A 54,917-nucleotide genomic window follows, 5' to 3' on the forward strand; every position below is an offset into this window, starting at 1 on the left:
GTGTCGCCGAGATCACCAACCAGATGGAATATGACGACGAGGTTGCCTATCACGCGACCCGCAAGCTTTACGATCTCTCCCGCCGCCAAGACGAAAGGCCATGGTGCCTGACGGTCAGCTTCACGCATCCGCACGACCCCTATGTCGCGCGCCGCCGCTTCTGGGATCTCTATGAAGATTGCCCGGCGCTCGATCCCGAAGTCGGCGAAATTCCATTCGAACGGCAGGACTCGCATTCACAGCGGCTGATGAAGGCCTGCGACCACACCGCCTTCGACATCACGCCGGAACAGATCCGCCGGGCACGCCGCGGCTATTTCGCCAATATCTCCTATGTCGATGAGAAGATCGGCGAGATCCTGGACACGCTCGAGCGCGGCCGTATGGCCGACAACACGATTATTCTCTTCGTCTCCGACCATGGCGACATGCTCGGCGAGCGCGGCCTGTGGTTCAAGATGAACTTCTTCGAAGGATCGGCCCGCGTGCCGCTGATGATCGCAGCCCCCGGCTGGCAACCGAAGCGGATCGACCATCCAGTTTCGACGCTCGACGTGACGCCGACGCTTGCCGCCCTTGCCGGGATCGACATCGCATCGCTGCGCCGCTGGACCGATGGCGAGGACTTGACGCCGCTGGCTCTTGGAACCGGAGGCCGCAGTCCCGTGCCGATGGAATATGCCGCGGAAGGCTCGGAAGCACCGCTGGTGGCCTTACGCGACGGCAATTACAAGCTGACCCTTTGCGAGAAGGATCCGCCGATGCTCTTCGACATCGACGCGGACCCGAAGGAGCTGACCAATCTGGCAGGCGACCCGGCCTATGCGGAGACGCTGGAGAGATTGACGGCGCAGGCCATCGCCCGCTGGGATCTCGCAAGTTTCGACGCTGCCGTGCGCGAAAGCCAAGCACGGCGATGGGTGGTCTACACGGCGCTTCGCAACGGCGCCTATTACCCGTGGGACTACCAGCCTCTGCAAAAGGCTTCGGAGCGCTACATGCGCAACCATATGGACCTCAACGTGCTGGAGGAAAACCAGCGCTATCCGCGCGGCGAATAGGATTTCGATGGCCGGTCGCCGGAGACGACGATATTGTCGCGCCGGTCACAAGGAAGAAACATCCATGAAAATCAGTGCTAGAAACCGCCTCAAGGGCAAGATCGTTGAAATCACCAAGGGCGCGACGACGGCGCATGTCCGTATCGATATCGGCAACGGCTCGATCGTCACCTCCTCGATCACCAACGAGGCTGTCGACGAGTTGGGCCTGACGGTAGGCTCCTCAGCCTATGCCGTGATCAAGGCGTCTGACGTGATGGTTGCAGTCGACTAAAGCAATTGCAGGACAAGTGCGCAGCGGTTTTCCGTCAGGAATTGCGTGAAACAATTAAGCATCGCGCTTCTGGCAGTAATGCACCGTCTCGCCGTCGCCGGTCTGGAAATCTCCGGGCTGTGGCGGCGCGATCGGTTTGAACAGAGTGCGATCCGGCTTCAGATCGAGTAGCGGCGTACCATCCAGGCAATCGAGGCCACGCACCAGCAGCACGGCACCTTCGACCGCTTCCAATTTGACGATAGAGGTGCCGATGGGGTTCGGCCGTACTGGCGAGCGCAGCGAAAAAGTGCCGTGTACCTTGCCGTTGCTGGCCGGGCTCTGCAGCACGAGATCCCGGCGAGACCGATCCAGCCAATAGAGAACCTCCAGCCGCTCGAAAACATCCACGCCCTTCAACGCTGCCACCCAGGGCTCGAAGATCTCGATCCGGCAGATCGGGCCGTCGTGCCGACCCTGACGCGGCGTTTCCATGCGCGATGTCCAGGGTGTCGAGATGCGGCCGATAAAGATGAGACCGGCATCCGAGGCTGCGGGCGGCTCGACAGCCACCTCGTTTTCGCGAATTTCGTTCTCCCGGACCATGAACGCCTTCCTTATCAGAGTGGTTACTTCATGCCCTTCAGCAATGCCGCCAGCTGATCGTCGGTCAGATCGACTTGGTAGAACAGCTTGTAGAATTCCTTCACATCGTCGGAAAAATCGCTGCGGAAGAGCTTCGGATAGAGCAACTTCTCCATCCAGCGCACGCCGAGCAGCCGGTTGACGCCGGGCGGGGAATCGAACCAGCCGAAAGGCAGAGACGGCGGTACGAAGATCTTGCCGTCCTTGACGGCCTTGATGCCGGCCCATTGCGGGTCGCTTTTCACCGAAGCGGCAAAGGCAGGGCTCTCGGCGATGATGATATCCGGGTTCCAGCCGGCGACCTGCTGCGGCGTCACCTTGGCGAGGCCGCCCTTGCCGGCAGCGGCGGCGACATTCATCGTGCCAACGGCATCGAGGATCTCGAGATTGATCGAGCCGGAAAGCCCGGTTTCCAAGCCATCGGCACCACGGCCATAATAGACGCGTGGTCGTGGATCGTTCGGCAGCGTCGCGAGCTTGTCGTTCAGATCCTTGATCGCTGAATCGGCATAGTCGGCAAGCTTGTTCGCACGATCCTCGACACCGATCAGTGCGCCGACGTCGCGAAGCGTATCGGCCGTGCGGGCGAAGCTGCCATCCACAAGGATATACGGAATGTGCGTTTCCGATTGCACCTTGTCGGCGAGCGCCTTGTAGGTCGGGTCGACCGTGCCGGCATCGAGAATGATGTCCGGCTTGGCATCGATGACCGCCTGCGTGCTGATCGTGCCGTCCTTGCCCGTCAGGCGCCCGATTGTCGGCAGCGACCGCACCGATGGCCTCAGATAGGCCTTGGCGGCATCATCAGGGGCATGAACCCAACCCACCAGTTTTTCGGGCGCCAGCACATAGACCAGCGCTGTTGCCGGCGGCCCGGCCACCAGAATGCGGTTGATCTTATCCGGCACAGATACCGTGCGTCCGGCCGCATCGGTGATGATTCGCGCCTCGGCTGCGACCGGCATCAGGCCGACAACGGCCAGAGCAAGAACCGCAAGAAATTTCATCATGAAAGCTGCTCATTCTGATCGAGGGGACCTCGGGGCGGCACTATGGCATAGCGCTATATCGGATGGAACATCGCGATGGCACTATTCCAAAATGAAACGCATCCGAACCAATCACCTCGACTTGAGAGCTCATGGACCATGCTTTCATTACATCGCATGTAATTGAGAGCGGCATCCGTCTCGGGGTATCTAATGACCATCTTCTTGCAGGAAGAGCTTTTCAGCCCTTCAACGAAAGAAAGCCTTCCGGGATGACGTCGATGGCCACGACATCATTCCAAAGGCAGGCTTAGGAGAATTCCATGACGACCATGTCATTCACCAAGACAGAAGCCCCGCAATGGCTGCTCGCCTTCTGGCGCGAAATCGACGACAAGACCTTCGGCGAAGGCTTTAATTGCCTCGCGGAAGACGCCACATGCAATCTCGGCATTGCCGACTGGAAGGGGCGCGACACCATTCGCCGGAACCTGCGCGCCTTCATCGACACAGGCTTTACCGCATTGCATGATGTTACCGAATATTGGGACGCCGGATCGCTCAAGGTGTTCCGAGGAACCGTCACAATGAGCCCGAATGATCGCACGCAGGCGGTGGTCAAACCGGTCATGACGCACTTCTTCTACATGGATGAGGAAGACCCGACGAAAGTGCGCCACTGGTACGGTTCGGTCGGACCTGTTGCCTTCTCATAAGAACTGAGGCTGGCGGGGCCGCAAATACGGCCCCGCCAGCCCAAACGGACGAAGCGAGGCTTTGCAGGATGAGTTCGTTCCCCGCAGAACTGAGATTGCCAAACGAGTTGGGACCGCAGCTACGTGCATGGCGCGACACGCGTGGCAAGAGCCAGCTCGAGCTTTCGCTCGACACCGGCATTTCGCAGCGCCAGATCAGCTTCATCGAAAGCGGCAGGAGCACGCCCGGCCGCCAGAATGTGTTGCGTCTCGCCGATGCCCTGGAGGTGCCCTTCCGCGAGCGCAACACGCTGCTGCTCGCCGCCGGCTATGCGCCGATCTATTCCGAAGGAAGCTTCGATGATCAGGAGATGCAGGGCATTACCAATGCGCTTAAACGCATGCTGCGCCAGCACGAGCCTTTTCCGGCCATCGTGATGGATCGCTACTGGAATGTGCTGATGACTAATGATGCAGCGCTTCGCTTCTTCGACCAGTTCACCGATATGGCTGCACGTCCAAAACCGCGTAACCTCCTGCATCTCATGTTCGACCCCTTGGGCATGCGGCCCTTCATTGCGGATTGGGAGAAGACGGCAGAAAGCCTTTTGGGGCGCGTCTTCCGCGAGTCCGTTGGCCGTGTCATCGACGGACGGACGAAGGAGCTGATCGATAATCTGCTCGCCTACCCCGATGTGAATTCCGAATGGCAGACATCGCCGGCTATCGAGAATGCGCCGCTGATCCCTTTGTCCTTCGTGAAGGACAGGCATGTCCTGAGATTTTTCTCGTTGGTGACGACGGTCGGCACCGCGCAGATGATCACGACGCAGGAGCTGCGGGTCGAATGCATGTTTCCGCTGGATGAGGCCACCGAGGTGCGCTACGCGGAGCTGATGAGTACAATAGCGCCGTGAGCCACAGGCTCGTCGCCTGCGGCTGCAACGTCTTCGATATCAAGCCGCCTTGACGGCGTGATATTCCTTGATCGCGGCCATCTTGATAGCCGGGTAACGTTCCGCTTCATAGCGCAGCGAGAAGCCGTCCTGGGCGAGGAAGACCGGATCGCCATCGAGATCGCGGGCGATGTCGCCGCGACGGGCGGTGACGAACTTTTCGAGATCGGCGGACTGGTCGGCCGAGATCCAGCGGCAGACCGAAAAGCGCGACATTTCGAACGACACCGGCAGGCCGTATTCGGCCATCAGGCGCTCCTTCAGCACATCGAGCTGCAAGGCGCCGACGACGCCGACGATGGCGGGTGAGCCATCTTCGGGCGAGAAGAGCTGCACGACGCCTTCTTCGGCCATCTGCTGCAAGGCTTCCTTGAGCTTCTTTGCCTTCATCGCATCTTCAAGACGAACACGGCGCAGGATTTCCGGCGAGAAGTTCGGCACGCCCTGGAAGACGAGCGATTCACCTTCCGTCAGCGTATCGCCGATGCGCAGGGTCCCGTGGTTCGGAATGCCGACGACATCGCCGGCATAGGCGGTATCGGCTAGCTGGCGCTGCGAGGCGAAGAAGAATTGCGGCGCGGTGAGACCGAGCTGCTTACCGGTGCGCGACAGCCGCGCCTTCATGCCGCGTTCCAGCTTGCCGGAGCAGATGCGGGCAAAGGCGATGCGGTCGCGGTGGTTCGGGTCCATGTTGGCCTGGATCTTGAAGACGAAGGCCGTCATCTTGTCGTCGGTGGCGTGCACCGTCCTGATGTCGGCGACCTGATCGCGCGGCGGCGGCGCGAATGCACCGAGCGCATTGATGAGATCGCGAACGCCGAAGTTGCGCAGCGCCGAGCCGAAGAAGACGGGTGTCATGTGGCCTTCGAGGAAGGAGACCCGATCGAAGGGGCGGCAGGCTTCGATCGCCAGTTCCGTCTCGTCGATAAAGGCCTGGCGCTCGTTTTCCGGCAGCCGGTCGGCGACCGCCTGTGGGCCGTTCACCTTGGTCGCCTCGACCTCGGTATCGGAACCGCGCACCGTATTGTCGGCCAGATGGTAGGAGCCGCAGAAAGTCTTGGAGCGACCGATCGGCCAAGTGACCGGAGCCGTATCCAGCGCCAGCTTCTCTTCGACTTCATCGAGAATTTCGAAGGGATCGCGGCTTTCGCGGTCCATCTTGTTGATGAAGGTGATGATCGGGATGTCGCGCATGCGGCAGACTTCGAACAGCTTCAGCGTTCGCGGCTCGATACCCTTGGCGGCGTCGATGACCATGACCGCGGCGTCGACGGCCGTCAGCGTGCGGTAGGTATCGTCGGCGAAGTCTTCGTGACCGGGCGTATCGAGGATGTTGAAGACATTGCCTTCATATTCGAAGGTCATGACGGAGGTCACGACCGAGATGCCGCGCTCGCGCTCGATCTTCATCCAGTCGGAGCGCGTCTGCATGCGATCCTTCTTCGCCTTGACTTCGCCGGCGAGCTGAATGGCGCCGCCGAACAGCAGCAACTTTTCGGTGAGCGTTGTCTTGCCCGCGTCCGGGTGAGCGATAATAGCGAATGTGCGGCGGCGGGAAACCGCCTCGGCGAGACTTTCAGCCATGCGTGTGAATCCTGTGAATTGCGGCCGTATCTAGCGACTCAAAGCCCCAAATGCAATTGACCTCCGGCTTTCAAACGCAAACTATTGCCGTATGACCATTCACACCGACATCACTCCGACCCTGAACCTCGTCCGCCTGCCGCATGGGGAGGGCCTGGAACTACCCGCCTACGAAACCAAGGGCGCGGCCGGTATGGACCTGCGCGCTGCCATCGACGACGGTGCGACGCTGACGATCGCACCGTGGAATCGGATTCTCGTTCCAACGGGTTTTGTCTTCGAAGTTCCTGAAGGCTTCGAGGCGCAGATCCGCCCGCGTTCAGGGCTTGCCTTCAAGCATGGGATTACCTGCCTGAACTCGCCCGGCACGGTTGACAGCGACTATCGCGGCGAAGTGAAGGTGCTGCTGGCCAACCTTAGCGAGGAGCCGTTCGAGATCACCCGCGGCATGCGCATCGCGCAGATGGTTATAGCGCCAGTCATGCAGGTGCGTATCGCCGAGATTGCGGAGATCAGCGAAACCACGCGCGGCGCAGGCGGTTTCGGCTCGACCGGCGTGTGATGTCGGAGATTGCCCAGACGCATGGCCTGACCTTACGACAGGACTATTTCGGCGATCCAGCTGCGTGGAAGGGTCTTGTCGACCTGCTTGAAGATACGTTCTCCATCGACGTCGGTATTCAGGATCGATTGGGTGGCCCTGATCCCACAAGCATGCCGTTTGGCTATTTCGATGCCGATCGCCGTTGCATCGCCAATTTCACCGCCTTCTCCATGCCGCTGATCGTCAACGGCCGTGCCGTCAGGGCAGCGGGATATCAGTCTGGCGCGGTGCGGCCTGAATGGCGTGGGCGCGGGCTCTATCGCGATCTCATGCAGCGTGCCTTTGCTCGCACCCAGGCGGAGGGCTACGAGCTCGATCTCCTGCTCACCGACAAGCCTGCGCTTTATGCGCGTTACGGCTTTCGCTCTCTACCGCAACATGTCTTCGTCGCGGAGATGCCGAAGTTTGGAAAAGCCGACTCGGCTGCCCGGCAACTGTCGCTCGAAGCGCCCGATGATCTGCGCCTGATCAAGACGCTGCTGCAAAACCGGCAGCCGGTCTCTGCCCAATTTGCCGTTGTCAGACAGACGGAGATGTTTCTGCTGAATGCCTCCTTTAACGCCGCGATCCGCCTGACGGCATTGGGGGATGACGTGGTCATCGCATGGACGTTCGACGGCGCGACTCTCTGGCTTCTCGATGTCGTGGCAACGGCCATCCCCTCTCTGGCGACCATCCTGTCCGCGCTTGATATCGAACCCGATCGCATCGAGATCTGCTTTTCACCGGATCGGCTGGATTGCCCGGTATCGCTGCAGCCCTACGAAGGTTACACGACGCTAATGGCACGCGGTAAAGCGGCCCATGATATTGCCGGGCCGCTCATGCTTTCGCCCATGGCGGAATTCTAGAGCCGTTAAGCGGCTCTAGCTTGTTGGATTCTGCAATTCCCAACGGAAAACTGCTGCCCACTTTCCCAAGGATTGCTCTAGCGCGAAAGCGGCGGCAGCCGGCGCTTGACCGGTGTCGCCTTTATCATCGATGTGTTCGTCTCGGCCCGCTCGGTGATCTTGTCCAATATCCCATCGAGCTCGCTCATCGACCGCACCACCAGGCGCCCGATGAAACAATCGTCGCCGGTGACCTTGTCGCATTCGATGAATTCGGGCGTCTCCTGAATGATCCGCTCGACGACATGCAGCTGGCCAGGCAGAGGCCGAATGCGGACGATCGCCTGCAGGGGATAGCCGATCGCCTCCGGCGCGATATCGACGGTGAAGGCCGAGATGATGCCGCGCTCCTCCAAGCGCCGCAGACGTTCCCCCGCACTCGGCGACGACAGGCCGGCCGCTTCCGCCAGTTCCTTCAGCGATATGCGGGCATTGCGCGCCAGCGACTCCAGCATCCGCTGATCGATCTCATCCAGACCCAGGCTTGCATTAGGAACACCCATCATTCACCCTCATTTATTTAGGCATATGAGCTCTATTGCCTTACTAAACCTATATCACCGGCTCCGATACCGCAATATGATTGGCGTAGATAGACGGGAGCAAAGGCAATGAGCGAGATTAAGCGCGGCACGGTGGAAATGACGGCGGCGATGCTGATTTCAGGCACCATCGGCTGGTTCGTGCTGATATCCGGGCAAGCCGTGACTGGCGTCGTCTTCTGGCGCTGCTTCTTCGGGGCGCTGACACTGCTCGTTATCTGCGGGACCATGGGCCTGCTGCGTCCCGGCATCCTCAATCTGAAGACATTCTCCATCGCCGTCGGTGGCGGGATCGCCATCGTGCTCAACTGGCTGCTGCTTTTCGCGGCCTATTCCCACGCCTCCATTTCCATCGCCACGACCGTCTACAACACACAGCCCTTCATGCTGTTGGGGCTCGGCGCTCTGTTCCTCGGCGAGCGGATCACTTTCACCAAGCTCTTCTGGTTAGGCCTCGCCTTTGCCGGCATGGCCGTGATCGTCGAAGGCAAGCCGGCGGGGGCAGCGAGTGGTGGAAGCTATGCGATCGGCATCCTGCTTTCGCTGGGTGCGGCCTTCTTCTATGCGCTGGCGGCGATCGCCGCCAAATGGCTGAAAGGCACGCCGCCACACCTGATCGCGCTCATACAGGTCTCTACTGGCATCCTCATGTTGGCGCCCTTTACCGATTTCTCGGCCGCACCCCAGGATGCCGGGGGATGGTCGATCCTCGTCACCATGGGCGTGGTCCATACCGGGTTGATGTATGTGCTGCTCTATGGCGCCATTCAGAAGCTGCCGACGCATCTGACGGGGGCGCTCTCCTTCGTCTATCCAATCGCCGCCATCGTGGTCGACCGTTTCGCCTTCGGCCATGTGCTTGGCATCGCTCAAATCCTTGGCGCGGTCATCATTCTCGCGGCTGCTGCCGGCATGAATCTGGGATGGACGATCCCCCTGCGCTGGAATAGAAACCACCATGTTTCCAAGGGAGCCGCCGAATGATCACCTGCTATCTGCGCTACGTCATCGACCCTTACAAGCTTGCCCAGTTCGAGCATTACGCCAAGCTCTGGATTCCGCTGGTCAACCGTATGGGCGGCACGCATCACGGCTATTTCATGCCGCATGAAGGCGCCAGCAACATCGCCTTGGCGCTCTTCAGCTTCCCGAGCCTTGCTGCCTATGAGGAATATCGGCTGAAAATACCCGAGGATGCGGAGTGCCAGGCAGCTCTTGCCTATGGCGAGGAAACGCGCTGCATCCTCAGCTACGAACGCAGCTTCATGCGGCCGGTGTTCTAGGTTTACTTAGCCGGATTCGGACAGACTTCGGAGAGACCGTCGAGGTCTTCCGCCATCTTTTCGAATGTTGCCGCCGATCCCGCCTTGCCTCCGCCGATCCGCAGCACATAGAGGCTGTCGAAATCCTTGCCATGCCATTTCGGCACCGCTTTTTCATCGCCACCATTCTCGCTCATCAGCTGGCGGGCGAGATCGACGATCTGCTTATGCTCCCAGGCGACGAAGATCAGCTTGCCGGCATAGGCAGGCTTCTTCAGCTCGGCTTTCAGATCATCGATATCCTTATAGCCGAAGCTGGTATCGACAGGCATTCCAAAGGCAATTGCCGTCGGTTCGATAGTCGCGAGCGGCCGGATGTAATCGTAGGAAGTGCCAGAATCGTCCTTTCGCTTCGACGGATCCGGCGCAAAGATCGCAGCAGGCTTGCCGAAGAGCTTGCTTAGCACCGAGGGCAGAGCCAAAGACCGGTTGAGACCTTGGCAGCTCAGTTGGCCGAGACCTGCTTCCGGCTTTTCGCCATGGCGCATGAAGACGATCGTCTGCACGTCCTTCTCCGCTGCCGAGGTAGGCGGCGCGAAGGTTGCTAACATCAGAAGACCGGCGGTGACTGCTGTTGTCACAACTCGCATTAGCGCTGAGCCTCAAAAGCCATGCGCACAGCGAGCCCGGCAAGCACAGTGCCCATGAGCCAGCGCTGCACCAGCGCGAAGGACGGACGGCGGGTGAGGAACATCGCGATCCAGCCGGCACTCAGCGCGAAGATAGCATTGAATGTCACGCTGATGATGATCTGTGCAAAGCCGAGAATGATCGACTGGGTGAAGACGCTGCCGGCGCTAGGATCGACGAACTGCGGCAGCAGCGACAAATAAAGGATCGCCACTTTCGGATTGAGCAGGCTGGTCACCAGCCCCATCGTGAAGAGCCGGCGCGCGCTATCCTTCGGCAGCTCGCGCACCTGAAAGGCCGAACGGCCACCGGGTTTCAGCGCATTCCAGGCGAGCCATCCAAGATAGGCGGCACCCGCCAGCCTCAGCGCATCATAGGCAAAAGGCACGGCAAAGACGAAAGCGGTAATGCCGAGTGCGGCCGAGAGCATGTAAAAGAGGAAGCCGCAGGCGACACCGCCAAGGGAGATCAGGCCTGCCGCAGGTCCCTGCGAGATGGAGCGCGACACCAGATAGATCATGTTCGGCCCGGGTGTCAGCACCATGCCGAGAGCGATCAGGGCAAAGGTGATCATGCTGGTCAGATGCGGCATGGAGGCTCCGGCAGGAAGGGCTTCAGAAGGAGATTTCGGTGGATGCGACCAGCTTGATTTCATGCGGCCCGGCATCGAAGCCGTCAAGCAGCATATTGTGGTGGGTGACAATCTCTTCGAAGCTCAGTTTGCCCATATCCGCCGTGGTGTGTCCGTCGGAGATCAGCGAGACATCGAAACCGAGTGAGACGGCGCGCCGCACGGTCGTATCGACGCAGAACTGCGTCATGCAGCCGCCGACGATGAGATGAGTGACGCCACGCGCTCGCAGCTTTGCCTCCAGATCCGTCTCGAAGAAGGAATCACAGCTCGTCTTGTGCACGACGGCATCGCCGGCTTCCGGCGCGATCTCCCGGCGCAACTGCCAGCCTTCGCTGCGTTTGGCCAAACGATGGGTGGGGCCGCCGTCATGCTGGACGATGAAGGTGGGAATGCCGGCGGCACGCGCCTTGTGCTTCAGCGCCGCCAGCCTAGTGACAACCCCCTCCAGTGCGGCATCTATCACGGGCTGACGATCCGGCGTGCCGAGGCCCGTCAGGATGGAGTTCTGAAGATCGATCAGGAGCAATGCGGAAGACATGATATCCTTGTGCAAAGCAGTTGCGACGCGGCGTTAATGCCTTGGTAATATGTTCGCTGCACCGGCGCAATCGCTTGAAAACGCAAAGGTGGTGAGATAGAGCGAATACCATCTTAGGAGGAGAATTCCATGACTCTCGCGGCCTTGTTTGCCTATTGCTGCGCCCTTTTCATCGCCGCTGCGATCCCGGGTCCTGGTATCACGGCAATCGTGGCGCGCGCCCTCGGCTCCGGCTTTCGCGAGACCTTCTTCATGGGCCTCGGCCTCGTGCTCGGCGACACGATCTACCTGACGGCCGTCATCCTCGGGCTTGCCTTCGTGGCGCAGACCTTCACCGAGGTCTTCATCGTCATCAAGATCGCCGGTGCGCTTTATCTCGGCTATATCGCCTGGAAGCTCTGGACGGCGGGCCTGCTTGCGGCCGATATCGCCGCGAAGAAATCGAACAGCGCCGGCATGTCCTTCCTCTCCGGCCTGCTTGTCACGCTCGGCAACCCCAAGACCATGCTTTTCTATGTTGCGCTGGTGCCGACCCTGATCGATATCGGCAGCATCGGGCTGCGTGAATATGCGACGCTGGTGGCGGCGACCTTCATCGTCCTTCTGATCGTTCTGGTGCCCTATATGCTGCTGGCGTCGCGAGCGCGCACCTTTCTCAAGAAGCCGAGGGCGCTGCAGATCCTGAACCGGGTCGCCGCCAGCATCCTCGGCGCGACCGCTGCCTTCATCGCCATGCGCACCGCCTGAAAAAAACATCCTCAAGTAAGACCGTTATGAGATTCTTTTCTCACGTGCTTTACGCGAGGAACGGCTGCGCACTCTGGTTTCCGCGGGCGTTTGATCCTATTGTCATTGCATAATTCCAATATAGGGAGAGCTACCCATGTCCGACACCCGCAAACCCGGCCGCGGCCGCGTCTATGCCTCGATCACCGAGACTATCGGCGATACGCCGATCGTGCGCCTCGACAAGCTGGCGAAGGAGAAGGGCGTCAAGGCCAACATCCTGGCAAAGCTCGAATTCTTCAATCCAATCGCTTCGGTGAAGGACCGTATCGGCGTCGCTATGATCGAGAGCCTGGAAGCCCAGGGCAAGATCGCTCCCGGCCGGTCCGTGCTGATCGAGCCGACCTCGGGCAACACGGGCATTGCGCTCGCCTTTGCCGCTGCCGCCAAGGGCTATAGGCTGATCCTCACCATGCCGGAAACCATGTCGATCGAGCGTCGCAAGATGCTGGCGCTGCTTGGCGCCGAGCTGGTGCTGACTGAGGGACCGAAGGGTATGAAGGGCGCGATCGCCAAGGCCGAAGAGCTGGCCGCGTCGCTGCCGGATGCGATTATTCCGCAGCAGTTCGAAAATCCGGCCAATCCGGAAATCCATCGTAAGACGACGGCCGAAGAAATCTGGAACGACACCGAAGGCAAGGTCGATATCTTCGTTTCCGGTATCGGCACCGGCGGCACGATCACCGGTGTCGGCCAGGTGCTGAAAGCACGCAAGCCCGACATCAAGGTCATCGCGGTCGAGCCGGCGGATTCGCCAGTTCTGTCCGGCGGCAATCCCGGACCCCACAAGATCCAGGGCATCGGCGCCGGCTTCGCACCAAAAGTTCTCGATACGCATGTCTATGACGAGGTAGTGACCGTCAGCAATGACGAGGCATTCCAGCAGGCGCGGCTCGTCGCCAAGCTCGAAGGCGTGCCGGTCGGCATTTCCTCCGGCGCGGCGCTTACGGCGGCTATCAAGATCGGCCAGCGTCCCGAAAACGAAGGCAAGACTATCGTCGTCGTCATCCCGTCCTTCGCCGAGCGCTATCTCTCGACGGCGCTCTTCGAGGGTCTCGGTGGCTGACAAAGCCATTCGCCATCTTGATTTGGAAAAAGGGGTGTTTCGGCACCCCTTTTCATTTAGGCCGGCTGGAGACGATCAGATGCTGTAGAGTCCCGCATTGTCAGGCATGCGCGGTCAGCCGCTCTCCGGCGATGCGATAGGAGATGGCTTCGGCGAGATGGATGCGCCCGACGGTCGGCTTGTCGTCGAGATCGGCGAGAGTGCGCGCCACCTTGAGAATGCGATGATAGCCGCGGGCGGAGAATTTCATCTTCTCGGCGGCATCGCGCAGCAATTGCAGGCCGGCGGCATCCGGCTCGGCGATGGTTTCGATCATCGCCGTCGAGCAGCGGGCATTGGTGCTGACATCCTTCATGCCGGCTCGTTCGAAGCGTTCCCGCTGCCGCTCGCGGGCGCGTGCCACGCGGAGTGCGACATCGGCGCTGCTTTCCGAGGCTGTCGGCCGGATGAGGTCGGCGGCGGAGACCGCCGGCACGTCGATGCGGATATCGATACGATCGAGCAAGGGGCCGGAAATGCGGCCCTGATAATCGGAAGCGCAACGCGGCCCACGGGCGCAGGTATGACCCGGCTCCCCGGCCATGCCGCAGCGGCACGGGTTCATCGCCGCGACAAGCTGGATGCCGGCCGGATAGGAGACACGGTGGTTTGCTCTGGCGATGACGCATTCGCCGGTTTCCAGTGGCTGGCGGAGCGCATCGAGCGCCTGCGGTGAAAACTCCGGCAGCTCGTCCAGGAACAGAATGCCGTGATGGGCGAGCGAGACTTCACCCGGCCGGGCGCGCAGGCCGCCGCCGACGAGCGCCGCCATGGTGGCGGAATGATGGGGCGCGCGATAGGGCCGCCGGTCCGAGAGCTTGCCGCCGGAAAGCTGGCCGGCGATCGAATGGATCATCGACACCTCCAGCAACTCGTTGGTCGACAAGGGCGGCAGGATCGACGGCAGGCGCGAGGCGAGCATGGATTTGCCGGAGCCGGGAGGCCCGACGAAAAGCAGATTATGGCCACCGGCGGCCGCCACTTCCAGCGCGCGCTTGGCGCTTTCCTGGCCCTTGATATCGGCAAGATCGGGTAGATTGGCGGCATTGGCGCGAACGGATGGCTCCGGCCGCGAGAGAACCTGCGTACCGCGGAAATGATTGGCGAGCGCAATCAGGCTGCGCGGCGCCAGAATATCGATCTCCTTGCCGGCCCAGGCCGCTTCCGGTCCGCTTTCGGCCGGGCAGATCAGCCCCTTGCCCATGGCATTGGCGGCGATCGCGGCGGGAAGAGCGCCGGCAACGGGCGCGATCGTGCCGTCGAGATTGAGTTCGCCGATGACGGTGTAGGAGGACAGGGCATCGGCTGGGATCGCGCCGAGCGCCGCCATCAGACCAAGCGCGATGGCAAGATCGAAATGACTGCCCTCTTTGGGCAGGTCCGCCGGTGCAAGATTGACAGTGACTTTCTTCGGCGGCAAGGCAAGGCCAGAGGCGTGTAGTGCTGCCTGAACCCTCTCACGGCTCTCCGCGACAGCCTTGTCCGGCAGACCGACGATATGCATCAGCACCTTGCCCGGCGCGATCATCACTTGCACTTCGACGGGTACGCCCTCAATGCCCTGAAATGCCACCGTACTGACGCGCGCTACCATTCCCTATCCCCTGTCGCCGAACCCGTTTGCCGTTACGTGCCCCGATCAGCAAACTTCGGGTTGCAATCTGGCATAAGACAAAGAATGAAACAAGAACAATAAACGAACAAAAATTTCACCCCGCATATCGAAATCAACGACATGCGGGGGTGACTAGATCGTTCAGTCGAAAGCGTGGCGGGGAACTGTCGATCAGGCTCGCTTGGCCTCGATCGCATCCCAGAGCAGGCTGGCGATATCGGCGCCGCCGAAACGCTTGACTTCGCGGATGCCGGTCGGCGACGTCACGTTGATCTCGGTCATATAGTCGCCGATGACGTCGATGCCGACGAGCAGGAAGCCGCGCTCCTTGAGGGCTGGGCCGATACGCGCGCAGATTTCCTTCTCGCGCGCCGTCAGCTCGGTGGCTTCCGCGCGGCCGCCGACATGCATGTTGGAGCGGGCGTCATGCTCGGCCGGCACGCGGTTGATCGCGCCGACAGCCTCGCCATCGACGAGGATGATGCGCTTGTCGCCCTTGCGCACGTCTGGCAGGTATTGCTGGGCAATGAAGGGCTCGCGGAAGAGCTGGCCGAACATTTCCAGCAGCGACGAGAGATTGCGGTCGTCACGCGTCGAGTGGAACACACCGGCGCCGCCATTGCCGTAGAGCGGCTTCAGGATGATATCGCCCATTTCATCGCGGAAACGGCGGATTTCAGCCGGATCGCGGGTGATGAGCGTCTTCGGCATGAGATCGGCGAATTCAGTGACGAAGATCTTTTCCGGCGAGTTGCGCACCCAGGCCGGATCGTTGACCACGAGCGTCTTCGGATGGATGCGCTCGAGCAGATGTGTCGAGGTAATATAAGCCATGTCGAATGGCGGGTCCTGGCGCAGCAGCACCACGTCCATGGTGGAAAGATCGACGCGCTCCGGCTCGCCGAGCTCGAAATGATCGCCCTTGACGTCGCGCAGGATCATCGGCTCGACGGAGGCATAGATCCTGCCGTCGCGCATGCTCAGCCGCTCCGGCGTATAGTGGAAGAGCTTGTAGCCCCGGTTCTGCGCCTCGAGGCTCATGGCGAAGGTGGAGTCACCCGCAATGTTGATGCTTTTCACATGGTCCATCTGGACCGCAACATTCTTGATACCAGCCATAGTCAGCCCTCGCTCGGATTTGCGGACAGATGTAGGTCGGCCTGCATCCAAACGCAACGGCTATTCAATGGCTTCCCTCAAGTGGCCGCTTAGGCAGCAAGGCCTTGTGCGCCGCCCTGGCGGACGAAGTTGCGCAGGCGATAAGCCATGGTCAGAGGCTTCGGGAACGGCTTGCGCAGAAAGGCAACCTTGCGCAGGTAGCGATCGATGCGCCATGTCGCCCAGGTGCCACCGGCAAAATAAGCGACATCGCCGGCGCTGAGCGTCCGCTCGACGCCATCTTCCGTGGTGATATGCACCTCGCCCTCAAGGATCATCACCGTTTCGTCCCAGCCGAAATACCAGCGGAACTCGCCCGCGGTGCAATCCCACAGCGCCGTCATTGCGGCATCGTCCTGCCCCCGCGAGTGCTCGGCGATACGGGCGACCGGATTCCCCGACAAAACCCAGGAGGGTTCGATCGGCGATGGCTTCATTTCCATTTCGTTGCTGGCGCCCGCCACGAAGCTTTTCGACTGCGGCATCGCGAGCACGACCGGCGCGGCACGGGTGGCAAAGGCCGCCATGCTCGCCAACATCAGTTTCAAGACCATGCAATCCCCCAAAATTCCATGTGCGTCTGCGATCTCATCGCATGGAACGGGTAAGGGGAAAGTTCATGAAACCGAGCGCATTTTAACGATTGCAGCGATCAGGCGGAAAAACCCTCGATTGTGCAGACGACCATATCGTGGTCGGAGAGCGGCTTGCCTTCTCCGTTCAGGGAGGAAACAAGGTGGCTTTCGCCGACCTTCAAGCTGCGGGTGATGAACCAGTCGAGCTTCATGGTGCGATCGGGAAAGCGCGTGATCAGGCTCGGGCGCGTGCTTGTCTGATCGAGCGGTCCGCCATGGCATTCGAAACCACGGCCTTCGGCCATGGCGAATAGGGTATCGGTCGAATAATCGCCACCGGTGTGATTGCCGGTGTTGAGATCGCCGCCGATCAAGATCGGCAGACCGGGTGCGAAGGCCTCGACTTCATCGATCAACGCCGCCAACTGCCGCTCGCGATAGGCAGCGGTTGCGACACTTTCGAGATGAACGGAAACGGCAATCATGGGACCAGCTTCTGTCTCAACAATGGCGCCGACAGCGCAACGATCGCCAATGCGCGGCTGCTCGTTGCTGTCGTTGAACCAGACGGCTTCGCCGGGTAAGCGGATCATGAAGGCATCCTTTAGGGCGACGGAGGCCATCAGGGCGTTGCCATGAAAGCCCTTCTCGTTGAAATCGTCCTTGCAGTAGGAGCGTTCGATTTCCGAACCGAGACTGAGTTCGAGGAATTCGACACCATAGGCGTAGTTCATGCCGAGTTCGCCGGCGATGATCGCCGTCGGGTCGCGCTGTTCGGTGCGGGCCATGCCCAGATCCATTTCCGACAGCTGGATCAGCGGCGCGCCGGTTTCCCGCAGCTTGGCCGCGCTTTCCTCGGGAAAGAGGCAGCGCTCGAGATTCCAGGCTGCGACGGTAAAGGGGAAGGAGAGAGCCTCGACCTTGGCATCCGCCCCGCCGATGCGCACCGTATTCAGGCAGGCGAGCGATGCAAGCTTCTCGGCGTGAACGACCGCGGTCTTTTCGAGTGAAATAAAGCTCTTGCGCTCTTCCTGCGAGGGAACGGTGAATGCGGAAACGGTGTTGCGGATCATATTGAAGCCTGTCGAAATAGCATTGTGAGCGCGGCGGAAATCGCAAACGCTTATCGGTCCGGCAATAGGCTGATTTTATGACGGTCCTGTAACGCCGTGTTCAAAACGCATCCGGAAAATGCTGCGGCCAGCGGCCGGGCAGCATGGCGACGATGTCATAGCGTTGCGACAGGCGGGCAAAATCCGGCTGTCGGGCGAGCCATAGGTCGCTCGCAGCACGGATGCGGTTTTGCGACGAGAGGGAAACTGCATCGATCGCCTCCTGTGCGCCGCGCCGCGACTTGACCTCGACAAAGATGGCGAGATCACCCTTGCGGGCGACGATATCGATTTCACCGAGCTTGGTGCGGTGGCGGACGGCCAGGATGCGATAGCCCTTGAGCATCAGGAAGGCAGCCGCGAGATATTCGGCCACATGGCCGCGACGCCAAGCCTTTTGCCGCTTCAGCTTCTCGCCGGACCCGGGCTTCATATCAGCCATGGCGCTCCTTCATGTCGAGCAGGCGCTGGTACAGCTCCTTTCGCGGCAGGCCGGTGAGGCGCGCAGCCTCGGTCGCGGCCTTGGCTGTCGGCATCGTCCCTGAGAGATCGGCGAGAATGGCATCGACATCGGCCTCTGCCGCAACGCTTTCCGCTGGCGGTCCCACAAGCCAGACGATCTCGCCCTTCACATTGTCGACCGCGTCATAGAATGACGCGAGTTCGGACAATGTGCCGCGCCGGAATTCCTCGAAGGTCTTCGTCAGCTCGCGGCAGACGGCGCCCGCGCGCTCACCGCTAAGCACATCGGCGGCGGCGGCAAGGGTGGCGGCAATGCGATGCGGCGATTCAAAGAAGATGAGGGTCGCCGGCACCGCTGCCAGTTCGGCCAGACGGTCGCGGCGGCCCTTGTCCTTGGCAGGCAGGAAACCGGCAAAGAAGAAGGCATCGTTCGGCAGGCCGGAGCCGACGAGAGCAGCCAGAGGGGCCGAGGCGCCGGGAATGGGCACGACCTTGTATCCCGCTTCGATCGCCTGCACCGCAAGGCGATAGCCGGGATCGGAGACAAGCGGCGTGCCGGCATCGGAGACCAATGCAACAGATCGGCCGGCTTCCAGAGCCTGCAGCAGCCGCGGACCGGCCTCATCGGCATTGTATTCGTGATAGGCATAGGGCTTGTTCTGTATGCCATAGCGATCGAGCAGGACGCGCGTCACGCGCGTATCCTCGCAGGCGAGCACATCGGCACCGGCCAGCGTTTCTAGCGCCCTCAGCGTGATGTCGCCGAGATTGCCAATCGGGGTGGCGACCAGATAGAGCGCCGGTTCGAGAGGGCGGGCCGGGATCTGATTGTTGTGCAGGCGGAAACTGCGCGCTCCGCTGCCTGATTGGTCTTCGCTCATGCCGGTCCTGAATTCATCTCGGATAAGCAGCCTTTATGGGCGAGGTGCGCACAGACGGCAAGAGCGGTGCAATTCCTGTGGAGCATTGCCGTCGAAATGGCGAATTGGCGCTAGGCAAAACGTCTATGCCTCTTGCATTCGGATGGAGAAGTCTGCCAAGTTGCCTGTCCAATCTTTCGGGCCTTGTCCGAAAACATGTCGCTCGGGCGCCTCGGGCCGCCCGGCTAGTCACGGTCGAAAGCGGTAGCATCCATGCGTATTACAATTGAGCGGTCGAACCTCCTGAAGTCGCTGAACCACGTGCATCGCGTGGTCGAGCGTCGCAACACGATCCCGATCCTGTCCAATGTGCTGCTCAAGGCCGATGGCACGAACCTCGACATGAAGGCGACAGACCTCGATCTCGAAATCACTGAGGCAACGCCCGCGAATGTCGAACAGGCCGGCGCCACAACGGTTCCCGCGCATCTGCTCTATGATATCGTGCGCAAGCTTCCCGACGGCTCGGAAGTGCTTCTCGCCACCAACACCGATGGCAGCTCGATGACGGTTGCCTCCGGGCGCTCGAAGTTCTCGCTGCAATGCCTGCCGGAATCCGATTTCCCGGATCTCACTGCCGGCAGCTTCAGCCATTCCTTCAAGCTGAAGGCGAGCGATCTGAAGATGCTCATCGACCGCACGCAGTTTGCGATCTCCACGGAAGAGACGCGTTACTATCTCAACGGCATCTTCTTCCATACAATCGAAAGCGGCGGCGACCTGAAGCTCAGGGCCGTCGCCACGGACGGCCATCGCTTGGCACGCGCCGATGTCAGCGCTCCCTCTGGCTCCGAAGGCATGCCCGGGATCATCATCCCGCGCAAGACGGTGGGTGAACTGCAGAAGCTCGTGGACACGCCGGATGCGATCGTGACCGTCGAAGTCTCCGACGCGAAGATCCGCCTGACCATCGGCTCCATCGTCATGACCTCGAAGCTGATCGACGGCACCTTCCCGGACTATCAGCGCGTTATTCCGGCCAACAATGACAAGGAAATGCGGGTCGATTGCCAGACCTTCGCCCAGGCCGTCGACCGCGTGTCGACGATCTCTTCGGAGCGCGGCCGGGCTGTGAAGCTAGCTCTGTCTGACGGCCAGCTGCTGCTGACCGTCAACAATCCGGATTCGGGCAGCGCGACCGAGGAGGTTGCCGTCGGTTACGAGATGGACCCGATGGAAATCGGCTTCAACGCCAAATACCTGCTCGACATTACCGCGCAGCTTTCCGGCGACGCGGCCATATTCCTGCTGGCCGACGCCGGTTCGCCGACGCTCATCCGCGACACGGCTGGCGACGACGCGCTTTATGTGCTGATGCCGATGCGGGTGTAGCGAAACTAAAGCGCCCTTCATGCGTTTAACCTACGCAAGGGCGCTTTTATTTGGTCTTTTGTCGATTGCGACATTTTCTCTTGTTATTGCGTCATTCCGTTGCAAGATCCTAGAGAAGCAATATGTAAGTCGCGACGGTAACATCTGATGGGGGGAGAGCATGGCGCTGCGTCTCAAGGAACGGCTAGGCAAGAAATTCGACGAGGAGATCCGCTTCTTCAAGGGCATGATGCAAGGCCCCAAGACCGTCGGCTCGATCGTTCCTACGTCGTCGATCACGGCCCGCAAGATGGCTAGTGTCATCAACCCGCAATCAGGTCTGCCTGTGCTGGAGCTTGGGCCGGGAACCGGGGCGATCACCAAGGCGATCCTCGAACGCGGTGTAGAGCCGCAAAATCTCGTCGCCATCGAATATTCCACCGATTTCTACAATCATCTCGTCCGCCGTTACCCCGGCGTCAATTTCATCAATGGCGATGCCTTCGATCTCGATAAGACGCTCGGCGTACTGCGCGGGCAGACCTTCGATTCCGTCGTCTCCGGCATTCCTCTCCTCAATTTCCCAATGAAGGCGCGCGTCGCGTTGCTGGAAAGCCTGCTGGATCGCATGCCGGCCGGCCGGCCGGTGGTGCAGATCTCCTACGGCCCGGTCTCGCCGATCATCGCCAAGCCGGATCGCTATCATATCCGCCACTACGATTTCATCGTCCGCAATATTCCGCCGGCCCAGCTATGGGTCTATAGCCGCGGCTGAGGCAATCGCTGAGAGATCCATGTACGCTCTTTATATTACGCATCCGCAGGTGCGCATCGACCCGAATGTGCCGGTGCCGCAATGGGGCTTGTCCGACATTGGCGCCGAGCGGGCGCGGCTGGCGGCGAGCCGGCCTTGGGCGGGCAAGCTGAGCCTCATCGTCTCCAGCGGCGAGCGCAAGGCGATCGAAACGGCCGAGGCTCTGGCGACGGCAAGCGGTGCGCCGATCGAGGTCATCGAGGCCATGCATGAAAACGACCGCAGTGCCACAGGTTTTCTAGCGCCGCCGGAGTTCGAGAAAGCAGCGGACTGGTTCTTCGCCAACCCGCATGAGAGCTTCAAGGGCTGGGAGCGCGCCATCGATGCGCAGGTGAGAATCGTCTCCAATGTCGAGGCCGTTCTTGTGCGGCACGATCCGAACGCGCCGATCGCCTTCGTCGGCCATGGAGGCGTCGGCACGCTGCTGAAATGCCATCTGGAGGGAAAGCCGATCGCGCGGCAGGGGGATCAACCGCCAGGAGGCGGCAATCTTTTCTGTTTCGATCTTGCGAAGCGCGCCGTCTCATGCGACTGGACACCCATGGAAGATTGGATGGGATGGGCTTGATATGACCGCACGCGACCGCTTGATCGTTGGACTGGATGTTCCAAACCTTCAGGAGGCCGAAAAAGTGGTCGGCGCCCTCGGCGACGATATTCTCTATTACAAGATCGGCTATCAGCTCGCCTTTGCCGGCGGCCTGGAATTCGCGCGCGACCTTGCCGCCAGCGGCAAGAAGATCTTCCTCGATATGAAGCTGCTCGACATCGACAATACTGTCGCCTCCGGCGTGGAGAACATCGTCAAGATGGGCATGTCGATGCTGACGCTGCACGCCTATCCGAAAGCCATGAAGGCGGCTGTCGAAGCGGCGAAGGGCTCCGACCTCTGCCTGCTCGGTGTCACCGTGCTGACCTCGATGGACGAAGGCGATCTGATCGCCGCCGGTTACGAATATGACCCGCATACGCTGGTGCTGCGCCGGGCCGAACAGGCCCATCTGGCCGGCATGGGCGGCATCGTCTGCTCGGCCGAAGAGTCCGCCGCCGTCCGCAAGATCATCGGGCCGGATATGGCGCTGGTGACCCCTGGCATCCGCCCGGCAGGGAGCGATAAGGGCGACCAGAAGCGCGTGATGACGCCGGCCGCTGCCATCAAGGCTGGCTCGAGCCATCTCGTCGTCGCACGGCCGATCGTCAAGGCGGCCGATCCGAGGCAAGCCGCCCACGCCATTCTCGCCGAAATGGACGCTGCACTTTAAACCACCACAACAATCAGGGAGGTCGAGATGGCAAAGGGATATTGGATCGCGCGCGTGGATGTCCGCGACCCCGAGCGCTACAAGGACTACGTCGCCGCCGCGAAGCACGCCTTCGAGAAATACGGCGCGAATTTCCTCGCGCGCGGCGGCGCGTTTACGCCGCTCGAGGGACAGGCACGCGGCCGCAACGTCGTTATCGAATTCCCGTCGCTGCAGCACGCCGTCGATTGCTATAATTCGCCGGAATACCAGATCGCGGCCAAAATCCGGCAGCAGGTGGCAGACGCGGAAATGGTGGTCGTCGAAGGGGTTTAAATCGCTTGAAAAGCCGACGCTGCAATGCAGCGCGATAGCACTTCACCTCGGCGCGCGGATCGGCTAAGACGAAACCAGATAAGCCCAATCAAAGCCTTTCGAGGAGCCTGCCATGACCCTGTCCAACCTCCCGCCGCTCGTCACCGTGTTCGGAGGATCAGGTTTCATCGGGCGACACACCGTGCGTGCGCTTGCCAAGCGCGGCTATCGCATCCGTGTCGCTGTTCGCCGCCCCGATCTTGCCGGTTTCCTGCAGCCGCTCGGCAATCTCGGCCAGATTTCGATCGTCCAGGCCAATGTGCGCTACCGCAATTCCATCGACCGTGCCGTTGAAGGCGCTCAGCATGTCGTCAACTGCGTCGGCATTCTCGCCGAAAGCGGCCGCAACACGTTCGACGCTGTACAGGAATTCGGTGCCAAGGCGATTGCGGAAGCCGCCCGCAATGCCGGCGCTTCGCTGACGCATATTTCCTCCCTCAGCGCCGATGCCAATTCGCCCTCGGCCTATGCCCGCACTAAAGCTCGCGCGGAAGCCGCCGTCCTGTCGATCAAGCCTGATGCAATCATTCTGCGTCCTTCGATCGTGTTCGGTCCGGAAGATGAATTCTTCAACAAGTTCGCTGACATGTCGCGCACCGCGCCCTTCCTGCCGCTGATCGGCGGCGGCAAGACCAAGTTCCAGCCGGTCTATGTGCAGGACATCGCGGAAACCGTCGCCCGCAGCGTCGACGGAAAACTGAAGGCCGGCACGACCTATGAGCTCGGCGGTCCGGAAGTGTTGTCCTTCCGCGAATGTCTCGAGACCACGCTTGCCGTCATCAACCGGAAGAAGTCGCTCGTCTCCATTCCGTTCGGCCTGGCTTCGCTGATCGGCTCGATCGCCTCGCTGGTGCCGCTGATCAAGCCGCCAATCACCGCCGATCAGGTAACGCTGCTGAAGAGCGACAACGTCGTTTCCCAGCAGGCGGAAGCGGAAGGACGCACTCTGAAGGGCATCGGCCTGCTGCCGACATTGCTCGTCTCCGTGCTGCCGTCCTATCTGGTGCGCTACCGTCCGCAGGGCCAGTTCACCGGCTCTGGCAAAGCCGCCTGACGATTCGGCTGTTCCACGAATTCATGCGCCGCCCGGCTTTGCTGGGCGGCGTTTTTTATTGCTCCTCAACGGCAGAAACCTGCTCCAGCAAGCTGGCGGGCCGCCGCCATTCACAGCTCAGCGTTGCTTAAAAGACGCAGTGCGGAAATAGTAGCATTAACGTCAAATTTAATATGAACATTTATTGCTATTGCTCATCTCACTGACTAACACAGCCGCGCGTCTCAGACTCGAACAACAGACCGGTCCGTGGCGCGCTTCACACTTCTGCGGAAAGGCATTCTTCGATGGGCAAGTCTATCGCGCTTCTGTTTGCGTGCGCGGCACTGGTGATTCTCGCAGGCTCCTTCGTGGCTCGCGGCAGCATCGCCTCGATCAAGGGCGAATGTGCGCCGACCTACGGCGTCGACCCCTGCACGACGGGTTCCATCGACGCATCCTCCCCGAACTGATCGGGTATGAAAAAGGCCGGTTTTGACCGGCCTTCACTTTTTCCAGGATATCAGCCTCGACGGTCGGTCTCAGCCGAAATAGAGACCGATGAGACCGATTGCGCCGACTGCAATGCGCCACCATGCGAAGGGGGCGTAACCACGGCGGGATACGAAGTCGAGCAGCGCGCGCACGACAAAGAGCGCCGAGATGAAGGCCATGAAGAAGCCGATGACGATCAGCTGACCATCGGCGAAGCTGAGATCGTGGCGGCTCTTCCACAAATCCAGCGTGAAGGCGCCGACCATTGTCGGCATGGCGAGGAAGAAGGAAAACTCGGCGGCCGAACGCTTATCGGCACCGAGCAGCAGGGCACCGACGATGGTGGAACCGGAGCGCGACGTTCCCGGGATCATGGCCAGGCACTGGAAGAAGCCGATCTTGACCGCCATGGGCCAGGAAAATTCGTAGGCGCTGGTGTATTTCGGCTTGAACTCGATCCTGTCGATGACGAGCAGAACGATGCCGCCGAGGATCAGCGAGATACAGATGACCTTCGGCGAATCGAACAGCACGGTCTTGATGAAATCATGCGCCAGTGCGCCGATGACGGCAGCAGGCAGAAAGCCGAACAGGACGGCGAGCACGAAGTGACGGGCCTTGGCGCTGACGGGGAGCGCCTTGGCGATCTGGACGAGGCGATTGAAATAGACAAGCAGAATGGCGAGAATCGCGCCGAGCTGGATCAAAACTTCAAAAGTACCGGCCGATTTGAAGCCGAGAAAATGTCCAAGCAGTATCAGATGGCCTGTCGAGGAGACCGGAATGAACTCCGTAAGCCCCTCTACAAGGCCTAAAACCAACGCGATAACAATTTGTTCAGCCATATCGTGTCCTTTGTCTAACGGCAGGGCGGCCCGATTCGCTTGTGCAAACTAGGCCAAGATCCTATAGCTTCAACCGATGACAAATAACTAGGGCCGCAGGATCGCGACCGAAAAGACTTCCGTAGCATCAATCAGAAACACCCGAGTACCAATGCCGACGCTGTATCATCACCCAATGTCATCTTCCTCCCGGTTCGTTCGTCTGATCCTGACGGAATATGGCTATCAGACGGAGCTGATCGAGGAACAGACCTGGGAAAAGCGCCGCGATTTCCTGGCGCTGAACCCGGCTGGCACCCTGCCTGTCTACGTCGATGACAGCATGCGGGCGCTCTGCGGCGCTTCGGTCATCTCCGAATATCTCGACGAGACACACGGCGTTCTGAAGCGCGATCGCCGGCTTCTGGCCGAAGATCCGTTCCAGCGCGCCGAAATCCGCCGGCTGACGGAATGGTTCATGCAGAAGATGGAGCAGGATGTGACGCGGCCGCTGACGCGCGAGCGCGTCTTCAAGCTTCAGATGACCGCCGAACAGGGCGGCGGCGCGCCCGATTCCAAAGTCATGCGCATGGCGCGCGGCAATATCCGCCAGCATATGAAGTATCTCTCCTGGCTCGCAGGTTCGCGGCAGTGGCTGGCCGGCGAACGGCTGAGCTATGCCGATCTTGCCGCCGCGGCCTCGGTTTCCGTGCTAGATTATCTGGGCGAGATCGACTGGACGGAATCGCCTGTTGCCAAGGAATGGTATCAGCGGCTGAAGTCGCGCCCTTCCTTCCGGCCAATCCTGGCGGAGCGTGTGCGCGGTGTCACCCCGGTCTCACATTACGCCGATCTGGATTTCTAGGGCGTTTTTCACGCAATTCCGAACGGAAAACCGCTAACGCACCTTATCCTGGAATTGCTATGACGAGGGCTCGATATGCCCGATGATCGCGAAACGGAAAAAGTGGACAAGCGCAGAAGCACGCTGACGGCTTTCGTGCGAGAGGAAGCGCGTGCTCAGGGTTTCGATCTCTGTCGCATCACCAGGCCGGATGCCATTCCGGAAGCGGCCGTCCGGCTCAGCCAGTTTCTCGACAAGGGCTATCACGGCACCATGGGCTGGATGGAGGAGACCCGCGACCGCCGAGGCGATCCGCGCGTACTCTGGAGCGAGACGCGGTCCATCGTCGTCTTCGGCCTCAATTACGGCCCCGAAGAAGACCCGCGCGGCATCCTGGAGAAGAGGGATAAGGCGGCAATATCGGTCTACGCCCGGAACCGTGACTACCACGATGTCATAAAAGGACGGCTGAAGGAGATCGCCACCCGCTTCGCGGCGCGCTCGAAAGAGGACGTCAAGGTCTTCGTCGATACGGCGCCGGTCATGGAGAAGCCTCTCGCAGCGGCTGCCGGCCTCGGCTGGCAGGGCAAGCACACGAATCTGGTCAGCCGTGGCTTTGGCTCCTGGCTCTTTCTCGGCTCGATGTTCACCACGGCCGATCTCGAGCCCGATGAGCCGGAGATTGACCATTGCGGCTCCTGCCGGGCCTGCCTCGACGTCTGCCCGACCGCTGCCTTCCCGGCCCCCTATCAGCTCGATGCGCGTCGCTGCATTTCCTATCTGACCATTGAGCACAAGGGTCCGATCGATCCTGAGCTTCGGCCGTTGATCGGCAACCGCATCTACGGCTGCGACGACTGTCTTGCCGCCTGCCCCTGGAACAAGTTCGCCAGTGCCGCCTCGGAGATGAAGCTGGTGGCTCGGGACGATCTCAAGGAACCGTCCATCGCCTTCCTGCTCGATCTGGATGATGCAAGCTTCCGCACATTCTTCAGCGGTTCGCCGGTCAAGCGTATCGGTCGCGACCGCTTCATCCGCAATGTGCTGATCGCTGCCGGCAATTCGCGCGATCGCTTCCTTATAGAGAGATGTCGCCAACTGGCTGGAGACCCCTCGCCAGTCGTGCGCGGCATGGCGGTCTGGGCGCTGTCCCGGCTGATGACGGCTGGCGAATTCCACGCGTTTGCGGCAGAAAGAAATGACGAGGCGGACGAAGAAGTCCGCGCCGAATGGAAACTGGCAGGGGTATCGTGATGCATGTGATGATTTTCGGCTGCGGATATTCCGGAACGGCCATCGCCAAGGCTTTCGCCGGCTCCGGCATTCGCATCACCGGCACCACCCGCTCCGCCGACAAGGCCGAGCAGCTGACGAAAGATGGCATCGAAGCCTTCGTCTTCGATGGCGAGACCCTCGACCCGGCTCTCTCGGAGGCGATGCAAAGCGCCACGCATCTGGTGCAATCGATCGCACCGGGCAAATCAGGCGATCCGCTACTGCGGCTGGCGCAGCTCAATCTCAAGGCATTGATGCCGAAGCTGGAATGGATCTGCTATCTCTCGACCGTCGGGGTCTATGGCGACCATAAGGGCGCTTGGGTCAGCGAGCAGACATCACTGCATCCAATCGCCGATCGCTCCGTCGAGCGGGTAGAGGCAGAAGACGGCTGGCTGCGCGTCGGCATCCGGCTCGGCCTCCCCGTTGCCGTGCTGCGGCTTTCCGGCATTTACGGCCCGCGCCGCAATGCCTTCTGCAATCTGGAAAAGGGAACCGCCCGGCGGCTCATCAAGGCGAACCAGGTGTTCAATCGCATCCGCGTCGAGGATATCGGCGCATGTGCCCGCTTCCTGTCCGATCGCAAGCTCGGCGGCATATATAATGTCACCGATGACGAACCTGCACCGCCGCAGGATGTCGTTGCCGAGGCCGCCCGCCTGATGGGCGTCGAACCGCCACCGGAACAGCCTTTCGAAACAGCTGAGCTGACGCCGATGGCACGCTCCTTCTATGGCGAGAACAAGCGCGTTTCGAACGCGAAACTGCGCGCGCTCGGCTTCCAGTTCCGCTATCCAGAGTATCGCATGTCACTTGCCGAACTCTGGTCCTCTGGAGCATGGCGCGGCTGAGAAATCGCTCCCGGTATCCCCGCTATATCGCATGAAAATTCCTACTTAGCCGGCTGCCTTAGTTCAATTTGCTCCGCATTTATGGTTAATGACCTCTAAAATTGCACAAGTGCGGCAGTGATTATGGCAAAGCCGGAAAATTATTTTTCCGATTTTTGTGATGCCTGGCATCGGTCGATGCTTACGAGAAAATTCGTTCCATTTTTAACTGATTTTATTGGGTTTTTTCCACAATCAAGCAAATCCGCTGAATAGCCCTAGTATTCCCTTAACATCACAAATATTACAGATTGTAACATTCCGTGATCGATGGTGGCACTTTTTCGCCATTTTTGGCCTGATTTAAGCCCCGCCGCCTACCCAGGGCGCAAGTTCAATAGCTTGAGGGAAAAATCGGTTTGAAGAAAATCGCACGTTCTTTGGCAATCGCCGCAACTATATCCGCCTCCATTGCTGTCGTTTCGAATCCGGCATTTGCATCCGCTGGCTGCGGAGGCGCTTCATGGTACGGGGGAAGCTCCCGAACTGCTTCCGGGGAACGTATGAGTTCCAGAAATCTTACTGCCGCCCATCGTTCGCTCGCCTTCGGCACGCGCCTCCGGGTCACCAACAAGCACAATGGCCGCAGCGTCGTCGTTCGCATCAACGACCGTGGGCCTTTCATTCGCGGACGTGTTCTCGATCTCTCCCGCGCTGCTGCACAGAACATCGGCATGGTCGCTTCGGGTACCGCCAAAGTCTGTTACGAGGTCGTCGCCTCGAAGTAATCGCCGCAAGCCGGAACCATCCGGCAAATCGGCATGACGCTTGCTCTCTCGGCCAATCGCGGCTACCACGCGATTGAGACGTCTCAAAATCCGCCGCCTTGGGCACTATTTACGCGGATTGGCGAGCCGTCAGCGATTTTTGGTAGGGCGCCGAGTCCCAAGATGAGCTCCAACGGGTTCCGGGTCATGCGCGAGCAGGAGAGTGTGAATGCGTCTGGGCGGCCGATTGCAGGGGGCCATCGAAGTTCTTGCCGATATCGAAGCGCGCAAGCGACCGGTGGCCGATGCCCTGAAAGATTGGGGCCTGGCCCATCGCTTCGCCGGCTCCGGCGACAGGGCCGCGATCGGCAACATCGTCTATGACGCCCTGCGCATGCGGCTTTCGCATGCCTGGCTGATGGAAGACGACAGCGCGTCCGCGCTTGCCCATGCCGTACTCTTCCGCCAATGGGGCCTGACGCCGGAGGCGCTGGCTGCCGAGCTGGACGGCGATAAATTCGCACCCGAGGCGCCGAGCGCCGAAACATTGGCCGCCTTTGCGGCCCGCAAGCTCGAAGATGCGCCTCGTCACGTCCAGGGTGATATTCCCGAATGGGTCGAGCCCTCCTTCAGCCAAGCCTTCGGCGATGGCTGGCTTGCCGAAGCCAAAGCCCTTGCCGAGCGCCCGACGCTCGACCTTCGCGCCAATGCGCTGAAGGCCGAGCGCGCCAAAGTCGTGAAGGCACTGGAGCGCGCCGGCGGGCAGCCATCGAACATCGCCCGTTTCGGCATCCGCATTCCGGCCGGTGAAGGCGCCTCCCGCCTGCCGAACGTCACGGCCGAACTTTCGTTCCAGAAGGGCTGGTTCGAGGTGCAGGATGAAGGCTCGCAGATCGTCGCCGATCTGGTCCTGCCTGATGAAGGCGACCAGGTGCTTGATTATTGCGCCGGCGGTGGCGGCAAGACGCTCGCCATGTCGGCCGCGATGCACAACAAGGGCCAGGTCCATGCCTATGACAGCGACCGGCGGCGGCTGGCACCGATCATAGAGCGCCTGAAGCGAGCGGGCACCCGCAACGTTCAGGTCCACGACGACCGCAATGGCCTGCTTCAACTGCGCGGCAAGTTCGACAAGGTTCTGGTCGATGCTCCCTGCACCGGCACCGGCACCTGGCGGCGGCGTCCCGATACCAAATGGCGGCTGACACAGAAAAACCTCGACGAACGCACCAGCCAGCAACAGGAAGCCCTGGCGCAGGCCGGCGAATTCGTCCGCCCCGGCGGCGCTCTGCTCTATGTCACCTGCTCGGTGCTGCCGGAGGAGAATGAGGCACAGGTGAACCGTTTCGCCGCCCAGAATCCGGATTTCGAAGTGGTGGAAACCCTGAGCTCCTGGGAGACGCTGTTCGGCAAGGATGCCGCAAAGCCGCGCTCCTCCGACGGCAAGACCATTACCCTGACACCGGCCTCCACAGATACCGACGGCTTCTTCTTCAGCCGCCTTCAACGGAAAATGTGAGCTGGCGGCGAGCGAGCCTGCTTCCACTGCCCTGCCGACGTAATATCAAACGCCCCATAGCTGCGCATTCGCGAGCGAATCCATTTCGCTTGCGACGTTAAACCCTTGGTCTCTCGCCTTAAAATCGTTCTAAACTAGAGCGTTTGACACAAGTTTGTTTTTCATACATGACACAAATTGCCAAGTTTTGACGGTGCCCCCGCTGTCACAGGAGAGGAACATGAAACTGAAAAACAGAATTGGCGCCGCGCTCGCGGTGGCCGTGATCACGACCGCCGCATTCAGCCTGCCGGCTCTTGCAGCCGCTCCCGAGCCGGCCGCCGTTCTCAAGCATTATGCGGACCTGGCACATGCCAAATATGAGGATGCGCTGACGACGGCGAAAGCACTCGACAAGGCGATCGACGCTCTGCTCGCCAACCCCAGCGACAAGACGCTGAAGGCGGCACGTGCGGCCTGGATCAAGGCCCGTGTTCCCTATGCGCAGACGGAAGTCTACCGCTTCGGCAACCCGATCGTCGACGATTGGGAAGGCAAGGTCAATTCCTGGCCGCTGGACGAGGGACTGATCGATTATGTCGACGCCTCCTACGGCACGGAAAGCGATGAGAACGCGCTCTATGTCGCGAACGTCATCGCCAACAAGACGATCAAGATCAACGGCAAGGATGTCGACGCCTCGCATCTGACGCCGGAATTCCTCTCGGGCACGCTGCATCAGGCCGGCGGTGTTGAGGCCAATGTCGCGACGGGTTATCACGCCATCGAGTTCCTATTGTGGGGACAGGACCTGCACGGCACGGGTGCCGGCGCCGGCGAACGTCCCGCCACCGATTACGATCTGAAGAATTGCACGCACGGCAATTGCGACCGCCGCGCCGAATATCTGAAATCGGCCTCGACGCTGCTGGTTTCGGATTTGCAGGAGATGACCGACAAGTGGGCGGCGGACGGCGAAGCCACCAAGCATGTGGAAGCCGATCCGAAGGCCGGCCTGACCACCATCCTGACCGGCATGGGCTCGCTCTCCTATGGTGAGCTTGCCGGCGAGCGTATGAAGCTCGGCCTGCTGCTGCACGATCCGGAAGAAGAGCAGGATTGCTTCTCCGACAATACCTATAACGAGCACAATGGCGACGCCATCGGCATCGCGTCTGCCTATACCGGCAATTACACTCGCGTCGACGGCACCAAGCTGAAAGGCCCGTCGCTGCACGATCTGGTCAAGGCCAAGGATCCGGCGCTCGACAAGGAAATGGAAGGCAAGCTCGACGCGACGCTTGCCGCCATGAAGGCGATGGTGCATCGCGGCGAGACGGTCGAGAAATACGATCAGATGATCGGCGAGGGCAACAAGGAAGGCAACGCCACCGTGCAGAAGGCCATCGACGGCCTGCTCGACCAGACGAAGAGCATCCAGCGGGTCATCGCCGCTCTCGATCTCGGCACGATCAAGCTCGAAGGTTCGGACAGCCTGGACAACCCGAACGCCGTCTTCACCAAGAAATAATAAGGGATGGCGGCAGCGCGACAAGGCGTTGCCGCCCCGACACCCATGACACGCATCCCGGCCAATCGCGCCCTTTTGCCCGCCCTCGCTGCGGGTTTTTTGGTTTTTTCCATCACGCTGGCAGCCGCCGATATTCTCGATTTTCCGAGCACGCGTAGCGATCTCTCTACGGAAGAGCTGAAGCGCGTGCGCGACGTGACTCGCGCAACCAGCAACTTCCTCAAGGCCGAACCCTATGAAACGATGCAGGGCGGCGGCCTGACCTCGATCGACAAGGTCACGCGCGATATTTTCTCCCAGCCTTCCGCCAAGCTAGACCCACAACAGGGCCAGGACTTTCATCTCGGCAATGCACTCTTCCGCAAGCTTTGGGTCTCCGCGCCCTCCTCCACGCAAGCATCCGACGGCCTGGGGCCGCTGTTCAATGCCCGCTCTTGCCAGAGCTGCCATATCCGCGACGGGCGCGGCCATCCGCCCGAGGAAGCGGGGGCTGCCGCGACCTCGATGGTCTTGCGCCTTGCACGGCCTGCCGTGACGCCAGAGGAAGAGCAGGCCGTCAAGGATTTTCACGCGCTCAATTTTCCGGATTCGACGTACGGGGCACAGCTGCAGGATCTAGCCGTCCCCGGCCTTGCGGCCGAAGGCAAGGTGACCGTCAGCTATAGCGAGGAGACGGTGACGCTTGCCGGCGGGGAAACCGTGATCTTGCGCAAGCCCCATTACGACGTCAGCGATCTCGCCTACGGGCCGATGGATGCAAGCACCACCCTTTCGCCACGTATCGCGCCGCCGATGATCGGGCTCGGGCTGATCGAAGCCATTCCGGATGCCGATATTCTCGCCAATGCCGACCCGGACGACAGGAAAGGCACCGGCATACGCGGTCGCCCCGCCATCGTCCGCGATCATCGCACTGGTAAGATCGCGCTCGGCCGATTCGGCTGGAAAGCACAGAACGCCACCGTGCGCGACCAGGTGGCCGACGCCTTTTCCGCCGATATCGGCATTTCGACGCCGGACCGGCCAAACGCCTATGGCGACTGCACGCCCAAGGAAGCCCACTGCCTGACAATGCCGACTGGCGTGCAGAAGCGGCTGGGCGACACGGAAGCGCCGGATCCCGTGCTGCCCCTCGTCACCTTTTATTCCGAAAATCTCGCCGTGCCGGCCCGACGCGCGACGAGCCAGTCCGCCGTATTGCACGGCAAGGAGATGTTTTACCGCTCCGGCTGTGCGGCCTGCCACACACCGAAGTTCGTGACGCGGGACGGCTTGAAGGGCAGCGACGGCAAGGTTTCGCCGCAGGCTTTCCAGCTGATCTGGCCCTATTCCGATTTCCTGCTGCACGACATGGGCGAAGGTCTTTCGGATGGGCAGCAGGTGGGCGTGGCATCCGGTCGCGATTGGCGCACGCCGCCGCTCTGGGGTATAGGCCTGACACAGACGGTAAGCGGCCGGCAGGCCTATCTGCATGACGGCCGCGCCCGGACATTGACCGAAGCCATCCTCTGGCATGGAGGAGAGGCGGAAAAAGCCCGCAACGCATTCGCCGGTCTTTCGAAGGACGATCGGCAAGCCCTCATCAACTTTCTGGAGTCCCTCTGATGCGCCAATGGAAATGCCTTGCGTTCGGCCTGCTGCTTACCGTTGCGGCCCTGCCTGCCCATGCCGAGGATGCGACGACCGCTGGTACGGGCTTGAATGAGGCAGCGGTGCCAGCCACTCTGCAGAAGGCGGTGGATGACGTGATTCGTCCCGGCTACCGCGCCATGCACGACTCCGCCTCGAAACTGACTGTCGCGATGAAGACGCTTTGCGCCGATCCCACGGACGCCACCCTTTCCGGCGCCAAATCGGCTTTCGGCGACACCGTGAAGAGCTGGTCGCGCATCGAGATCGTCGATACCGGCCCGATCATCGAACAGAACCGCTTCGAACACATCCTCTTCTATCCCGACCGCAAGGGTGTCGGCCTCAAGCAGGTACAGGCGCTGATCGCCAAAGCGGACGAGCAGGATACGACCGTCGAAGCCGTCGCCGGCAAGAGCGTGGCGCTGATGAGCATGACGGCGCTGGAATATGTACTTTTCGGCAACGGCTCCGATGTCCTCGGCAAGGAGAAGCAGAGCTTCCGCTGCCGCTATGGCGCGGCGGTTGCCGGCAACATCGAAAACACCGCCAAGGAAATCGCCGACGAATGGGACGCGCCCGACGGCGTGCAGAAATCCTGGAAATTCCCGGGCAAGACCAGCGACGATTTCATGGATAACAAGGAGGCCGTCACTGCACTGCTCGGCATCCTCGTGCACAGCGCCGCCAATATGCGCGACCAGCGGCTGGAAACCTTCTACAAGGGCGATCCGGCGGCGGCGCGGCCGAAGATGGCGATCTACTGGCGCTCGGCCAATACATGGACCTCGTTTACGGGCAATATCGAGGGCCTGAAGACGCTCTGGGAAAAGGCCGACATGGCAAGCCTGCTGCCGGCAGACAAGCGCGCCGTCGCCACCAAGATCGATAGCTTGTTGAATGAGCTTGCCACGACAGCGTCATCGATCAATCCGGATATTGAGGCGGCCATCGGCAACGATGCGGAGCGCGCCAAGATCGACAAGCTGCTCTCCGTCAGCCGCGATCTCGCCACCAGCTTCAGCGACGAGTACGGCGGCGCCATCGGCCTTTCGGCCGGCTTCTCCTTCGCAGACGGAGACTGAGGGCGATGCGCAGCGGCCTGATCGATCGGAGAGCTTTTGTCAAAGCCGCGGGGCTGACCTTCCTTGCAGCTCTGAAGCCTAGCGCGCTGATGGCGCTGGAGCGGGCGGATGCTGTCTATGCCTCCGGCATCCGCGCCGCCGACGGCTCCTTCGCCGTTGCGACGGTGACCGAACAGGGGCGCATCATCGATCAGGTGGCGCTGCCCGCCCGCGCCCATGGCATGGCCTTCTCAAAGGCAACAGGCAAGACCGTCGCCTTCGCGCGCCGGCCCGGCACCTATGCGATGATCTTCGATCCCTGGAACAAGGCCGAGCCGATCGTCATTTCCGCTAGAGAAGGCCGGCATTTCTACGGGCACGGCACGTTTTCGCCGGATGGCAGGCTGCTCTATGCCAGCGAGAATGATTTCGACAATAATCGCGGCATCATCGGGCTCTACGACAGCAGCAACCGTTTTGCCCGCATCGGCGAATACGAGACCTATGGCGTCGGCCCGCACGACATGACGGTTTCAGACGATGGCAGATTCCTGATCGTCGCCAATGGTGGCATCGAGACCCATCCGGATTTCGGCCGCACCAAGCTCAACCTCGATCACATGGAACCGTCGCTGACGCTGATCGACGCCGCGAGCGGCCAGCTGATCGAAAAACATACGCTGCCGGCGCAATATGCGCAGGTCTCGACCCGGCATGTCGATATCGACGCCAGTGGCCGCGTCTGGTTCGCTTGCCAATATGAAGGGCATCGCAACGACCTGCCGCCGCTTGTCGGCCATTTCGCGAGAGGCGAGGACCTGAGTTTCGTCACCCTGCCCGACGAGACCACGCGGGCACTTGGCAATTACGTCGGCGCCATCGCCGTCAATCGCGCCGAAAATCTGGTCGGCGTGACATCACCGATCGAAGGAACCTCGGTTACGCTGGATGCGCCGACGGGCCAGGTGCTGAAGGTGGAGAGCATCGCCGATGCGGCTGGCATCGCGCCGGCACGGCATGGTTTTGCCGTCTCATCCTACGACGGCAATTTCCTCGGTGCGCACAGCGATGTCGCCTGGGATCAGCATATCGTGCGGATCGCCCGCGGCTGAGCCGGACTTTGGCTGCAATGCTCAGGTAAGCTTGCTGCCTCGATAAAGCGCCGCAATGCCGTCGCGGCATTCAGCATATGTCTCCACATGGGCCGCGACGCCATTTCCCCATCCTCTTCTGCTATAGCCTGCACGATGGTTTCGGGCTGTGAATACGCTCCGACAGCAACTCGCGATCTTCAACAGCGTCGCCCACCATCGCTCCTACCTCGGCAAGGTCAACCAAGGCTGTATGCAAAAGCATATCACCTCATTGTGTTCGCATACATATAACCCATCACGCAACCGTTACGCATCCAATTATTGACCAAATCCGCCACTTCGAATACACAAACAATCAACAGCCTCCGCTTTGCATACACAAGGTAAGCTCGACGCTGAACAGGAATACAGGATCGGCCATATTTGATCCGCGCGTTTGATCATATGCCGCTCCGAGACATACAGAATTTCAGAAGCTTTGCCGCTCCGACATTCGGCGCGGACGGCTTTCTGGCGCCTATTAATCCTCCAACCATAAGGATCACGATCATGATGATGACCAGACGGAGTTTCTCGACCGCCATTATCGCCGGCGCCGCTGCCTCCCTCGTTTCCGCGCGCGGCGTGGCCGCCAGCAATGCGAAACCCGCATCCGGAGCGGTTAAGTCTGCGCCATTGAAGGCACGCAATGTCGTCCTGGCCCACGGACTTTTCGCAGACGGCTCCTGCTGGACGGAGGTTATCGCCCGGCTGCAGTCCAGGGGGCTGAACTGCACGGCGGTACAAAATCCGTTGACGACACTTCCGGAAGCGGTGGGGGCCGCGCAGCGGGTTCTCGATCGTCAGGACGGCCCGACTGTCCTCGTCGGCCATTCCTTCTCCGGCATGATCGTCACCGAAGCCGGTGTGCATCCGAAGGTTTCCGCGCTCGTCTATGTCGCCGCCCGCGCACCGGATGCCGGCGAAGACTATACGGCGCTCGCCAAGACATATCCGACACCGCCGGCATCAGCCGGCATCGTCTTTGATGGTGACGAAGGACGGTTGACCGAGGAAGCGTTCCTGCGCGACTTCGCCGGCGACTTGCCTAAGGCCAAGGCCGAGGTGCTCTATGCCGTGCAGCAGCCCTTCCAGAAGGCGCTTCTGTCCGGCAAGACCACGCAGGCCGCCTGGCGCAGCAAGCCCAGCTGGTATGCGGTCTCCACCGAAGACAGGACGATCAATCCGGATCTGGAGCGCTTCATGGCCAAGCGGATGGGCGCGACGACGATCGAGGTGAAGGCCAGCCATCTCTCGCTGATCTCGCATCCCGATACAATCGCCCATCTGATCCTGGAAGCTGCTGGGCATTGACCGGTTCGCCGGCCTTAGCCTCTTCCCGCAAATTCCGCCTGCTCCGCCGTGACCGCTGCGGCCGCCGCCTTGGCGGCCACACGCAGCCAATCGGCATTGCGCGCATCGAGATCGGCCAGAATACCGGGAACGAGCGAAGCATCGTTGGCGTGGCAATTGGCGATTTCAAACCCCATCAGATCGAGCATGTCAGGCGACAGCAGCACCTCGGCATCACCGTCGACTTCGATCTTGCGGCTGTTGGGCGAGAGCCGGCGCACCAGCAAGCCTCCGTCCACCTGATAGCGCGGATCGGGTGAGCGCGCCCGCCCGCCGGCGATAATACCCGTCCGGATCGTCCTGTCCGACGGATCGTGCTTCAGCGACCAGCCGGATTGCAGAAGCGCCTTGACCTCGCGCAATACCGGGCCGCCGCGCCATTCGACATAGGCGATGAAGCGCGGACGGCCCAGGCTGCCGGTGCCGGCCAGACGCGGTTTCGGCTCGAATGTCGTCGCTGGTTCGGGCAATGCCTTGCGCAGTGCCTTGAGGTAGCGGTCCGCCACGGGATCCGTCGCCGGCGGCAGGTTGCGGTATTTCTCCCAAAAGGTTTTGCGCTCGGCGTTCGGCAGCAAGACGGCATTGCGCAGCCATTTGTAATCGCGCTCGAGAATGACGGGAGACGGCTCGCGCAGTCCGCGGCGATAGCCGGCGAGGATGCTGTCGGCAACAACACGCAGCGTCGGGCCGTCCTCGCCGCGCGCAAGCATGGCACTCGTGGCAAGGCGTACAAGATCGAGCGCATAGGGCATGACGGCCGCCTCGTCGAAATCATTGGCGCCCCAGACGAGGCGGCCTTCTTCATCGCGCCAGGTGCCGAAATTTTCCAGATGCGTATCGCCGATCGCCAGCAATTGCGGCGCGCTCTTGAGCTCGGGGCAGACGTCGAGGATGGTTTCCGCCCAGCGCCAATAGGTACCGCGCAGGAAGGAGAAGCTGTCGGCCTTCATCAGCTTGTGCTTCTTTGCCAGACCCGCTTCGACCAGATCGGCGCCGAGCTGCGCCCGCATCCAGGTCTCGTAGGCATCCACTGATTGCCGGATCGTCGTCATCTGCGCCCTCGCCACAAGCATCATCGCTTCGGATAGCATGACGATCCGATCGTGGAAATTCGATGTCCGGAGTGGAGGCTGGAACGCCTCCGCTTTTCCACCGGATAACCCTTGTCCAAACCGCCTCCCCGTGCCAATTTCGCACCCGCGAAAGGGGACGGCATGACAGGGGCAGACGATACGGGGACCAGCGGCGATTTTCGGAGCCGTATCAGGACCAGCTTCGAGCGGCAGGCCGCGATGGCGACGATCGGCGCAGAGCTGACGCGCGTCGAACACGGAACGGTCGAGATCGAGCTGCCCTTCGATATCAAGCTGACGCAGCAGCATGGCATATTGCACGCCGGCATCATTGCCGCGGCGCTGGATTCGGCCTGCGGCTTTGCCGCCTATAGCGTCATCGACCCTTCCGCATCGATCCTCACGATCGAATTCAAGATCAATCTGATGTCGCCGGGGCGCGGTGAGCGCTTCCTGTTTCGCGGCGATGTCACCAAGCCCGGCACGACGATCATCGTCGCCGACGGACGCGGCTATGCCATCGGCGATGGGCCAGCCAAGCTGATCGCCTCGATGACAGGAACGATGATGGTCATCCGGGGCAGAGAGGGAATTAGCGGATGAAATTCGAATTGAAGCGGGTATCGGGCAAATCGATCCTGTTCGTCATGGCGGCCGAGGCCGAGTATGGCCCGTTCCTGCGCTCGCGCATCGATCCGCTGATGACCGGCGTCGGGCCGGTGGAGGCGGCCATCGCGCTTACCCGCGCCTTCGCGCAGCTCGAAGCCCAGGGCGATCTTCCCGATCTCGTGGTGTCGCTCGGCTCGGCTGGTTCCGCCAGGCTGGAACAGACGGAAGTCTACCAAGTCACCTCGGTTTCCTACCGCGACATGGATGCCTCGCCGCTCGGCTTCGAAAAGGGCCGTACGCCCTTTCTCGATCTGCCCGCGACGATCGAACTGCCGCTGCGCATCCCGACCATTGCCGAGGGCAGCCTTTCGACCGGCGCCAATATCGTCTCCGGCGCGGAGGCCTATGAGCGCATTGGCACCGACATGGTCGACATGGAAACCTTCGCGGTGCTGCGCGCCTGCCAGACCTATGGCCTGCCGCTGATCGGCCTGCGGGGCATTTCCGACGGGAAGGTCGATCTGCAGCACATTTCCGACTGGACGGAATATCTGCATGTGATCGACCGCAAACTCTCCTATGCCGTCGACGGCCTGTTTACGGCGCTGGAAGACGGCGTATTCTGGTTCTGAGGGGCCAGAAACTAAGCAAAGTAAGGACAATCGGGACAATAAAATCGGCTCTCACGTGATTTGCCCGATTGCCAGGGAAAGCGCTTTTCATTAAAGGCTCGTCATGACCCAGACAGCACATCCCGATACCGTTCTCATCGTCGATTTTGGCAGCCAGGTGACGCAGCTCATCGCACGGCGTGTGCGCGAAGCGGGCGTCTACTGCGAAATCGTTCCCTTCCAATCCGCCGAAGCTGGCTTCAAGCGGCTGCAGCCGAAGGCCGTGATTCTGTCGGGCAGTCCGGCCTCGACCGTGGACGAAGGCTCGCCGCGAGCGCCGCAGATCATCTTCGACAGCGGCATCCCGGTCTTCGGCATCTGCTACGGCCAGCAGACCATGTGCATGCAGCTCGGCGGCAAGGTCGAGAGCGGCCATCACCGTGAATTCGGCCGCGCCTTCCTGGAAGTTGACAAGGATTGCGCTCTCTTCGAAGGATTGTGGTCCAACGGTTCGCGCCATCAGGTCTGGATGAGCCACGGCGACCGCGTCACCGCGCTGCCGGAAGGTTTCGAAGTGGTCGCGACGTCCTCGAATGCGCCTTACGCCTTTATCGCCGACGAGAAGCGCAAATATTACGGCGTGCAGTTCCATCCGGAAGTCGTGCATACGCCCGATGGCGCCAAGCTGATCGGCAACTTCATCCACAATATCGCCGGCATCAAGGGCGACTGGTCGATGTCGGCCTATCGCGCCAAGGCGGTTCAGGCGATCCGCGATCAGGTGGGCGACAAGCGCGTCATCTGCGCTCTTTCCGGCGGCGTCGATTCCTCCGTTGCCGCCCTGCTGATCCACGAGGCAGTCGGCGATCAGCTGACCTGCATCCTCGTCGACCACGGCCTGATGCGCAAGGACGAGGCGGCAAACGTCGTCGCCATGTTCCGTGAGCACTACAATCTGCATTTGATCCATGTCGATGCTTCCGACCGCTTCATCGGCGAGCTCGAGGGTGTTTCCGACCCCGAAACCAAGCGCAAGATCATCGGCCGCCTCTTCATCGAGACCTTCGAGGATGAGGCCAAGAAGCTCGGCGGTGCCGATTTCCTTGGCCAGGGCACGCTCTATCCCGACGTCATCGAGAGCGTTTCCTTCACCGGCGGTCCCTCGGTCACCATCAAGTCGCACCACAATGTGGGCGGCCTGCCGGAGCGCATGAAGATGCAGCTCGTCGAGCCGCTGCGCGAACTCTTCAAGGACGAAGTGCGCGTGCTCGGCAAAGAGCTCGGCCTGCCCGACAGCTTCATCGGCCGCCATCCCTTCCCCGGTCCCGGCCTCGCAATTCGCTGCCCCGGCGGCATCACCCGCGAGAAGCTGGAAATCCTGCGCGAAGCCGATGCCATCTATCTCGACGAGATCCGCAAGGCCGGCCTCTACGACGCCATCTGGCAGGCCTTCGCCGTACTCTTGCCGGTCCAGACCGTGGGCGTCATGGGCGACGGCCGCACCTACGAATTCGTCTGCGCGCTGCGCGCCGTCACCTCCGTCGACGGCATGACGGCGGATTTCTATCACTACGACATGGAATTCCTCGGCCGCGCCGCGACCCGCATCATCAACGAAGTCCGCGGCATCAACCGCGTGGTCTACGACGTCACTTCGAAGCCGCCCGGCACGATCGAGTGGGAATGATTTGAACCCCTCCGAGGGTATCCGAAACTACGCTACTCTTCTCCGCATCCCATTGATAATGAATGGAAAATATTCCTCCGTCTATCGGCAACTATCGAGGGGCAGTGCTCCAGTTTGACGGTATAGCGGACGGTATTGGTCAACTTGTTCGCGTGAGAGAAACACTATACCGTCAGGGTCAAGAGAGACGCTGACGGTATTTTTTTGTGACGTAACCCACTGATCTGAAAAGAATATTCGGCTTACAGCAGTGCAAGTTTCGGCCTGACGGTATAAGCGGGCGCCTCTCCTCGAAAATTTGGCAATTTTGGAGGTTCCCATGCTTACCGACGCCGCCATCAAGGCATTGAAACCGCAAAAGAAACTGTACAAGATCAGCGATCGTGACGGTATGTATGTGGTCGTCCAACCCTCGGGAGTGGTTGTGTTCCGCTACGACTATCGTCTGAACGGACGGCGTGAGACGCTAACGCTCGGACGGTACGGCCCGGAAGGCCTATCGCTTGCTCGGGCCAGAGAGAAGCTGATCGATGCGAAGCGGGTGATTGGAGAGGGACGCTCTCCAGCGCAGGAGAAGCAGCACGATAAGCGGCGGCTGAAGGAAGCCAAGCGGTTCGGAGAATTTGGTGAGAGGTGGTTCGACGAGTCGCGCATGGCGGATAGCACGAAGGCAATGCGGCGCTCGATCTATGAACGCGACATCCTGCCGACATTTCGGAACAGGCTTTTGACCGAGATCACGGCGGACGATCTTCGGTTGATGTGCGGAAAGGTGAAGGAACGGGGTGCGCCTGCCACGGCGGTTCACGTGCGAGATATCGTAAAGCTGATCTTCGCGTTTGCCATTCTCCACGGCGAGAAGGTCCAGAACCCAGCGGATGAGGTCGGGCCTGCCTCGATAGCGACCTTCGTCCCAAAGGACAGGTCTCTTTCTCCAGCGGAGATCCGCGTCATGCTTGGACAGCTTGAGCATGTTCCGACGCTGCCGACGATCCGACTGGGGATGAAGCTGTTTCTTCTGACGATGGTCAGGAAGAGCGAACTGCAGGACGCGACGTGGGATGAAGTCGATTTTGAGAACGCGGTCTGGTCAATTCCCAAAGAGCGGATGAAGCGTTCGAAACCCCATAACGTCTACCTATCCCAGCAGGCTATCGATATTTTCGTGGCGCTGAAAACCTGCGCTGGTAATTCGCGATATGTCCTTCCATCACGCTACGACGCCGACGCACCAATGTCGCGAGCGACGTTCAATCGCATCACAACAGCGGTCGTCGCTAGGGCGAAGAGGGAGGGACTTCCGCTCAACCCATTCACCGTTCACGATCTGCGGCGCACTGGATCGACTTTGTTGAACGAGCTTGGCTTCAACAGCGACTGGATCGAGAAGTGCCTAGCGCACGAGGATGGACGATCGTCCCGAGGCGTCTACAACAAGGCCGAGTATGAGCACCAGCGCCGCCACATGATGCAAGAATGGTCAAACTTGATCGACGCATGGGTCGCAGGACAGAAATACAGGCCTACGCTTCTTCCTCCCACGATGGATATGCTGGAGCTGGAGCCTAGTCTCTGACGGGCCGTGAACGGCGCAGCCGCACGTCGGGCGCCGGCGCTCGTTTGATCGTCTTGGTCTGAGAAGCGCTGCGCCGGGCGTCCAGCCAGGCCTCAATCTCGGTCAGATCCCAGACAACGCAACGTGAGGTCAGGTAGAAGCGCTGTGGAAAATCGCCCCGCTGCTCCATGTCGTAGATTGTGCTGTCAGCAAGGGGGACAATTTCCCGCAGTTGCTGCCGGCGAATGGTCCGGCGGAGTGCGGAGGGAGATGCGCTCATATTCAGTTCCTTCTTCCATCTCGTCAGACGGAGATAGAAGACGATAGATCCGATACTTTAAAGTCTCCGGCCCGGCGCGTGCGGGATTATCGCGCTCTAGCGTGTAAAACGGATAGGCGTGTGAGAATGTTGGCTGCTCGCGAGCGGACATGGTCGAGAGCCTGGGCACCTCGCAGCTTGCTCGCCAAGTCCAATCAGGCGGCAGGACGTTTACTATCAAAATATCAGGCGGCAGAGGGGGGCTCCTCTACCGCCTGACTTTCCGCACCGATCTCAGATGATCAATGCGGCCGGGGCTCAGCCAAAACGTGCCTTCGCAATTTCGATGGCATCCTCGCCAGCCGGGAAGTGCAGTTTGTCGGAAGTGTCGTGAACCGCCTCCCAGACCGCCTTGGCGACATCGATTTCCTTGGTGGTGGCCTGCGGGTTGCCGAATGCTTGGAAGATCGGAGCGGCAAAATCAGCATAAGCTTCGGGTATTAGGTCCTCGACCTTCACATCCGTGTTCTGGGCGAAGCGCGTGGTCGGCCCGTATCCTGGTTCGACAAGCTTCGCGCGGATGCCGAAGTACGCGAGCTCGTGCGCGAGGGAGCCAGTGAAGCCTTCGATGGCCTGTTTGCTGGCCGTATAAACGGCTGCGAGAGGAAAGGCGGCCAGAGTTACCGTGGAGGTGACGTTCACGATGACGCCCGAGCCGCGCTCCCGCATCTGCGGGATGACGGCCTGCGTCGTCGCCATAACGCCGAAGGTGTTGGTTTCAAAGACCTTGCGGATGTGCGACATCGGGGTGACTTCGTAGGCCCCCACCACACCTATGCCGGCATTGTTGACCAGGGCATCTATCGGACCCGCGGCTTCAACTGCCGCAGCGATGCTGTCCTCGCTCGTGACGTCGAGCGGAAGAATCGTGAGTTGGTCGGAGCGGGGAAGAACCTCGGCATTGGGCGTCCGCATTGTCGCGATGACGTTCCAACCGTTGGCAAGGAAGTGCCGAGCTGTTTCCAGCCCGTAGCCGGAAGAGCTACCTGTGATCAGGATTGTTTGCATAGAGGACCTCCATAGGGTTGATGGTCCTCTTTTAGAGCAAGACGGCGGGACGATATATAATCTAAAATCTTGTATTAATGTTCAACTGTCCAATATTCTCAACCGCCTCCGCCGGCCTCGCGCGCAAATTTTCCGGGAGAGCAACCGAGCCGTTTGCGAAATGCCGTGCTGAATGCGCTCGCGGATTCGTATCCTATCTCGTCTGCAATTCTATCGAGCGTTTTGGCGCCCCGCATGAGAGCGTCCTTCGCGAGTGCCATCTTCCAACGCGCCAAATACTCAATGGGGCCGCAGCCTAGGACCTCACCAAATCGGGAAGCGAAGGCTGATCGTGAGAGGCCTGCGACCTTCGCCAAGCTAGCGACCGTCCACCCTGCTCGAACATCCGCGTGCATGGCGCGCAGCACTCTTGCGAGGATTGGGTCGCGCATGCCCCTCAGCAAGCCGACACGATCGACATCGTCACTGATGCCACGCCACCGGAGCGCCTCTATGAGCAGAACCTCAAGCAGACGCTGGAGTAGCATTTCCTTCCCTGGCTCGTCGTTTCCACATTCTTCGGAGATAAGTTCGATTACTCGGGTGAGCCGCCCCGTCCTTCCCTCAGTGGCAGGGATATGGATGAAGGTGGGAAGAAGCGCCAGGAGCAGCGGTGCGTTGATCTGCTCAATGCGGAACGTGCCGCCCAACGCGATAAAATCCGCTTCTCCATCTTGCTCCCCATGCCGAACTGGCACGTCGAGTGGTTCCCGCAGCTCACACGCCACGTCAACACGGCTGCTCATCGTGAAGCCAGGCGTAGTCGGAAGAAGGAGAAAATCGCCCTTCCGGATCGGGATGTGGTCACCACCGTCGAGTGATAGCCAAGCTTCACCTTTGAGTATGATCGCGAAGCCCGGGGCATTGTTAGGGGCGTAGCGGATACCCCATCTGCCGCGGCCGCTAATCGGCTTGGCTACGGCCGTGCTTGGACGTAGCAGGGCGATGACATCACTGACGGGATCCATTTTGGACGGCCTATAATTAAATAAGGACAGAAAATTATAGAAAGTCTGTAGCGCGCTGTCTAGCCTCGGCCGTCTCCCCAACCAAGGAGATGAACCATTTGCCTGATGTCACGCTAGACCTCCGTTACCTGCGCTATGCCATGCTGGTGGCAGACCTCGGAAGCTTCCGCCAAGCAGCGAATGTGCTGCAAACCTCCCAGTCAACCGTCAGCCGCCGGGTACAATTGCTGGAACGGCGACTTGGTGTTTCGATGTTCGAGCGCGGACCGAGAGGAACCCGTTTGACGCCGGATGGCGAGCGATTCATCCAGGAGGCAGCCCCTGCTGCCGAACAACTCAAACTTGCGACCATGAACTTGAGGCAGCCGTTCCCTGGAAGAGAGGGTGCGCTGTGGATCGGCGTAACCGCCTCCCTCTCAGGGGGCCTCCTCTCGGATCTGCTCGGGACGTTCAAGCGGCAGTACCCGAACGTCTCACTCCTGTTGGAGGAAGGATCATCGCAGTCGAACGCTAGCAGCGTTCTGGCGGGGAGGTTGGACGCTGCCTTTGTCTCTGGGGTACATCAATTCCCGGGCTGCCAAGCTCTCCCGCTTTGGGAGGAGCGCATCTGCGTCGCGCTGCCGACCGGGCACGAGCTCGCAAACAATAAGGTTGTTCGATGGTCGGAGATACGAGGAGAGACGTTCATCGTCAGTGATGACGGGGTCGGACCAGAAATCCATGATCATCTTATTAGACGACTGTCGGTGGTCGGTCTCCGGCCGAGGATCGACGTTCAGAGAGTCAGTCAAGAAAACCTGCTCAGTCTCGTGGCTCAAGGGTTCGGCATTACGCTGGCGATGCTGCAGGGCGGCGGAGGCCAATCCAATAGCGTCGTTTTCATACCGATCGCGGGAGACGATGAGCGCGTCCCCTCGAGTATTATTTGGCGCGCGAGTAGCGCTAATCGAGTGCTTAAGAACTTGATCGACATGGGCACATCCCTCGCTCGCAGGCAAGCCGTGCCCTGCGGCCACGAAACCGATTAGCGAGGCTCTCGGAACAAGCCCCGACTTCCCCACGGGCGCGACCTGTTCTGTGCACCCCTCACAGGCGATAAATGCGTTGCGAAGTCGCCCAGGACGCCAGCCGCCAATCATTGCTGTTCAAGCGGTGGCAGATGCGCCACTAGCTTCTCCAGCGTCACAGGATATTTCCTCACCCGAACGCCCGTTGCGTTATAGACGGCGTTCGCAATGGCTGCGGCGGCGCCCGCTATGCCAAGCTCTCCGATGCCTTTCGCCTTGAGCGGTCCCGTCATCGGATCCACTTCGTCGAGGAAGATCACGGACTGCTCTGGAACGTCAGCATGTACCGGAACCTCGTATCCCGCCAGGTCATGATTGACGAAGAAGCCCTGACGTTTGTCGACTACTAGCTCTTCCATGAGGGCTGCGCCTATGCCCATTGTCATGCCGCCTATTATCTGGCTGCGCGCTGTTTTGGGGTTCAGGATGCGGCCTGCGGCACATACGGCCAACATGCGCCTGACCCGGACCTCTCCTGTCACTGAACTTACGGCCGCCTCGACGAAATGCGCGCCAAATGTCTGCTGATCATATCGTTTGAAGAGGTCGCCATATTCGGTGACATCCTCGCCGACCAAGTCCCCACTGGCGGCTACCTCGGTGAGCGGCACGCTGCGGCCAGCCGACCGAATATGTCCTTCGGCAAATTCTACGATTGCCCCGCTAAAGTTGACTTGCTGGGCGATCGCTTCGCGGAGCTTGATGCAAGCGGCATAGACGGCCGCCGTCACCGACGCTGCGCCAAACTGTCCTCCGGAGCCTGCGCTAGGCGGTAGGATTGAATCGCCCATCCTCACGGCGACCTTTTCGATGCCGACTCCCATCATCTCTGCCGCCGTCTGAGCGACGATGGTGTAGCTGCCGGTACCAATGTCGGTCATGTCCGTTTCGACCGTTATGACGCCGTCTCGACCGAGACGCACCCGAGCCGCCGATGGCATTGCCAACGCTCCACGAATGGCAGCGGCGGTGCCCAGCCCTACGAGCCACTGCCCGTCGTGGCTCTGTCGCGGAATGGGGTTGCGTTTGCTCCAGCCAAAGCGCTCCGCGCCAACGCGGAAACATTCGACAAATTGCCTTAGCGAGAAAGCGCGCTCTGGATTTTCGGGACTCATCTTCGCATCGTTGATGATGCGAAACTCGACGGGATCGATGCCGAGCTTTTCGGCCATCTCGTCCATTGCGACTTCTATGGCCATCATCCCGGAGGCCTCTCCGGGTGCTCGCATCACACTGCCTTCGGGAAGATCAAGCGTCGCCATTCGCAAGGCACTCAGCCGGTTCGCGCCGGCATACAGGTGGCGCGTCGGAACGATGCCACTCTCCTGCCAGCCGCCTGGTACGTTGCCGAACAGACACTCGTGGCCGAAAGCGGTGATGGTGCCATCCTTCATCGCGCCTAGTCTGATCCGCTGGATCGTCGCTGGCCGATGGGTGGTATTGTTGAAACTCAAGTGCCGCTGCATTGCCACTTTAACTGGCCGGCGCGCGAGACGGGCTCCCAAAGCCGCGAGCACGATGTCGGATTGTATGAAGCTCTTGGAGCCAAACCCGCCGCCGACGAAGCGCGTCACGATACGAAGGTTTTCCTTCGCTACTCCAAGCACGCTGGCCAGATCCGCCATCGCGACGGCCACGGTCTGATGGGACGTCCAGCAGGTAAGCCTGTTCCCTTCCCACATCGCGACGGTCGCTTGAGGCTCCATCATCGCGTGGCTCTGATCAGGCGTCATATACGTCTCATCAAGCTGAACCGGCGCAGCAGCATAGGCGGAATCGAAATCGCCGATGTGGCTTTCCGACGGTCCAAGGAAATACTCGGGCGCAAGAGGCGCGCTCGCTTGCTGAGCGGCCAGATCAAAGCGCCCTTCGGCGCGGGCATAATGGATTCGGATCAGGGCGCCGGCGTCTCTAGCCTGCTCGAACGTTTCAGCGACCACGAGCGCGATCGCTTGGTGATAGTGCTCGATATTCGGTCCAGCCAGCAGCTTGGATTTCAAAAGCGAGGTAGGGCCAAGAACGCCTGCATTTTGATATGTCAGGATGGCGATCACTCCGGGCGCCCGCCGCGCGTCGGCATCATCAATGCTCTCGATGCGGCCCCGTGCGATGCCGGCGCCGACGATGTGACCATAGGCTGCGTTAGTCACCGAGTTGTACTCATATGCATATGTCGCTGTGCCAGCGACCTTCAAAGGGCCCTCGATCCGGTCAATCGGCTTGCCGATGACCTCCAGCCGATCGATCGGGTTGGTCCCTGTCGGGGCGTCAAATTTCATGGCTCACTCCTCGACGTTCGCCAGGATTCCACCAAGCGTTCGCTCGGCGAGTAGAAGCTTGTAGGCGTTTTCGTGTGTCGGCTTCGCATCTGCGAGAATTGCCGACATGGCGGACTTGGCGTTGCGCGGGAGTTCGGCTTCGGCCGACTCTACACGCCACGGCTTTGGGGCGACGCCGCCGAGGGCGACTCGTCCGCTCTTGTCTGGCCAGATGATTGCGGCGACCGAGACGAGAGCGAACGCATATGAGGCCCGATCGCGTACCTTGTGATAGATTTGCTTCCCGCCCACAGGGCGAGGAAGTACAACCGAAGTGATGAGTTCTCCCGGTGCCAGATCATTCTCGATCTGGGGCGTTTCTTCTGGAAGACGGTGGAAGTCAGCGATGCTTGTTCTGCGTATGGTGCCGTCCGCTTTTACCGTCTCGACCGTCGCATCGAGCGCGCGCATGGCGACCGCCATATCGCTGGGGTGGGTAGCGATGCACGCGTCGCTTCCGCCGATGACGGAATGACTCCGACTGACACCGCCGATCGCCGAGCAGCCCGTGCCAGGCTGTCTCTTGTTGCAAGGTTGATCAGCATCGTAGAAGTACGGACAGCGGGTCCTTTGCAGCAGGTTTCCTGCGGTCGTCGCTTTGTTGCGAAGTTGCGCGGATGCGCCGGCAAGCAGTGCGCGGCTCAATAGCGGATAGTGTTGGCGCACACGAGCGTTCGCGGCCAGATCTGTGTTCTTCACCAACGCGCCGATGCGGATACCTCCCTCGGACGTTTCCGAAATCGTGTCGAGCCCAATGTGGTTTATGTCGACGAGATGCGAGGGGCGCTCAATCTGAAGCTTCATGAGGTCGAGCAGGTTGGTGCCGCCGGCCACGAAGCGGGCATCAGGAAAGATGGAGGCCATTTCGGCGGCTTCGGCCGGCGAAGCAGCACGGTGATACGTGAATGGTCTCACAGTGCGGCTCCTCCAACTTCGGTGATAGCAGCGACGATGTTGGGATAGGCTCCGCAACGGCAGATATTCCCGCTCATTCGCTCTCTGATTTCGCTATCGGACAGCGTCGGCGGTTCCGCGACGTCTGTGGCCGCATGGCTCGGCACGCCAGCCTTGATCTCTTCAATCATCGCCACCGCCGAGCAGATTTGACCCGGAGTGCAGTAGCCGCACTGATAGCCATCATGACGGACAAAGGCGGACTGCATCGGATGCATGTTCTCGGGTGTCCCGAGACCTTCGATCGTCGTGACACTTTCGCCCTCGTGCATCACGGCAAGCGTTAAACAGGCATTGATGCGACGGCCGTTGACCAGCACCGTGCAGGCGCCGCATTGACCATGATCGCAGCCTTTCTTGGTGCCAGTGAGGTTTAGATGCTCGCGAAGAGCGTCGAGTAATGTCGTTCGCGGATCCAGGTCGAGTTTCCGCGCGCGCCCATTCACCTCGAAAGCAACTGGAAGTGTTGGCTGTGAATTATTCGCAGGCAAACTGCTAGAGGTCTGCGCAAACGCTTCTTCATCTAAGGTCTTCGAGACCACCAAGGCCATTGCGCTGCTGCGGAGCAGATCGCGCCTCGAAATTGTGAGCTTTCCACATGTCAACTTTGCGCACCTCCGGATGCTCGAGGAATTTTCCCACGAGCGGAGGCTATCGCGCCAAGGCTGGGCGATAAATAATTTGAAGTCTTATTTTAGTTATAGATCGTCCACAAGTCCGCAGCTTCTATAAAGCGCGAGCCGTGGCCTCAGGCCAGTGAGCGGCAACTGGCGCTCATTCACCAGGATCCGGCGCCGGGTTTGGCAAACTCCGACGTGCGCGAGCGAAGCCACGGTCCGTCGCAATGAAGCGCTGGAGCATCGGGGCGATCAGCTTTGCAGGGTCGATGACCGGTTGTCCCGTATCGCGCGCCAGCACCTCGGCATAAGCCGTGAGGTCCCGGTATAGCGGCGCCGGCAGCTCGATCGTCACCTTAGTCGGCTTATCGTCGGCGATTGCGCCGAGTTTTAGCTTTGTCATCTCAGCCTCCGTATGGTTCGAGCACTATGTCGCGCGTGACGATCACCCGGACAGGAAAACCCGGTCGGATCGTCAGCGTCGGCGCGATGTTGAGCTGACGCCTGACGATCTGCTGGCCAGCGTCATTGATGGTGTCCTGGCCACCGTTGCGGATCGCCTGTATAAGACGGTCATCATTGTCCACGGCGAGCTCGGCGCCCACGCTGAGCAGCGTCGAGAGCCCGGCCGCCTTGGCAAGATCCCACCAGTGATAATCGACACCGTCCTGCAGGCCGGCGTAGCCCTCGGCGTCAGCGCCAGGCTGACGCTCCAGCACGATCGAGCGGCCATTCGGGAAGATCAGCCTGTTCCAGACGAGCAGAACGCGGCTCTGCCCGAACTGCACGTTGTTGTCGTACTGGCCGATGACGCGCGTACCCTGCGGCACGAGGAGGATGCGGCCGGTCGGGCTGTCATAGATGTTCTCGGTGACTTGCGCGGTGATCTGGCCTGGAAGATCGGAACGGATGCCGGTGATCAGCGCAGCGGAAATCACGGCTCCCGCCTGAAGGATGTTGGGCGAGGCTGGTGCCGCAACCCTGTCGGGCGCAACGGTCCTGCGATCTGCGGCCGCATTGAGGAAGGCGTTCTGACGGTCCTGCGCAGAAGGTGTCGCTGGAGGAGGCGATAGACCGAGGCTGGCCAGGTCAGGCACCGGCGGAGGCGCGATAACGGATGCGGGGGCTCCCGCTCCGGCGCGTGTCTCGGTTCCGGAGAAGAGCCTGCTCGTCCGCGCCGTTTCAATCTCCTGCAGCCTGCGCTGTTCCTCCGGGCTGATGCCGGGATTCGGGGGGACGACATTTGGCGTCGGCACAGGCTGTCCACGATCCTGGGCGCTGACGATGGGGCGACCGAGATCGCCCGGCAGCGGTGGACCCAAGCGCGGCACGCCGCTGTAATCGCGCGGGAGACCGGCGAGCCCATCGGCGGTCGAGCGGTTCTCCGTCGAATAGAGTTCGTCGTTCGGACGTCCTCCGTCGCGGGTCTGGAGCGCGTAGATCAGGGCGCCGCCGAGTCCGACGCTCGCGACCAGGCCGACGCCGGCGAGAACCTTCCGCGACAATCGGGTGACGCGGGGCGGTTCGGCGCGCAGCCGCATCGGCGCGGCGCTCGCCGGCTCGCCGGCCAGCGGCTGCGCATCGTCCGGCACTTCCTCATTCCGGGGCGGGTTCTCGCTCACGACGACGGCCTCCCGTCGGTACGGGTGATGCGAACGCGCCGCTGGCGGTCGCCGGCGCCGAAGCGAAGTTCGGCAGCGGCAAAGAGGCGGTCGACGATCATGTGGTGCCCGCGCACGCGGTAGTTGACCAGTTCGGAGGTGTTGCCCTCGGGGCCGACCACGAAGAGCGGCGGCATCTCACCTTGGCCGATCCCGCGCGGGAATTCGATGAACACTTGGCGGCCATCGTCGAAGGCGCGGAGCGGCCGCCACGGCGCGCGGTCCCCTTCGATCGCGTAGCGGAAATTGACGTTGGCGAGGTCGACGCCGGATGCTACCGGCTGCGCGGCCTCAGCCTGCTGGTTTTGGCGGCGCAATGCGATGAGCTGGTCCTGCGGATACTGCCAGGACACCGAGGCCATATAGGTCCGCTCGGTCGAGCGCAGCTCCATGTGGTAGGTGCGCAGGTTGGTGTTGATGACGAGGTTCGTCATCAGGTCAGGCCGCGTTGGCTTCACCAGGATATGGATCTGCCGCGTCGCCCCCGATCCGCTCTCGGTGTCGCCGATGATCCAGCGGACCGTGTCGCCGGCGGCGACCGGTCCGGAGCCGACGAGCTGCTCACCCGGCTGCAACGCGATGTCGGTGATCTGTCCGACAGCGGTATAGACCTGATAGAGCGCGCCTTGCGTGAAGGGGTAAACCTGCATCGAATTGATGAAGCCGTCGCGCACGGGCTGGATGCGCGCGGCGGCATTGGCCTGGTTCACCCGTGCGGTCGGATCTGTCGGCTCGGGTGCGCGCCGCGAGGGCTCCACCCGCTGCAACTGACCGGGCAGTGGGAGCGGGCGCGGCAGCTCGACCACGGTGACCGGCGCCGGCGGATCGACGGTCTGCACGGCGGGAGCCGCGTTGTCGTAGGAGATCTCGGGCGGCGGGTTGGTGGTGGCGCAGCCGGCGAGCGCGGTCGTCGCCAGCAGGACCATCGGGATTGCGGCTCTCCTGAGAGCCGGGAAAACGAATGTGTGTGAAGCCGGGTTTCCGGCTTTACGGAAAGACGGCTTCATTGCCCAAGCTCCCGTGACCAGTTGATGGCGTTGACGTAGATGCCGAGCGGGTTCGCCCTCAGCCGATCGGCGTTGCGGGGGACCTGCACGACGATCGTCAGGATCGCGGTCCAGCGCGTGGTCTCGCCGAGCTGGCCGTTTTCGTAGCGGCGCTCGACCCAGGCGACGCGGAAGCTGTCCGGAGAGGCGCGGATGACGCTGGAGACGTCGACGGCGACCTGCTGGCGGCCGACGCGCGTGAACGGGTCGTTAGAGCGGGCATAGTCGTTGAGCGCCACCGCGCCGCGATCGGTCGTGAAGTCATAGGCGCGCAGCCAATTCTGGCGCACGATGATGGCGTCGGCCGGAATGCTGCGGACCTGCTCGATGAAGCGCGCCAGATGGAAAGCGATCTGCGGATCGGTCGGACGGTAATCGGCCTCGGCAGGTGCGACCGCCTGCGCCTGCCCGAGCCGATCGACCTGCACCACCCACGGCACGATGGTTCCGCGTGCCGACTGCACGACGAGCGCGGTGGCGAACCCGGCCGAGAGGATCAGCGAGCCGAACGCCATGAGGCGCCAGTTCCGGGCCTGCACGCGCGAGGCGCCGATGCGCTCGTCCCAGACCTGGGCGGCGCGCTGGTAAGGCGTCTCTGGCTCGGGGGCTTTGCCGTAGTGGGTGGAGGGTCGTTTGAACATCAGCGATCGCCTTCGGAGAGATTGACGGAAGAGCCGCCGCCGTGGGCGTCGCCGGAGCGGACGGCGTGGGCCGTGGCCTGGACGGCATGGGTCATGCGTTGGGAGCGCCGCATCCGCTGCGCCCAGGCAGGCGGGCTGCCGGCGCTTGCGGGCGCGGCGCCGTCGCCGGCGGCGTCGCCACCGGTCGAGCCCATGGTGGATGAGCCGCCCGTGGCTTCGAATACGGCCTTCCCGCCGGCACTGAAGCTGGAGCGCATGCTTTCGGCGGCACGCGACGCGGCACGACGCAGCGGCGAGACGGTGGCACTCCCGCCTGCGCGGGCGACACCGCCGAGACCGGATGCGACGCCGGCCGCGCCAGATTGGCCGGCTGCGCCGAGGCTGTAGGCGGTGGATGCACCTCCCGCGACGGCTGCGCCGCCGCGAGCGGCTGCGGCCGCCCCGCCGGCCAGGGCTGCGCCCCCGGATGCGGCAGCGCCGACGAGGCCAGCCCCTGCTGCGACCATGCCGCCTGCGGCGAGGCCGGTTCCGACCGCCGCGCCGGCGCTGAGCTGCGGGCCGCCGGAGACGATGCCGCTGGCGATGCCGGGGCCGAAGATGCCGAGGCCGAGGAGCGACAGCGCGGCGAGGACGATCGCCATCGCCTCGTCGATCGTCGGGTTCTGGCCGCCGAAGCCCGATGTGAATTCGGAGAAGAGCGTCGAGCCGATGCCGATGATGACGGCGAGCACGAGAACCTTGATACCGGACGAGATGACGTTGCCGAGCACGCGCTCCGCCATGAAGGCGGACTTGCCGAACAGGCCGAAGGGAATCAGCACGAAGCCGGCGAGTGTCGTCAGCTTGAATTCGATAAGCGTGACGAAGAGCTGGATGGCGAGGATGAAGAAGGCGAGCAGGACCAGTGCCCAGGCGAGGAACATGCAGGCGATCTGGATGAAGTTCTCGAAGAACGACCAATAGCCCATCAGGCTGGAGATGGAATCGAGCAGCGGTCGGCCGGCATCGAGGCCGGTCTGCGCGACCTTCCCAGGACGCATGAGATCCGCGGTCGAGAAGCCGGTGCCGCTCGCCTTCAGGCCAAGGCCGGCGAAACTCTCGAAGACGATCCGGGCGAGGTTGTTCCAGTTGCCGATGATGTAGGCGAAGACGCCGACGAACAGGGTCTTCTTGACCAGCCGCGCCATAATGTCGTCGTCGGCGCCCCAGCTCCAGAACAGCGCCGCGAGTGTCACGTCGATGACGATCAGCGTCGTGGCGATGAAGGCGACCTCGCCGCTGAGCAGGCCGAAGCCGCTGTCGATGTAGCGAGTGAAGACCTCGAGGAAGTGGTCGATGACGCCGGTGCCGCCCATGATTTTATCGCGCCTCGTCGAGTTGCGGGGTGTTCGGTGCGGCGGGTGGCGCGGCGGGTACTTCGGTCCGCTGCGACTGCGGGGTGAGACCATCGCGCGGTGCGGGCGGCATGTCCGGCAAACGCTCGGCGGGACGGGCGCCGGGCGCGAGGAAGCGTTGGCGGTTCTCGGCCCACGCACGGCGGCATTCCAGATCGCGCGGTCCCTCCTCGCCGAGCGCCTGGCAGCGGATCAATGCCTCTCGCAGGGGATCGGCCGGCGTCTCCGCGGCGCGGCCGGACGGCCAGGTCTCCCGC

At 61.3% G+C, this 54,917-nt stretch carries 58 protein-coding genes and 1 pseudogene (2 of these 59 running past the window's edge); 32 read left to right on the top strand and 27 right to left on the bottom strand.

Features of this window, described 5'->3' with window-relative positions; translation table 11 throughout:
- Positions 1-1,061, top strand: the 3' portion of a protein-coding gene (gene betC / locus AC13QY_RS17035) for a choline-sulfatase (protein WP_488493679.1). Its footprint begins 454 nt before the window's first position; the window shows 1,061 of its 1,515 coding nt (coding positions 455-1,515); its start codon lies off the left edge, out of view; it ends in the stop codon at positions 1,059-1,061.
- 64 nt (positions 1,062-1,125) lie between these two features.
- The gene (locus AC13QY_RS17040; protein WP_145633587.1) at positions 1,126-1,335 is read left to right on the top strand and encodes a TOBE domain-containing protein; all 210 of its coding nucleotides are present in this window, start codon (positions 1,126-1,128) and stop codon (positions 1,333-1,335) included.
- Between the two features lie 54 nt (positions 1,336-1,389).
- Here the strand turns inward: AC13QY_RS17040 and tsaA are convergent, their stop codons facing one another.
- Together tsaA and AC13QY_RS17050 are read right to left on the bottom strand one after the other, a co-directional pair.
- The gene (tsaA, locus tag AC13QY_RS17045) at positions 1,390-1,920 is read right to left on the bottom strand and encodes a tRNA (N6-threonylcarbamoyladenosine(37)-N6)-methyltransferase TrmO (RefSeq protein WP_152093803.1); all 531 of its coding nucleotides are present in this window, start codon (positions 1,918-1,920) and stop codon (positions 1,390-1,392) included.
- 23 nt (positions 1,921-1,943) lie between these two features.
- Positions 1,944-2,969, bottom strand: a complete 1,026-nt coding sequence (locus tag AC13QY_RS17050; protein WP_488493680.1) for an iron ABC transporter substrate-binding protein — start codon at positions 2,967-2,969, stop codon at positions 1,944-1,946.
- Positions 2,970-3,271: 302 nt separating this feature from the next.
- Here AC13QY_RS17050 and AC13QY_RS17055 point away from each other — a divergent pair, with 302 nt between their 5' ends.
- Both AC13QY_RS17055 and AC13QY_RS17060 read left to right on the top strand, forming a co-directional pair.
- Entirely contained in the window at positions 3,272-3,664 is a 393-nt protein-coding gene (locus AC13QY_RS17055; RefSeq protein WP_488493681.1) for a nuclear transport factor 2 family protein, read from the top strand.
- 68 nt (positions 3,665-3,732) lie between these two features.
- Entirely contained in the window at positions 3,733-4,560 is an 828-nt protein-coding gene (locus tag AC13QY_RS17060) for a helix-turn-helix domain-containing protein (RefSeq protein ID WP_488493682.1), read from the top strand.
- A gap of 39 nt (positions 4,561-4,599) precedes the next feature.
- On the opposite strand, the gene AC13QY_RS17065 is transcribed toward AC13QY_RS17060, so the two are convergent.
- A complete protein-coding gene (locus tag AC13QY_RS17065) occupies positions 4,600-6,183 on the bottom strand; it encodes a peptide chain release factor 3 (RefSeq protein WP_113329936.1) in 1,584 nt (527 codons plus the stop codon).
- 91 nt (positions 6,184-6,274) lie between these two features.
- On the opposite strand from AC13QY_RS17065, the gene dut reads away from it, so the two are divergent.
- Entirely contained in the window at positions 6,275-6,745 is a 471-nt protein-coding gene (gene dut, locus AC13QY_RS17070; protein ID WP_152095603.1) for a dUTP diphosphatase, read from the top strand.
- Positions 6,745-7,638, top strand: a complete 894-nt coding sequence (locus AC13QY_RS17075; protein ID WP_152095604.1) for a GNAT family N-acetyltransferase — start codon at positions 6,745-6,747, stop codon at positions 7,636-7,638. The genes dut and AC13QY_RS17075 overlap by 1 nt, the downstream gene beginning before the upstream one ends.
- A 77-nt stretch (positions 7,639-7,715) precedes the next feature.
- On the opposite strand, the gene AC13QY_RS17080 is transcribed toward AC13QY_RS17075, so the two are convergent.
- A complete protein-coding gene (locus AC13QY_RS17080) occupies positions 7,716-8,180 on the bottom strand; it encodes an Lrp/AsnC family transcriptional regulator (RefSeq protein ID WP_113351363.1) in 465 nt (154 codons plus the stop codon).
- A 108-nt stretch (positions 8,181-8,288) separates the two neighbouring features.
- Here AC13QY_RS17080 and AC13QY_RS17085 point away from each other — a divergent pair, with 108 nt between their 5' ends.
- Both AC13QY_RS17085 and AC13QY_RS17090 read left to right on the top strand, forming a co-directional pair.
- Positions 8,289-9,203: a DMT family transporter gene (locus AC13QY_RS17085; RefSeq protein ID WP_152095605.1), complete on the top strand. Its 915-nt coding sequence runs from the start codon at positions 8,289-8,291 to the stop codon at positions 9,201-9,203.
- Complete coding sequence (locus tag AC13QY_RS17090) at positions 9,200-9,502, top strand: NIPSNAP family protein (RefSeq protein WP_113329931.1); 303 nt, start codon at positions 9,200-9,202, stop codon at positions 9,500-9,502. The genes AC13QY_RS17085 and AC13QY_RS17090 overlap by 4 nt, the downstream gene beginning before the upstream one ends.
- Before the next feature lie 2 nt (positions 9,503-9,504).
- Here AC13QY_RS17090 and AC13QY_RS17095 read toward each other — a convergent pair whose 3' ends face one another.
- Genes AC13QY_RS17095 through AC13QY_RS17105 form a run of 3 tightly spaced genes read right to left on the bottom strand, consistent with a single transcriptional unit; the run spans position 9,505 to position 11,343 of the window.
- Complete coding sequence (locus AC13QY_RS17095) at positions 9,505-10,131, bottom strand: hypothetical protein (protein WP_152093810.1); 627 nt, start codon at positions 10,129-10,131, stop codon at positions 9,505-9,507.
- Positions 10,131-10,763 carry a LysE family translocator gene (locus AC13QY_RS17100; RefSeq protein WP_113329929.1) on the bottom strand — a complete coding sequence of 211 codons (633 nt, stop codon included), beginning with the start codon at positions 10,761-10,763 and terminating at the stop codon, positions 10,131-10,133. The genes AC13QY_RS17095 and AC13QY_RS17100 overlap by 1 nt, the downstream gene beginning before the upstream one ends.
- A 22-nt stretch (positions 10,764-10,785) precedes the next feature.
- Positions 10,786-11,343, bottom strand: a complete 558-nt coding sequence (locus AC13QY_RS17105; RefSeq protein ID WP_145322182.1) for a cysteine hydrolase family protein — start codon at positions 11,341-11,343, stop codon at positions 10,786-10,788.
- Between the two features lie 129 nt (positions 11,344-11,472).
- On the opposite strand from AC13QY_RS17105, the gene AC13QY_RS17110 reads away from it, so the two are divergent.
- Positions 11,473-12,090, top strand: coding sequence for a LysE family translocator (locus AC13QY_RS17110; protein ID WP_152095606.1), 618 nt, complete (start codon positions 11,473-11,475; stop codon positions 12,088-12,090).
- A 136-nt stretch (positions 12,091-12,226) separates the two neighbouring features.
- On the top strand, positions 12,227-13,195 hold the full coding sequence (cysK, locus tag AC13QY_RS17115; RefSeq protein WP_145322177.1) for a cysteine synthase A: 969 nt from the start codon (positions 12,227-12,229) through the stop codon (positions 13,193-13,195).
- Between the two features lie 100 nt (positions 13,196-13,295).
- On the opposite strand, the gene AC13QY_RS17120 is transcribed toward cysK, so the two are convergent.
- The 6 genes from AC13QY_RS17120 to rsmI all read right to left on the bottom strand — a co-directional run bounded on the left by AC13QY_RS17120 (position 13,296) and on the right by rsmI (position 19,037).
- Positions 13,296-14,828 (bottom strand): YifB family Mg chelatase-like AAA ATPase, encoded by a 1,533-nt coding sequence (locus tag AC13QY_RS17120; protein ID WP_069611083.1) that lies wholly within the window; start codon positions 14,826-14,828, stop codon positions 13,296-13,298.
- Positions 14,829-15,020: 192 nt separating this feature from the next.
- Positions 15,021-15,968, bottom strand: a complete 948-nt coding sequence (gene gshB / locus AC13QY_RS17125) for a glutathione synthase (RefSeq protein ID WP_152095607.1) — start codon at positions 15,966-15,968, stop codon at positions 15,021-15,023.
- Positions 15,969-16,057: 89 nt separating this feature from the next.
- Positions 16,058-16,561, bottom strand: coding sequence for a cupin domain-containing protein (locus AC13QY_RS17130; RefSeq protein ID WP_113329924.1), 504 nt, complete (start codon positions 16,559-16,561; stop codon positions 16,058-16,060).
- Between the two features lie 98 nt (positions 16,562-16,659).
- A complete protein-coding gene (locus AC13QY_RS17135; RefSeq protein ID WP_269245543.1) occupies positions 16,660-17,655 on the bottom strand; it encodes an exonuclease/endonuclease/phosphatase family protein in 996 nt (331 codons plus the stop codon).
- 100 nt (positions 17,656-17,755) lie between these two features.
- The gene (locus AC13QY_RS17140; protein ID WP_246661832.1) at positions 17,756-18,136 is read right to left on the bottom strand and encodes a YraN family protein; all 381 of its coding nucleotides are present in this window, start codon (positions 18,134-18,136) and stop codon (positions 17,756-17,758) included.
- Positions 18,129-19,037 (bottom strand): 16S rRNA (cytidine(1402)-2'-O)-methyltransferase, encoded by a 909-nt coding sequence (rsmI, locus tag AC13QY_RS17145; RefSeq protein ID WP_488493683.1) that lies wholly within the window; start codon positions 19,035-19,037, stop codon positions 18,129-18,131. The genes AC13QY_RS17140 and rsmI overlap by 8 nt, the downstream gene beginning before the upstream one ends.
- A gap of 252 nt (positions 19,038-19,289) precedes the next feature.
- Here rsmI and dnaN point away from each other — a divergent pair, with 252 nt between their 5' ends.
- The 7 genes from dnaN to AC13QY_RS17180 all read left to right on the top strand — a co-directional run bounded on the left by dnaN (position 19,290) and on the right by AC13QY_RS17180 (position 24,323).
- Entirely contained in the window at positions 19,290-20,408 is a 1,119-nt protein-coding gene (gene dnaN, locus AC13QY_RS17150) for a DNA polymerase III subunit beta (protein WP_113329920.1), read from the top strand.
- Between the two features lie 160 nt (positions 20,409-20,568).
- A complete protein-coding gene (gene pmtA, locus AC13QY_RS17155) occupies positions 20,569-21,162 on the top strand; it encodes a phospholipid N-methyltransferase PmtA (RefSeq protein ID WP_269245541.1) in 594 nt (197 codons plus the stop codon).
- A gap of 19 nt (positions 21,163-21,181) precedes the next feature.
- Positions 21,182-21,769, top strand: coding sequence for a histidine phosphatase family protein (locus AC13QY_RS17160; RefSeq protein WP_269245540.1), 588 nt, complete (start codon positions 21,182-21,184; stop codon positions 21,767-21,769).
- 1 nt (position 21,770) lies between these two features.
- Complete coding sequence (gene pyrF / locus AC13QY_RS17165; RefSeq protein WP_113329917.1) at positions 21,771-22,463, top strand: orotidine-5'-phosphate decarboxylase; 693 nt, start codon at positions 21,771-21,773, stop codon at positions 22,461-22,463.
- Positions 22,464-22,490: 27 nt separating this feature from the next.
- A complete protein-coding gene (locus tag AC13QY_RS17170; protein ID WP_113329916.1) occupies positions 22,491-22,778 on the top strand; it encodes a DUF1330 domain-containing protein in 288 nt (95 codons plus the stop codon).
- A 112-nt stretch (positions 22,779-22,890) separates the two neighbouring features.
- Positions 22,891-23,871, top strand: coding sequence for a complex I NDUFA9 subunit family protein (locus AC13QY_RS17175; protein WP_113329915.1), 981 nt, complete (start codon positions 22,891-22,893; stop codon positions 23,869-23,871).
- 287 nt (positions 23,872-24,158) lie between these two features.
- Positions 24,159-24,323 (top strand): hypothetical protein, encoded by a 165-nt coding sequence (locus AC13QY_RS17180; protein ID WP_047628464.1) that lies wholly within the window; start codon positions 24,159-24,161, stop codon positions 24,321-24,323.
- Between the two features lie 69 nt (positions 24,324-24,392).
- On the opposite strand, the gene AC13QY_RS17185 is transcribed toward AC13QY_RS17180, so the two are convergent.
- A complete protein-coding gene (locus AC13QY_RS17185) occupies positions 24,393-25,190 on the bottom strand; it encodes an undecaprenyl-diphosphate phosphatase (protein ID WP_069611073.1) in 798 nt (265 codons plus the stop codon).
- A gap of 151 nt (positions 25,191-25,341) precedes the next feature.
- On the opposite strand from AC13QY_RS17185, the gene AC13QY_RS17190 reads away from it, so the two are divergent.
- The 10 genes from AC13QY_RS17190 to AC13QY_RS17235 all read left to right on the top strand — a co-directional run bounded on the left by AC13QY_RS17190 (position 25,342) and on the right by AC13QY_RS17235 (position 37,054).
- A complete protein-coding gene (locus tag AC13QY_RS17190; protein WP_015338534.1) occupies positions 25,342-26,034 on the top strand; it encodes a glutathione S-transferase family protein in 693 nt (230 codons plus the stop codon).
- A 75-nt stretch (positions 26,035-26,109) separates the two neighbouring features.
- Positions 26,110-27,267 (top strand): tRNA epoxyqueuosine(34) reductase QueG, encoded by a 1,158-nt coding sequence (queG, locus tag AC13QY_RS17195; RefSeq protein WP_152095611.1) that lies wholly within the window; start codon positions 26,110-26,112, stop codon positions 27,265-27,267.
- Positions 27,267-28,139 (top strand): SDR family oxidoreductase, encoded by an 873-nt coding sequence (locus AC13QY_RS17200; protein ID WP_488493766.1) that lies wholly within the window; start codon positions 27,267-27,269, stop codon positions 28,137-28,139. Before queG ends, AC13QY_RS17200 begins: the two co-directional genes overlap by 1 nt.
- A 398-nt stretch (positions 28,140-28,537) precedes the next feature.
- A complete protein-coding gene (locus AC13QY_RS17205; protein ID WP_113389993.1) occupies positions 28,538-28,906 on the top strand; it encodes a septal ring lytic transglycosylase RlpA family protein in 369 nt (122 codons plus the stop codon).
- 208 nt (positions 28,907-29,114) lie between these two features.
- Positions 29,115-30,404: an RsmB/NOP family class I SAM-dependent RNA methyltransferase gene (locus AC13QY_RS17210; RefSeq protein ID WP_113389992.1), complete on the top strand. Its 1,290-nt coding sequence runs from the start codon at positions 29,115-29,117 to the stop codon at positions 30,402-30,404.
- Between the two features lie 220 nt (positions 30,405-30,624).
- Positions 30,625-31,914 carry an imelysin family protein gene (locus AC13QY_RS17215; RefSeq protein WP_113389991.1) on the top strand — a complete coding sequence of 430 codons (1,290 nt, stop codon included), beginning with the start codon at positions 30,625-30,627 and terminating at the stop codon, positions 31,912-31,914.
- Between the two features lie 45 nt (positions 31,915-31,959).
- Positions 31,960-33,519 carry a di-heme oxidoreductase family protein gene (locus AC13QY_RS17220; RefSeq protein WP_113390066.1) on the top strand — a complete coding sequence of 520 codons (1,560 nt, stop codon included), beginning with the start codon at positions 31,960-31,962 and terminating at the stop codon, positions 33,517-33,519.
- Positions 33,519-34,628 carry an imelysin family protein gene (locus AC13QY_RS17225; RefSeq protein ID WP_113389990.1) on the top strand — a complete coding sequence of 370 codons (1,110 nt, stop codon included), beginning with the start codon at positions 33,519-33,521 and terminating at the stop codon, positions 34,626-34,628. Before AC13QY_RS17220 ends, AC13QY_RS17225 begins: the two co-directional genes overlap by 1 nt.
- Positions 34,629-34,633: 5 nt before the next feature.
- Positions 34,634-35,719 carry a DUF1513 domain-containing protein gene (locus AC13QY_RS17230; RefSeq protein WP_113351381.1) on the top strand — a complete coding sequence of 362 codons (1,086 nt, stop codon included), beginning with the start codon at positions 34,634-34,636 and terminating at the stop codon, positions 35,717-35,719.
- A gap of 531 nt (positions 35,720-36,250) precedes the next feature.
- Entirely contained in the window at positions 36,251-37,054 is an 804-nt protein-coding gene (locus AC13QY_RS17235; RefSeq protein ID WP_113330043.1) for an alpha/beta fold hydrolase, read from the top strand.
- Positions 37,055-37,068: 14 nt separating this feature from the next.
- Here the strand turns inward: AC13QY_RS17235 and AC13QY_RS17240 are convergent, their stop codons facing one another.
- Positions 37,069-38,145: a DUF2252 family protein gene (locus AC13QY_RS17240; RefSeq protein ID WP_113351522.1), complete on the bottom strand. Its 1,077-nt coding sequence runs from the start codon at positions 38,143-38,145 to the stop codon at positions 37,069-37,071.
- Positions 38,146-38,307: 162 nt separating this feature from the next.
- On the opposite strand from AC13QY_RS17240, the gene AC13QY_RS17245 reads away from it, so the two are divergent.
- The 4 genes from AC13QY_RS17245 (at position 38,308) to AC13QY_RS17260 (ending at position 42,649) form a co-directional block, all read left to right on the top strand.
- Positions 38,308-38,769 (top strand): PaaI family thioesterase, encoded by a 462-nt coding sequence (locus AC13QY_RS17245; protein ID WP_113329908.1) that lies wholly within the window; start codon positions 38,308-38,310, stop codon positions 38,767-38,769.
- Positions 38,766-39,407, top strand: coding sequence for a 5'-methylthioadenosine/S-adenosylhomocysteine nucleosidase (locus tag AC13QY_RS17250; protein WP_069611064.1), 642 nt, complete (start codon positions 38,766-38,768; stop codon positions 39,405-39,407). Before AC13QY_RS17245 ends, AC13QY_RS17250 begins: the two co-directional genes overlap by 4 nt.
- 103 nt (positions 39,408-39,510) lie before the next feature.
- Entirely contained in the window at positions 39,511-41,073 is a 1,563-nt protein-coding gene (gene guaA, locus AC13QY_RS17255; protein WP_069611063.1) for a glutamine-hydrolyzing GMP synthase, read from the top strand.
- A gap of 319 nt (positions 41,074-41,392) precedes the next feature.
- A complete protein-coding gene (locus AC13QY_RS17260; protein WP_488493684.1) occupies positions 41,393-42,649 on the top strand; it encodes a tyrosine-type recombinase/integrase in 1,257 nt (418 codons plus the stop codon).
- Here AC13QY_RS17260 and AC13QY_RS17265 read toward each other — a convergent pair.
- From AC13QY_RS17265 to AC13QY_RS17275, 3 genes are all read right to left on the bottom strand, one after another.
- Complete coding sequence (locus tag AC13QY_RS17265; protein WP_488493685.1) at positions 42,639-42,908, bottom strand: helix-turn-helix transcriptional regulator; 270 nt, start codon at positions 42,906-42,908, stop codon at positions 42,639-42,641. The two genes, AC13QY_RS17260 and AC13QY_RS17265, sit on opposite strands and share 11 nt — an antisense overlap.
- A gap of 297 nt (positions 42,909-43,205) precedes the next feature.
- Complete coding sequence (locus AC13QY_RS17270; RefSeq protein ID WP_488493686.1) at positions 43,206-43,955, bottom strand: SDR family oxidoreductase; 750 nt, start codon at positions 43,953-43,955, stop codon at positions 43,206-43,208.
- A gap of 98 nt (positions 43,956-44,053) precedes the next feature.
- Positions 44,054-44,962, bottom strand: coding sequence for an AraC family transcriptional regulator (locus tag AC13QY_RS17275; RefSeq protein WP_488493687.1), 909 nt, complete (start codon positions 44,960-44,962; stop codon positions 44,054-44,056).
- Positions 44,963-45,060: 98 nt separating this feature from the next.
- Between AC13QY_RS17275 and AC13QY_RS17280 the strand changes: the two genes are divergently transcribed.
- Positions 45,061-45,990: a LysR family transcriptional regulator gene (locus AC13QY_RS17280; protein WP_488493688.1), complete on the top strand. Its 930-nt coding sequence runs from the start codon at positions 45,061-45,063 to the stop codon at positions 45,988-45,990.
- A gap of 107 nt (positions 45,991-46,097) precedes the next feature.
- On the opposite strand, the gene paoC is transcribed toward AC13QY_RS17280, so the two are convergent.
- From paoC to trbK-alt, 9 genes and pseudogenes are all read right to left on the bottom strand, one after another.
- Positions 46,098-48,308 (bottom strand): aldehyde oxidoreductase molybdenum-binding subunit PaoC, encoded by a 2,211-nt coding sequence (gene paoC, locus AC13QY_RS17285; RefSeq protein ID WP_488493689.1) that lies wholly within the window; start codon positions 48,306-48,308, stop codon positions 46,098-46,100.
- Between the two features lie 3 nt (positions 48,309-48,311).
- A complete protein-coding gene (locus AC13QY_RS17290) occupies positions 48,312-49,262 on the bottom strand; it encodes an FAD binding domain-containing protein (RefSeq protein ID WP_488493690.1) in 951 nt (316 codons plus the stop codon).
- Entirely contained in the window at positions 49,259-49,852 is a 594-nt protein-coding gene (gene paoA, locus AC13QY_RS17295) for an aldehyde dehydrogenase iron-sulfur subunit PaoA (protein WP_488493691.1), read from the bottom strand. The genes AC13QY_RS17290 and paoA overlap by 4 nt, the downstream gene beginning before the upstream one ends.
- A gap of 223 nt (positions 49,853-50,075) precedes the next feature.
- Positions 50,076-50,321, bottom strand: a complete 246-nt coding sequence (locus AC13QY_RS17300) for a DUF2274 domain-containing protein (protein ID WP_488493692.1) — start codon at positions 50,319-50,321, stop codon at positions 50,076-50,078.
- Between the two features lies 1 nt (position 50,322).
- Complete coding sequence (locus AC13QY_RS17305) at positions 50,323-51,540, bottom strand: TraB/TrbI/VirB10 family type IV secretion system protein (RefSeq protein ID WP_488493693.1); 1,218 nt, start codon at positions 51,538-51,540, stop codon at positions 50,323-50,325.
- A complete protein-coding gene (trbG, locus tag AC13QY_RS17310; RefSeq protein ID WP_488493694.1) occupies positions 51,537-52,586 on the bottom strand; it encodes a P-type conjugative transfer protein TrbG in 1,050 nt (349 codons plus the stop codon). Before trbG ends, AC13QY_RS17305 begins: the two co-directional genes overlap by 4 nt.
- On the bottom strand, positions 52,583-53,266 hold the full coding sequence (gene trbF, locus AC13QY_RS17315; RefSeq protein WP_488493695.1) for a conjugal transfer protein TrbF: 684 nt from the start codon (positions 53,264-53,266) through the stop codon (positions 52,583-52,585). Before trbF ends, trbG begins: the two co-directional genes overlap by 4 nt.
- Positions 53,266-54,621 (bottom strand): P-type conjugative transfer protein TrbL, encoded by a 1,356-nt coding sequence (trbL, locus tag AC13QY_RS17320; RefSeq protein WP_488493696.1) that lies wholly within the window; start codon positions 54,619-54,621, stop codon positions 53,266-53,268. Before trbL ends, trbF begins: the two co-directional genes overlap by 1 nt.
- A gap of 115 nt (positions 54,622-54,736) precedes the next feature.
- Positions 54,737-54,917 (bottom strand): annotated as a pseudogene (gene trbK-alt / locus AC13QY_RS17325) (putative entry exclusion protein TrbK-alt); its annotated part runs 95 nt beyond the window's last position; the annotation flags it as partial.

The sequence above is a fragment of the Martinezella sp. CNPSo 3795 genome, assembly GCF_057784475.1.

What these genes read in the sequence shown, in the direction of transcription:
- AC13QY_RS17040 (WP_145633587.1), top strand. Translation starts at nt 1,126, where the DNA reads ATGAAAATCAGTGCTAGAAACCGCCTCAAGGGCAAGATCGTTGAAATC.
- tsaA (WP_152093803.1), bottom strand. Translation starts at nt 1,920, where the DNA reads ATGGTCCGGGAGAACGAAATTCGCGAAAACGAGGTGGCTGTCGAGCCG.
- AC13QY_RS17050 (WP_488493680.1), bottom strand. Translation starts at nt 2,969, where the DNA reads ATGATGAAATTTCTTGCGGTTCTTGCTCTGGCCGTTGTCGGCCTGATG.
- AC13QY_RS17055 (WP_488493681.1), top strand. Translation starts at nt 3,272, where the DNA reads ATGACGACCATGTCATTCACCAAGACAGAAGCCCCGCAATGGCTGCTC.
- AC13QY_RS17060 (WP_488493682.1), top strand. Translation starts at nt 3,733, where the DNA reads ATGAGTTCGTTCCCCGCAGAACTGAGATTGCCAAACGAGTTGGGACCG.
- AC13QY_RS17065 (WP_113329936.1), bottom strand. Translation starts at nt 6,183, where the DNA reads ATGGCTGAAAGTCTCGCCGAGGCGGTTTCCCGCCGCCGCACATTCGCT.
- dut (WP_152095603.1), top strand. Translation starts at nt 6,275, where the DNA reads ATGACCATTCACACCGACATCACTCCGACCCTGAACCTCGTCCGCCTG.
- AC13QY_RS17075 (WP_152095604.1), top strand. Translation starts at nt 6,745, where the DNA reads ATGTCGGAGATTGCCCAGACGCATGGCCTGACCTTACGACAGGACTAT.
- AC13QY_RS17080 (WP_113351363.1), bottom strand. Translation starts at nt 8,180, where the DNA reads ATGGGTGTTCCTAATGCAAGCCTGGGTCTGGATGAGATCGATCAGCGG.
- AC13QY_RS17085 (WP_152095605.1), top strand. Translation starts at nt 8,289, where the DNA reads ATGAGCGAGATTAAGCGCGGCACGGTGGAAATGACGGCGGCGATGCTG.
- AC13QY_RS17090 (WP_113329931.1), top strand. Translation starts at nt 9,200, where the DNA reads ATGATCACCTGCTATCTGCGCTACGTCATCGACCCTTACAAGCTTGCC.
- AC13QY_RS17095 (WP_152093810.1), bottom strand. Translation starts at nt 10,131, where the DNA reads ATGCGAGTTGTGACAACAGCAGTCACCGCCGGTCTTCTGATGTTAGCA.
- AC13QY_RS17100 (WP_113329929.1), bottom strand. Translation starts at nt 10,763, where the DNA reads ATGCCGCATCTGACCAGCATGATCACCTTTGCCCTGATCGCTCTCGGC.
- AC13QY_RS17105 (WP_145322182.1), bottom strand. Translation starts at nt 11,343, where the DNA reads ATGTCTTCCGCATTGCTCCTGATCGATCTTCAGAACTCCATCCTGACG.
- AC13QY_RS17110 (WP_152095606.1), top strand. Translation starts at nt 11,473, where the DNA reads ATGACTCTCGCGGCCTTGTTTGCCTATTGCTGCGCCCTTTTCATCGCC.
- cysK (WP_145322177.1), top strand. Translation starts at nt 12,227, where the DNA reads ATGTCCGACACCCGCAAACCCGGCCGCGGCCGCGTCTATGCCTCGATC.
- AC13QY_RS17120 (WP_069611083.1), bottom strand. Translation starts at nt 14,828, where the DNA reads ATGGTAGCGCGCGTCAGTACGGTGGCATTTCAGGGCATTGAGGGCGTA.
- gshB (WP_152095607.1), bottom strand. Translation starts at nt 15,968, where the DNA reads ATGGCTGGTATCAAGAATGTTGCGGTCCAGATGGACCATGTGAAAAGC.
- AC13QY_RS17130 (WP_113329924.1), bottom strand. Translation starts at nt 16,561, where the DNA reads ATGGTCTTGAAACTGATGTTGGCGAGCATGGCGGCCTTTGCCACCCGT.
- AC13QY_RS17135 (WP_269245543.1), bottom strand. Translation starts at nt 17,655, where the DNA reads ATGATCCGCAACACCGTTTCCGCATTCACCGTTCCCTCGCAGGAAGAG.
- AC13QY_RS17140 (WP_246661832.1), bottom strand. Translation starts at nt 18,136, where the DNA reads ATGGCTGATATGAAGCCCGGGTCCGGCGAGAAGCTGAAGCGGCAAAAG.
- rsmI (WP_488493683.1), bottom strand. Translation starts at nt 19,037, where the DNA reads ATGAGCGAAGACCAATCAGGCAGCGGAGCGCGCAGTTTCCGCCTGCAC.
- dnaN (WP_113329920.1), top strand. Translation starts at nt 19,290, where the DNA reads ATGCGTATTACAATTGAGCGGTCGAACCTCCTGAAGTCGCTGAACCAC.
- pmtA (WP_269245541.1), top strand. Translation starts at nt 20,569, where the DNA reads ATGGCGCTGCGTCTCAAGGAACGGCTAGGCAAGAAATTCGACGAGGAG.
- AC13QY_RS17160 (WP_269245540.1), top strand. Translation starts at nt 21,182, where the DNA reads ATGTACGCTCTTTATATTACGCATCCGCAGGTGCGCATCGACCCGAAT.
- pyrF (WP_113329917.1), top strand. Translation starts at nt 21,771, where the DNA reads ATGACCGCACGCGACCGCTTGATCGTTGGACTGGATGTTCCAAACCTT.
- AC13QY_RS17170 (WP_113329916.1), top strand. Translation starts at nt 22,491, where the DNA reads ATGGCAAAGGGATATTGGATCGCGCGCGTGGATGTCCGCGACCCCGAG.
- AC13QY_RS17175 (WP_113329915.1), top strand. Translation starts at nt 22,891, where the DNA reads ATGACCCTGTCCAACCTCCCGCCGCTCGTCACCGTGTTCGGAGGATCA.
- AC13QY_RS17180 (WP_047628464.1), top strand. Translation starts at nt 24,159, where the DNA reads ATGGGCAAGTCTATCGCGCTTCTGTTTGCGTGCGCGGCACTGGTGATT.
- AC13QY_RS17185 (WP_069611073.1), bottom strand. Translation starts at nt 25,190, where the DNA reads ATGGCTGAACAAATTGTTATCGCGTTGGTTTTAGGCCTTGTAGAGGGG.
- AC13QY_RS17190 (WP_015338534.1), top strand. Translation starts at nt 25,342, where the DNA reads ATGCCGACGCTGTATCATCACCCAATGTCATCTTCCTCCCGGTTCGTT.
- queG (WP_152095611.1), top strand. Translation starts at nt 26,110, where the DNA reads ATGCCCGATGATCGCGAAACGGAAAAAGTGGACAAGCGCAGAAGCACG.
- AC13QY_RS17200 (WP_488493766.1), top strand. Translation starts at nt 27,267, where the DNA reads ATGCATGTGATGATTTTCGGCTGCGGATATTCCGGAACGGCCATCGCC.
- AC13QY_RS17210 (WP_113389992.1), top strand. Translation starts at nt 29,115, where the DNA reads ATGCGTCTGGGCGGCCGATTGCAGGGGGCCATCGAAGTTCTTGCCGAT.
- AC13QY_RS17215 (WP_113389991.1), top strand. Translation starts at nt 30,625, where the DNA reads ATGAAACTGAAAAACAGAATTGGCGCCGCGCTCGCGGTGGCCGTGATC.
- AC13QY_RS17220 (WP_113390066.1), top strand. Translation starts at nt 31,960, where the DNA reads ATGACACGCATCCCGGCCAATCGCGCCCTTTTGCCCGCCCTCGCTGCG.
- AC13QY_RS17225 (WP_113389990.1), top strand. Translation starts at nt 33,519, where the DNA reads ATGCGCCAATGGAAATGCCTTGCGTTCGGCCTGCTGCTTACCGTTGCG.
- AC13QY_RS17230 (WP_113351381.1), top strand. Translation starts at nt 34,634, where the DNA reads ATGCGCAGCGGCCTGATCGATCGGAGAGCTTTTGTCAAAGCCGCGGGG.
- AC13QY_RS17235 (WP_113330043.1), top strand. Translation starts at nt 36,251, where the DNA reads ATGATGATGACCAGACGGAGTTTCTCGACCGCCATTATCGCCGGCGCC.
- AC13QY_RS17240 (WP_113351522.1), bottom strand. Translation starts at nt 38,145, where the DNA reads ATGACGACGATCCGGCAATCAGTGGATGCCTACGAGACCTGGATGCGG.
- AC13QY_RS17245 (WP_113329908.1), top strand. Translation starts at nt 38,308, where the DNA reads ATGACAGGGGCAGACGATACGGGGACCAGCGGCGATTTTCGGAGCCGT.
- AC13QY_RS17250 (WP_069611064.1), top strand. Translation starts at nt 38,766, where the DNA reads ATGAAATTCGAATTGAAGCGGGTATCGGGCAAATCGATCCTGTTCGTC.
- guaA (WP_069611063.1), top strand. Translation starts at nt 39,511, where the DNA reads ATGACCCAGACAGCACATCCCGATACCGTTCTCATCGTCGATTTTGGC.
- AC13QY_RS17260 (WP_488493684.1), top strand. Translation starts at nt 41,393, where the DNA reads ATGCTTACCGACGCCGCCATCAAGGCATTGAAACCGCAAAAGAAACTG.
- AC13QY_RS17265 (WP_488493685.1), bottom strand. Translation starts at nt 42,908, where the DNA reads ATGAGCGCATCTCCCTCCGCACTCCGCCGGACCATTCGCCGGCAGCAA.
- AC13QY_RS17270 (WP_488493686.1), bottom strand. Translation starts at nt 43,955, where the DNA reads ATGCAAACAATCCTGATCACAGGTAGCTCTTCCGGCTACGGGCTGGAA.
- AC13QY_RS17275 (WP_488493687.1), bottom strand. Translation starts at nt 44,962, where the DNA reads ATGGATCCCGTCAGTGATGTCATCGCCCTGCTACGTCCAAGCACGGCC.
- paoC (WP_488493689.1), bottom strand. Translation starts at nt 48,308, where the DNA reads ATGAAATTTGACGCCCCGACAGGGACCAACCCGATCGATCGGCTGGAG.
- paoA (WP_488493691.1), bottom strand. Translation starts at nt 49,852, where the DNA reads ATGGCCTTGGTGGTCTCGAAGACCTTAGATGAAGAAGCGTTTGCGCAG.
- AC13QY_RS17300 (WP_488493692.1), bottom strand. Translation starts at nt 50,321, where the DNA reads ATGACAAAGCTAAAACTCGGCGCAATCGCCGACGATAAGCCGACTAAG.
- trbG (WP_488493694.1), bottom strand. Translation starts at nt 52,586, where the DNA reads ATGAAGCCGTCTTTCCGTAAAGCCGGAAACCCGGCTTCACACACATTC.
- trbF (WP_488493695.1), bottom strand. Translation starts at nt 53,266, where the DNA reads ATGTTCAAACGACCCTCCACCCACTACGGCAAAGCCCCCGAGCCAGAG.
- trbL (WP_488493696.1), bottom strand. Translation starts at nt 54,621, where the DNA reads ATGGGCGGCACCGGCGTCATCGACCACTTCCTCGAGGTCTTCACTCGC.